Origin of the sequence: Pseudomonas capsici, from assembly GCF_017165765.1 — a bacterium.
In the GTDB taxonomy this organism is placed as follows: Bacteria; Pseudomonadota; Gammaproteobacteria; order Pseudomonadales; family Pseudomonadaceae; genus Aquipseudomonas; species Aquipseudomonas capsici.
On sequence record NZ_JAFGZD010000008.1, the window covers coordinates 1 to 57,671 of the forward strand.

Annotated in this window: 49 protein-coding genes (1 of these 49 running past the window's edge); 24 read left to right on the plus strand and 25 right to left on the minus strand. The window is 58.0% G+C overall.

All coding sequences use genetic code 11. The features are described from left to right. Positions 1-98: 98 nt before the first annotated feature. On the minus strand, positions 99-2,519 hold the full coding sequence (locus tag JSY17_RS12945) for a Lon protease family protein (RefSeq protein WP_206401876.1): 2,421 nt from the start codon (positions 2,517-2,519) through the stop codon (positions 99-101). A 321-nt stretch (positions 2,520-2,840) separates the two neighbouring features. On the opposite strand from JSY17_RS12945, the gene JSY17_RS12950 reads away from it, so the two are divergent. The 4 genes from JSY17_RS12950 (at position 2,841) to JSY17_RS12965 (ending at position 6,332) form a co-directional block, all read left to right on the plus strand. Then, a complete protein-coding gene (locus JSY17_RS12950) occupies positions 2,841-3,329 on the plus strand; it encodes a DUF3015 domain-containing protein (protein WP_025261887.1) in 489 nt (162 codons plus the stop codon). A gap of 61 nt (positions 3,330-3,390) precedes the next feature. Next, a complete protein-coding gene (locus JSY17_RS12955; protein WP_201013108.1) occupies positions 3,391-5,244 on the plus strand; it encodes an Lnb N-terminal periplasmic domain-containing protein in 1,854 nt (617 codons plus the stop codon). Positions 5,245-5,393: 149 nt separating this feature from the next. Next, complete coding sequence (locus JSY17_RS12960; RefSeq protein ID WP_200980061.1) at positions 5,394-5,747, plus strand: hypothetical protein; 354 nt, start codon at positions 5,394-5,396, stop codon at positions 5,745-5,747. 72 nt (positions 5,748-5,819) lie between these two features. Further along, complete coding sequence (locus tag JSY17_RS12965) at positions 5,820-6,332, plus strand: GreA/GreB family elongation factor (RefSeq protein WP_122371739.1); 513 nt, start codon at positions 5,820-5,822, stop codon at positions 6,330-6,332. Positions 6,333-6,373: 41 nt separating this feature from the next. Here JSY17_RS12965 and ettA read toward each other — a convergent pair whose 3' ends face one another. After that, positions 6,374-8,038 carry an energy-dependent translational throttle protein EttA gene (gene ettA, locus JSY17_RS12970; protein WP_206401877.1) on the minus strand — a complete coding sequence of 555 codons (1,665 nt, stop codon included), beginning with the start codon at positions 8,036-8,038 and terminating at the stop codon, positions 6,374-6,376. Positions 8,039-8,498: 460 nt separating this feature from the next. Between ettA and JSY17_RS12975 the strand changes: the two genes are divergently transcribed. After that, positions 8,499-12,227, plus strand: a complete 3,729-nt coding sequence (locus tag JSY17_RS12975) for a sensor domain-containing protein (protein ID WP_206401878.1) — start codon at positions 8,499-8,501, stop codon at positions 12,225-12,227. Positions 12,228-12,449: 222 nt separating this feature from the next. Then, positions 12,450-13,703, plus strand: a complete 1,254-nt coding sequence (gene glyA, locus JSY17_RS12980; RefSeq protein WP_117182060.1) for a serine hydroxymethyltransferase — start codon at positions 12,450-12,452, stop codon at positions 13,701-13,703. A gap of 78 nt (positions 13,704-13,781) precedes the next feature. Here glyA and yjiA read toward each other — a convergent pair whose 3' ends face one another. The 3 genes from yjiA to JSY17_RS12995 all read right to left on the minus strand — a co-directional run bounded on the left by yjiA (position 13,782) and on the right by JSY17_RS12995 (position 17,200). After that, complete coding sequence (gene yjiA, locus JSY17_RS12985; protein WP_201013106.1) at positions 13,782-14,762, minus strand: GTPase; 981 nt, start codon at positions 14,760-14,762, stop codon at positions 13,782-13,784. A 137-nt stretch (positions 14,763-14,899) separates the two neighbouring features. Next, complete coding sequence (locus tag JSY17_RS12990) at positions 14,900-15,097, minus strand: YbdD/YjiX family protein (protein ID WP_025261897.1); 198 nt, start codon at positions 15,095-15,097, stop codon at positions 14,900-14,902. 27 nt (positions 15,098-15,124) lie between these two features. After that, entirely contained in the window at positions 15,125-17,200 is a 2,076-nt protein-coding gene (locus tag JSY17_RS12995) for a carbon starvation CstA family protein (protein ID WP_122371741.1), read from the minus strand. A gap of 277 nt (positions 17,201-17,477) precedes the next feature. Here JSY17_RS12995 and JSY17_RS13000 point away from each other — a divergent pair, with 277 nt between their 5' ends. Then, on the plus strand, positions 17,478-17,846 hold the full coding sequence (locus JSY17_RS13000) for a PilZ domain-containing protein (protein WP_122371742.1): 369 nt from the start codon (positions 17,478-17,480) through the stop codon (positions 17,844-17,846). A 133-nt stretch (positions 17,847-17,979) separates the two neighbouring features. On the opposite strand, the gene radA is transcribed toward JSY17_RS13000, so the two are convergent. Further along, positions 17,980-19,347 (minus strand): DNA repair protein RadA, encoded by a 1,368-nt coding sequence (gene radA, locus JSY17_RS13005; protein ID WP_117185275.1) that lies wholly within the window; start codon positions 19,345-19,347, stop codon positions 17,980-17,982. A gap of 185 nt (positions 19,348-19,532) precedes the next feature. Here radA and mscL point away from each other — a divergent pair, with 185 nt between their 5' ends. Then, complete coding sequence (mscL, locus tag JSY17_RS13010) at positions 19,533-19,979, plus strand: large-conductance mechanosensitive channel protein MscL (RefSeq protein WP_117163444.1); 447 nt, start codon at positions 19,533-19,535, stop codon at positions 19,977-19,979. Between the two features lie 70 nt (positions 19,980-20,049). Here mscL and JSY17_RS13015 read toward each other — a convergent pair whose 3' ends face one another. Continuing rightward, positions 20,050-20,826 (minus strand): ferredoxin--NADP reductase, encoded by a 777-nt coding sequence (locus tag JSY17_RS13015; RefSeq protein WP_206401880.1) that lies wholly within the window; start codon positions 20,824-20,826, stop codon positions 20,050-20,052. Positions 20,827-21,167: 341 nt separating this feature from the next. Between JSY17_RS13015 and JSY17_RS13020 the strand changes: the two genes are divergently transcribed. Both JSY17_RS13020 and JSY17_RS13025 read left to right on the plus strand, forming a co-directional pair. Continuing rightward, positions 21,168-21,401, plus strand: a complete 234-nt coding sequence (locus JSY17_RS13020; protein WP_117163446.1) for a helix-turn-helix domain-containing protein — start codon at positions 21,168-21,170, stop codon at positions 21,399-21,401. Positions 21,402-21,531: 130 nt separating this feature from the next. After that, the gene (locus tag JSY17_RS13025; RefSeq protein WP_206401882.1) at positions 21,532-22,656 is read left to right on the plus strand and encodes a methyltransferase; all 1,125 of its coding nucleotides are present in this window, start codon (positions 21,532-21,534) and stop codon (positions 22,654-22,656) included. Between the two features lie 79 nt (positions 22,657-22,735). Here JSY17_RS13025 and JSY17_RS13030 read toward each other — a convergent pair whose 3' ends face one another. The 3 genes from JSY17_RS13030 to JSY17_RS13040 are packed head-to-tail and all read right to left on the minus strand — an operon-like array spanning position 22,736 to position 25,375. After that, complete coding sequence (locus JSY17_RS13030; protein WP_117163448.1) at positions 22,736-22,903, minus strand: DUF2474 domain-containing protein; 168 nt, start codon at positions 22,901-22,903, stop codon at positions 22,736-22,738. A 21-nt stretch (positions 22,904-22,924) separates the two neighbouring features. Then, a complete protein-coding gene (gene cydB, locus JSY17_RS13035; protein WP_117182054.1) occupies positions 22,925-23,932 on the minus strand; it encodes a cytochrome d ubiquinol oxidase subunit II in 1,008 nt (335 codons plus the stop codon). Positions 23,933-23,935: 3 nt separating this feature from the next. After that, the gene (locus JSY17_RS13040; protein ID WP_122371744.1) at positions 23,936-25,375 is read right to left on the minus strand and encodes a cytochrome ubiquinol oxidase subunit I; all 1,440 of its coding nucleotides are present in this window, start codon (positions 25,373-25,375) and stop codon (positions 23,936-23,938) included. Between the two features lie 433 nt (positions 25,376-25,808). On the opposite strand from JSY17_RS13040, the gene JSY17_RS13045 reads away from it, so the two are divergent. From JSY17_RS13045 to JSY17_RS13065, 5 genes are all read left to right on the plus strand, one after another. Continuing rightward, positions 25,809-27,104 (plus strand): NCS2 family permease, encoded by a 1,296-nt coding sequence (locus JSY17_RS13045; protein ID WP_117182052.1) that lies wholly within the window; start codon positions 25,809-25,811, stop codon positions 27,102-27,104. Next, a complete protein-coding gene (gene trmA / locus JSY17_RS13050) occupies positions 27,101-28,186 on the plus strand; it encodes a tRNA (uridine(54)-C5)-methyltransferase TrmA (protein ID WP_206401884.1) in 1,086 nt (361 codons plus the stop codon). Before JSY17_RS13045 ends, trmA begins: the two co-directional genes overlap by 4 nt. A gap of 138 nt (positions 28,187-28,324) precedes the next feature. Continuing rightward, the gene (locus JSY17_RS13055) at positions 28,325-29,602 is read left to right on the plus strand and encodes an MFS transporter (protein ID WP_117182050.1); all 1,278 of its coding nucleotides are present in this window, start codon (positions 28,325-28,327) and stop codon (positions 29,600-29,602) included. Positions 29,603-29,693: 91 nt separating this feature from the next. Beyond that, a complete protein-coding gene (gene ypfJ, locus JSY17_RS13060) occupies positions 29,694-30,578 on the plus strand; it encodes a KPN_02809 family neutral zinc metallopeptidase (RefSeq protein WP_206401886.1) in 885 nt (294 codons plus the stop codon). A gap of 4 nt (positions 30,579-30,582) precedes the next feature. Beyond that, positions 30,583-31,572: an alpha/beta hydrolase gene (locus JSY17_RS13065; RefSeq protein WP_117182048.1), complete on the plus strand. Its 990-nt coding sequence runs from the start codon at positions 30,583-30,585 to the stop codon at positions 31,570-31,572. A 42-nt stretch (positions 31,573-31,614) separates the two neighbouring features. Here JSY17_RS13065 and JSY17_RS13070 read toward each other — a convergent pair whose 3' ends face one another. From JSY17_RS13070 to JSY17_RS13080, 3 genes are all read right to left on the minus strand, one after another. After that, entirely contained in the window at positions 31,615-32,208 is a 594-nt protein-coding gene (locus JSY17_RS13070) for an HAD family hydrolase (protein ID WP_200998848.1), read from the minus strand. Then, entirely contained in the window at positions 32,205-33,074 is an 870-nt protein-coding gene (tesB, locus tag JSY17_RS13075; protein WP_200998846.1) for an acyl-CoA thioesterase II, read from the minus strand. The genes JSY17_RS13070 and tesB overlap by 4 nt, the downstream gene beginning before the upstream one ends. 88 nt (positions 33,075-33,162) lie before the next feature. Beyond that, entirely contained in the window at positions 33,163-33,732 is a 570-nt protein-coding gene (locus JSY17_RS13080; RefSeq protein ID WP_117184869.1) for a GNAT family N-acetyltransferase, read from the minus strand. 120 nt (positions 33,733-33,852) lie between these two features. On the opposite strand from JSY17_RS13080, the gene JSY17_RS13085 reads away from it, so the two are divergent. Further along, the gene (locus JSY17_RS13085; RefSeq protein ID WP_206401888.1) at positions 33,853-34,767 is read left to right on the plus strand and encodes a histone deacetylase family protein; all 915 of its coding nucleotides are present in this window, start codon (positions 33,853-33,855) and stop codon (positions 34,765-34,767) included. Between the two features lie 78 nt (positions 34,768-34,845). After that, the gene (locus JSY17_RS13090; protein ID WP_206401890.1) at positions 34,846-36,117 is read left to right on the plus strand and encodes a TIGR03862 family flavoprotein; all 1,272 of its coding nucleotides are present in this window, start codon (positions 34,846-34,848) and stop codon (positions 36,115-36,117) included. 47 nt (positions 36,118-36,164) lie between these two features. Here the strand turns inward: JSY17_RS13090 and JSY17_RS13095 are convergent, their stop codons facing one another. Together JSY17_RS13095 and yedA are read right to left on the minus strand one after the other, a co-directional pair. Beyond that, positions 36,165-37,493, minus strand: a complete 1,329-nt coding sequence (locus JSY17_RS13095) for a DEAD/DEAH box helicase (protein WP_117184865.1) — start codon at positions 37,491-37,493, stop codon at positions 36,165-36,167. Positions 37,494-37,554: 61 nt separating this feature from the next. Then, a complete protein-coding gene (yedA, locus tag JSY17_RS13100) occupies positions 37,555-38,469 on the minus strand; it encodes a drug/metabolite exporter YedA (protein ID WP_117182041.1) in 915 nt (304 codons plus the stop codon). Positions 38,470-38,636: 167 nt separating this feature from the next. Here yedA and JSY17_RS13105 point away from each other — a divergent pair, with 167 nt between their 5' ends. After that, positions 38,637-39,125 carry an Lrp/AsnC family transcriptional regulator gene (locus JSY17_RS13105; RefSeq protein WP_206401892.1) on the plus strand — a complete coding sequence of 163 codons (489 nt, stop codon included), beginning with the start codon at positions 38,637-38,639 and terminating at the stop codon, positions 39,123-39,125. On the opposite strand, the gene JSY17_RS13110 is transcribed toward JSY17_RS13105, so the two are convergent. From JSY17_RS13110 to JSY17_RS13120, 3 genes are all read right to left on the minus strand, one after another. Beyond that, positions 39,103-39,714, minus strand: a complete 612-nt coding sequence (locus JSY17_RS13110) for a 3'-5' exonuclease (RefSeq protein WP_162880481.1) — start codon at positions 39,712-39,714, stop codon at positions 39,103-39,105. The genes JSY17_RS13105 and JSY17_RS13110 overlap by 23 nt on opposite strands. 30 nt (positions 39,715-39,744) lie before the next feature. After that, on the minus strand, positions 39,745-40,221 hold the full coding sequence (locus JSY17_RS13115) for an NYN domain-containing protein (RefSeq protein ID WP_117163465.1): 477 nt from the start codon (positions 40,219-40,221) through the stop codon (positions 39,745-39,747). Positions 40,222-40,361: 140 nt separating this feature from the next. After that, positions 40,362-41,048: a DUF2076 domain-containing protein gene (locus tag JSY17_RS13120; RefSeq protein WP_117184862.1), complete on the minus strand. Its 687-nt coding sequence runs from the start codon at positions 41,046-41,048 to the stop codon at positions 40,362-40,364. Positions 41,049-41,247: 199 nt separating this feature from the next. On the opposite strand from JSY17_RS13120, the gene JSY17_RS13125 reads away from it, so the two are divergent. Together JSY17_RS13125 and JSY17_RS13130 are read left to right on the plus strand one after the other, a co-directional pair. Continuing rightward, entirely contained in the window at positions 41,248-41,898 is a 651-nt protein-coding gene (locus JSY17_RS13125; protein WP_206401894.1) for a YciC family protein, read from the plus strand. Between the two features lie 36 nt (positions 41,899-41,934). Continuing rightward, complete coding sequence (locus JSY17_RS13130) at positions 41,935-43,107, plus strand: endonuclease/exonuclease/phosphatase family protein (RefSeq protein WP_206401896.1); 1,173 nt, start codon at positions 41,935-41,937, stop codon at positions 43,105-43,107. A 22-nt stretch (positions 43,108-43,129) separates the two neighbouring features. Here JSY17_RS13130 and JSY17_RS13135 read toward each other — a convergent pair whose 3' ends face one another. Continuing rightward, positions 43,130-44,170, minus strand: coding sequence for a zinc-dependent alcohol dehydrogenase family protein (locus tag JSY17_RS13135; RefSeq protein WP_117182035.1), 1,041 nt, complete (start codon positions 44,168-44,170; stop codon positions 43,130-43,132). A 151-nt stretch (positions 44,171-44,321) separates the two neighbouring features. Between JSY17_RS13135 and JSY17_RS13140 the strand changes: the two genes are divergently transcribed. Next, on the plus strand, positions 44,322-44,804 hold the full coding sequence (locus JSY17_RS13140) for an Lrp/AsnC family transcriptional regulator (RefSeq protein ID WP_117163470.1): 483 nt from the start codon (positions 44,322-44,324) through the stop codon (positions 44,802-44,804). 425 nt (positions 44,805-45,229) lie between these two features. On the opposite strand, the gene JSY17_RS13145 is transcribed toward JSY17_RS13140, so the two are convergent. The 5 genes from JSY17_RS13145 to hrpB form a co-directional block, all read right to left on the minus strand. Continuing rightward, on the minus strand, positions 45,230-45,526 hold the full coding sequence (locus JSY17_RS13145; protein ID WP_206401898.1) for an NTF2 fold immunity protein: 297 nt from the start codon (positions 45,524-45,526) through the stop codon (positions 45,230-45,232). After that, positions 45,523-48,315, minus strand: coding sequence for a DUF4329 domain-containing protein (locus JSY17_RS13150; protein ID WP_206401899.1), 2,793 nt, complete (start codon positions 48,313-48,315; stop codon positions 45,523-45,525). Before JSY17_RS13150 ends, JSY17_RS13145 begins: the two co-directional genes overlap by 4 nt. Next, the gene (locus JSY17_RS13155) at positions 48,312-49,790 is read right to left on the minus strand and encodes a DUF6531 domain-containing protein (protein ID WP_221580768.1); all 1,479 of its coding nucleotides are present in this window, start codon (positions 49,788-49,790) and stop codon (positions 48,312-48,314) included. The genes JSY17_RS13150 and JSY17_RS13155 overlap by 4 nt, the downstream gene beginning before the upstream one ends. Positions 49,791-49,946: 156 nt before the next feature. Continuing rightward, complete coding sequence (locus JSY17_RS13160) at positions 49,947-51,425, minus strand: DUF6531 domain-containing protein (RefSeq protein WP_232849444.1); 1,479 nt, start codon at positions 51,423-51,425, stop codon at positions 49,947-49,949. 375 nt (positions 51,426-51,800) lie between these two features. Continuing rightward, positions 51,801-54,335 (minus strand): ATP-dependent helicase HrpB, encoded by a 2,535-nt coding sequence (hrpB, locus tag JSY17_RS13165; RefSeq protein WP_206401901.1) that lies wholly within the window; start codon positions 54,333-54,335, stop codon positions 51,801-51,803. 224 nt (positions 54,336-54,559) lie between these two features. Between hrpB and JSY17_RS13170 the strand changes: the two genes are divergently transcribed. Together JSY17_RS13170 and JSY17_RS13175 are read left to right on the plus strand one after the other, a co-directional pair. Further along, positions 54,560-54,979, plus strand: coding sequence for a polyribonucleotide nucleotidyltransferase (locus JSY17_RS13170; protein ID WP_117163477.1), 420 nt, complete (start codon positions 54,560-54,562; stop codon positions 54,977-54,979). 22 nt (positions 54,980-55,001) lie between these two features. Continuing rightward, positions 55,002-55,898, plus strand: coding sequence for a cation diffusion facilitator family transporter (locus JSY17_RS13175; RefSeq protein WP_206401903.1), 897 nt, complete (start codon positions 55,002-55,004; stop codon positions 55,896-55,898). On the opposite strand, the gene JSY17_RS25690 is transcribed toward JSY17_RS13175, so the two are convergent. After that, on the minus strand, positions 55,891-57,009 hold the full coding sequence (locus JSY17_RS25690; protein ID WP_117163479.1) for a DUF6515 family protein: 1,119 nt from the start codon (positions 57,007-57,009) through the stop codon (positions 55,891-55,893). The genes JSY17_RS13175 and JSY17_RS25690 overlap by 8 nt on opposite strands. A 392-nt stretch (positions 57,010-57,401) precedes the next feature. Here JSY17_RS25690 and JSY17_RS13185 point away from each other — a divergent pair, with 392 nt between their 5' ends. Next, a protein-coding gene (locus tag JSY17_RS13185) for an Lrp/AsnC family transcriptional regulator (protein WP_025261939.1) crosses the window boundary here: on the plus strand, positions 57,402-57,671 show its 5' portion. Its footprint extends 210 nt past the window's final position; the window shows 270 of its 480 coding nt (coding positions 1-270); it begins with the start codon at positions 57,402-57,404; the stop codon falls past the right edge of the window.

The following is a 57,671-nucleotide window of genomic DNA, read 5'->3' on the forward strand; positions in this document are numbered from 1 at the left end:
GCTTGAATGATTCTGTGTACTTACTCATAACGTCCCCCAAGGGTTGGATGGGTGTCCAACTTCTTGGGGGCAGTTCAGACGTGATCCGGCCACCTGTTTCAGGCTTTCAGCTCGGGCTCCTTCTCCAGTTCTTCCTTGAGCTCTTCATCGCTGAGCATTTCTGCGATATCGCGCAGGCGCTCCACCACTCGGGCATTGACGCTGCCTTCGGGGAATTCGCCATTCTCGTCCGGGGTACCGGCAGGCTCGCCAACCAGCAGACTCAAGGCCTCGTCCGCCTGACGCACCGCATACACATGGAACTGTCCGGCGCGCACGGCTTGCAGGACACGCTCATCGAGCATCAGGGTTGCCACGTTGGCCTGCGGGATGATCGCGCCCTGCTCGCCCGTCAGACCACGAGCCTCACAGAGACGGAAGAAACCTTCGATCTTCTCGTTGACCCCACCCACCGCCTGCACTTCACCGAACTGATTGATGGAACCGGTAATCGCGAAGCATTGCTTGAGCGGCGTGCGGGACAGCGCCGAAATCAGCGTGCAGACCTCACCCAGCGAAGCGCTGTCACCATCCACATAACCGTAGGACTGTTCCAGAGCAATACTGGCCGAAATCGCCAGAGGGAATTCCTGGGCATAGCGGCTGCCCAGATACCCGGTGAGAATCATCACGCCCTTGGAGTGAATCGGCTGGCCAAGGTTGACCTCGCGCTCGATATCGACAATGCCGCTGCCACCGGGATAGACCGTTGCCGAGATGCGCGCCGGCACACCGAATGCCGAATCGCCGACCTCCAGTACCGTCAGCCCGTTGCACTTGCCGACCGCGGCGCCATCAGTGTCGATCAGGATGATGCCGGCCAGCATGTCATCGAGAATCCGCGCCGAGACACGCCCGGTGCGCGTGGCCTTGGCCTTGAGCGCCCGCTCGATATGCCCGGCGTCGGTCTGTTCTTCGTTGGCCAGTTGACGAATGAAGTCCGCCTCGCTGACCAGTTGGAACAAATCTCCGATTCGCGCCGACAGACGCCCCTGATGCTCGGCCAGACGGGCACTGTAGGTCGCCAGACGAGCCACGGCATCGGCAGTCAATGGCGCCATGCCTTCTTCCGAGGTACGGGTTTTCAGCAATTGGGCGAACTGTTCAAGGGTTTCGTCGACCAGCGGGATCTCTTCGTCGAAATCCACCAGCACCCGGAACATCTCCTGGAAGTCGGGGTCCAGGTCCTGAAGGGTGTAATACAGCGAACGCGCACCAATGATGATGATCTTGACGTTCCACTGAATCACTTGCGGCGTCAGGGTGACGGTCGCCAGACGCCCCATTTCGCCCAGCGGCGACTCCATTTTCAATTTGCGCGATTGCAGGGTGCGCTTGAGTGCATCCCAGACAAACGGCTCACTGAGCATCTTTTCCGCTTCAAGGATCAGGAAGCCGCCATTGGCACGATGCAGCGCACCGGGCCGCAACTGCCGATAGGTGGTGTAGAGCGCGCCCTGATCGGTGCTGTATTCGATACGGCCAAACAGGTTGTCATAGGTCGGATGCGGCTCGAAGACCACCGGCGCACCGCCGCTGTGGGTGTGGCCGACAACCAGGCTCGGGCTGTATTGCTCTTCCAGCAGCTTGCGCGCCTGGGCGTCGGTCTTGCTGTCATCGACCAGTTGCTCGACAACGGTCTTGAGCAGATAGACCTGCATCGCCTGCAGATAGGCGCAGACAGCCGCATTCTCGGCGTACTTTTCCGACAGCGGAGCCAGCAGGGGCTGCAAGGTCAGGGTGATGGTTTCTTCGTTCAACTGGCGCAACTGATTGCTGGATTCGCGCTTCCATTGCGGCAGGCTGGCCAGTTCTTCGTTCAGGCGCTCTTCCAGACCCGAAATATCTTCATGGAAGCGTTCCCGCTCGGCATCCGGCAACTGGGAGAACTCGGCCTCATCCAGCGCCTTGCCATCGGCCATGGGCGTAAAGGCGATATTGGAGCTGTCGCGGTACAGCGCAATGTCCTTTTCCAGCGCCAGACGCTCGATCACATCCAGGGCGCGGTCATAACGCTGATTGAAAGCGCGGTCGATGGCACTCTTCTTCTGCTGATACGACGGATGCTCGAAGACCGCAGGAAAGGTCGCCAGCAGGTTATCGATCAAGACACCGATGTCGGCCATGAACTCCTGGGCACTGCCCGGTGCCAACTCCAGGGCCTTGGGCTCGCGGGGTTCATCGAAGTTGTTGACGTAGACCCAGTCCGATGGCGTCTGCATGCGCTTGCCTTCGGCCTTGAGGTAACGTTTTACAAACGAAAACCGCCCCGTGCCGGGCTCACCCATGACAAACACGTTATAACCGGGACGCGGCATCGCGACCCCGAACTGCAAGGCTTCTACGGCTCGTTCCTGGCCGAGTACTCCCCGAAAGGGCTCCAGATCATTGGTCGTCGAAAAGCTGAACTGTTCAGCGGAAAACGGGCGTGTCAGCGCTTGTGGCGCTAGACGAAGGCTGGCTGCGACAGAATCGGGCATCAGTGTTCCTTACATCAGGCGGGGCAGATGTCGGCATTCTGGCGCTCGCCGGACAAGACTTGCAAGACGCGAAAGCCCGGAATATCCGTTCCTCCAATGAACAGGGCTGCTGGAGCACAAAATTAACCCTGTAACGCGAATAAATCTGCAATTGACCACGGAACCCTTGGAACCGACCTAAACTCCAAATTGCGCACATGGTTACAAATAGCCATTTGCCTTGATGTATCGGTGGGTGCGAGAGGTCAGCCAATGCTGGACTTGTCGCGCCGAACCGGTTCAAGAACCCCGACACTGGTTGAACATAAAGAGAAAAAAGCTATGAAACGGATTCTTCTTGGAACGCTCTTCACCGCAGTCTCTATCAATGCAATGGCACAAGCTCCCGGCGGCCCTGATTGTGGCTGGGGCAACATGTTGTTCGAAGGCCAGCGTGGCACCCCTGCACACTTCCTGGCATCAACCACCAACGGCACTTCCGGTAACGCCACCTTCGGTATGACTTCCGGCACCAACGGCTGCTCCACCAACGGCGCACTGACCTATGGCGGTAAATCCTGGCTGGCCATGAACGGCATGATGGATGAACTCTCCAAGGACATGGCCATGGGCCAAGGTGAAGCACTGACCACCTACGCGGTCGTCCTGGGCGTTGCACCAGAAGATCGTGCGCATTTCGCCGCAGTCACCCACGAACACTTCTCGCAAATCTTCAGCAAGGCCGACACCACTGCCGAAGACGTACACAGCAACACAATCAATGTCCTGAAAAACGATCCAACCCTGGCCAAATACGCGACCCAGGCCTAAAGTCGTTTTCCCGCCCCTCGGTTCCGGAGGGCGGGCCCCATCTCCTGACAAGTTGCTTTCTATGCTCAAACGTCTTGCGTACCTGGCGCTGTGTGTCTGTGCCCCGTTATCTGCCGCCCCACACCTGAGCGCAGACCGTTTGCAGCAATTGGCCAATGAGCGCTTCTGGCTTTCTCTGGGCCATTACGAAGCCGGTAAGCTGGGCGGCTGGCGCAGTTACGTCGACGACCCGAAATTCTTTCTCGCTGCCGACGGTGCCCATGACCCGAAAGCAGAGCTGAGCGCAACACTTGCAGCCCTTTACGCCCCCGTCGGCAACGAACAGGCACATGCCCAGTGCGTTTACCCGGCCCGCACCCGCTGGCTGCGCGACCAGTTGCAACTGAACGACCTGCCTGTCGTGGACTGCAAGGACTTCAAGGCATGGTTCAAGGACGTGGCACCGGACAGCACCGTGCTGATTTTTCCGGCGGCCTACCTCAACAGCCCGTCCTCGATGTTCGGCCACACACTGCTGCGTATCGACCCGGCCAGTGCCAGGACCAGCGGCACAACGCTGCTCAGCTACGCCATCAACTTCGGTGCCTATATCGAAGGCATGGACAACAGCATTCTCTATGCCTGGAAAGGCCTGATGGGGGGTTATCCCGGTCTGTTTGCACTGGTGCCCTATCAGGAAAAACTCTCGGAATACCGCAGCCTGGAAAACCGCGACCTGTGGGAATACCGGCTGAACCTGACCACTGCTGAAACCGAACGCATGGTCGAGCATGTCTGGGAACTGAAGCAGATCCGTTTCAGCTACTTCTTCTTCGATGAAAACTGCTCCTACCGCCTTCTGGAACTGTTGGAGGTGGCACGACCTGGGCTGAAACTGACCGATCAATTCGAGCTTACGGCCATCCCCACCGATACCGTGAAGGCGATAAAAGCCGCCGGACTGGTGGAGAAAATCGAATATCGCCCTTCCCGCGAACGTGAACTGCTGAGTCGGGCCGAGCCCCTGAGCCAGGACGAACAGGAGTGGGTACTGAAAGTCAGTGCCGACCAGGCACAACTCAAGGACAGCCAGTACCAGGCATTGCCCAAGGAGCGTCGCGCCCTGATTCAGGACGCGGCCTATCGCCTCGAGCGCTACCGCGCCAATGGCCTGGAGCGCGATGCCGCCCGTTCACAGCGCAGTTTTGAACTCCTGCAGGCCATCAATCAGAACCCGCCTCCCCAACTGGACATCCAGCGCCCCGGCCTGCCGGAAGAAGGACACGAGTCGCGGACCTGGCAACTGGGCGTGGGCAGCCGCAACGACCGGGCTTTCGCCGAATACGGCCTGCGCATGGCCTATCACGACCTCAACGACAACGCCTACGGCTTCCCGCTGGGTGCGCAGATCGAGATCCTGCAACTCAAACTGCGCCAGTACGAAGGCAATGACTGGCAGGTGCAGCAACTGGATCTGGCGACTATCCGCTCCCTGACACCCCGCAATGCCCTGCTCAAGCCATGGTCGTGGCAAGTCACGGGCGGGCTGGAGCGCGTGCCGGGCAAGCACGGTGATGAAAACCTCGTCAGCCATGTGAATGGCGGTGCCGGCGGCACCTGGAAACTGGGCGAAGAAGTGCTGGGCTTTGCCTTGGGCACCGTGCGGATCGAACACAACAATGACTTCTCGGAGTTCGTCTCGCCGGCAGCCGGTTTCAATACCGGCCTGCTCTGGCGCAACCCGCTGGGCAACCTGAGCCTGGAGGCCAAGGGCGACTACTTCACCAATGGCGAAGTACGGCGCAGCATCAGCCTCAACCAGCAATGGGAACTGTCCCGCAACCTGGGCCTGCGCCTGAGCGCCCAGCGCGAGTTCAGTCAGTTGGCTACACCACAGAATGAAGTGATGCTTGAAGTGAAGTGGTATCACTATTGAGCATGAACCGGCAGGAGATCGCCCGCCCTGGGTGCAGCGCTGTCGTGCAGCAAACAGATGCGGGATCGCCACCACAAATCCGACACATCTTTGACAAATAACTCACAAGCGGACCACTACACTGAAGTCACTTGTAGAGGAAAACCAAAATGAACCTGCGCTGGGTGTTGTTGTGGCTGGTTGTCGTGCTGACAGGCTGTCAGTCCGCCCATGACTATTTGCTGGCCGAAGGTTATCCACCGGCATTCGCCGACGGTTTCCAGGATGGCTGCGGCAGCGGCAAGGAAGCGGCCGGAGCGTTTACCGGACAGTTCAAGAAGAACGTTCCCCGCTACCTCAAAGACCCAGTCTATGCCGAAGGCTGGAACGACGGGTTCCGTCAGTGCCAGGCCGTGGCAGACAAGCGCGACCGGCTCGACCCCGGCCAGGTCTGGAATGACCGCGACCGAGACTGGGAACGGGAGAAAACCCGAAGCGCTGCCAAGGCCTATCGTCCAGATTGAGGTCGCTTCGAGACATTCGACGAAACCAATCGGATGCAACCATGGACCAACTCTCAAAGAGGAGGACAAACCATGAGTCGCGCTTTCGTCAATGAAGACAACGCCGCCGCAGAGGCCAGTCAGCCGGTCGAGCGTCTGATCAGTACACACCCCAATTACGTCACCGCCCACGGACTCCTGCTGTTGCAACAGCAAGTCAATGAACTGCAGACACAGCACAGTACCCAGACGGCTTTGGGAGACAGCGCCGACAAACAGCGTCTGGCCGATCTTGAGCGCGATCTGCGCTACTTCACCCAGCGCCTGCAGAGTGCACAGGTGGTTACGCCAGCCATCTCGACCGAACAGGTACAGATCGGCAGTTGGGTGACGTTCGCGGATGAAGGGGACAATCGTCAGCGCGTGCAACTGGTCGGTGAGGATCAGGCCGATGCCGCCAGGGGGTTGATCAACTGGAGTTCGCCACTGGGGCGTGCATTGCTGGGGTCACAACTGGGAGACGAGGTGCTGTGGAAGCGCCCGGCCGGGGATCAGGTCATCGAGATCGTCTTGATCGAACCCGATGACGGAGCGACCGGGGCTTAGTCTTCGCGGGCAAGTGGCGAACCGCCTGCCCGCGAACACGATCAGGCCAGCTTCTTGTGACGTACCCGATGCGGCTGGGCAGCAGCATCACCCAGACGCTTTTTACGATCGGCTTCGTATTCGGTGTAGTTGCCTTCAAAGAAGACCGCTTGCGAATCGTCTTCGTACGCCAGGATGTGGGTCGCTACACGGTCCAGGAACCACCGATCGTGAGAGATCACAATGGCGGCGCCCGGGAAGTCCAGCAGGGCCTCTTCCAGGGAACGCAGGGTTTCAACGTCCAGGTCGTTGGACGGTTCGTCGAGCAGCAGCACGTTGCCACCCTCTTTCAAGGTCAGTGCCAGGTGCAGGCGACCGCGCTCACCACCGGAAAGGTCCTTGACGAACTTCTGCTGGTCGCCGCCCTTGAAGTTGAAACGTCCCACGTAGGTACGCGACGGGATTTCGTAGTTGCCGATGCGGATCTGATCCGAACCGTCGGAAATCTGCTGGAACACGGTCTTGCTGCCATCCAGGTCGTCACGGCTCTGATCGACACAGGCCAGTTGCACGGTTTCACCGATTTCGATGCTGCCCGAATCCGGTGTTTCCTTGCCCATCAGCATGCGGAACAGCGTCGATTTACCGGCACCGTTACCACCGATCACGCCGACAATCGCACCTTTGGGCATGGAGAACGACAGGTTGTCGATCAACACGCGGTCGCCATAGCCTTTGGTGACGTTCTTGAATTCGATGACCTTGTCGCCCAGACGCGGACCGGCCGGAATGTAGATTTCGTTGGTTTCGCTGCGCTTCTGGAATTCCTGCGACTGCATTTCTTCGAAGCGTTGCAGACGGGCCTTGGACTTGGACTGACGCGCCTTGGCACCTTTGCGAACCCACTCCAGCTCGTCTTTCATGGCCTTTTCATGGGCCGACTGCTGCTTGGACTCCTGGGCCAGACGCTCGGACTTGGCTTCCAGCCAGCCAGAATAGTTGCCTTCGTATGGAATGCCCGCACCGCGGTCGAGTTCCAGAATCCAGCCAGCGACGTTATCCAGGAAGTAACGGTCGTGCGTGATCGCAACCACAGTACCCGGGAAATCGTGCAGGAAGTGCTCGAGCCACGCGACGGAGTCGGCATCCAGGTGGTTGGTCGGCTCGTCGAGCAGCAGCATGTCCGGCGCGGACAGCAGCAGGCGGCACAGGGCAACGCGACGCTTTTCACCACCGGACAACACGGAAACCTTGGCATCCCAGGCCGGCAGACGCAGCGCATCGGCGGCGACTTCCAACTGGCGCTCCAGGTTATGGCCATCGCCAGCCTGCAGGATCGCTTCCAGCTTGGCCTGTTCGGCAGCCAGCTTGTCGAAGTCGGCATCCGGCTCGGCGTATTCGGCATAGACCTGATCCAGGCGGGCCTGAGCGTCCTTGATGACGCTGACCGCCTCCTCGACCACTTCACGAACTGTCTTGTTCGGGTCAAGTTGTGGCTCTTGCGGCAGATAACCCACATTCAGCTCGGGCATCGGACGTGCTTCGCCGTCGAACTCGGTATCGACGCCAGCCATGATTTTCAACAGCGTGGATTTACCCGAGCCGTTGAGGCCCAGCACGCCGATCTTGGCGCCCGGGAAGAAGGAAAGGGAGATGTTCTTCAGGATTTCCCGCTTCGGCGGCACAACTTTGCTCAGCCGATGCATGGTAAAGACGTATTGAGCCATGGAATGAAAACCTAGCGTCTGTGAGGTGACTGATAAAGCGCGAGCTTTTATTTGTCTATGCTACTTGCCGCAGTGCCATTCCAAGCCTTGAATAAAACAGACATGGAACGGACTTCTGCATCAGGGCAAATATAAAGCTGGATCGATGTTTGCAAGCTGTGGATTCACTCTTGCAGGAGTCGGGTTACAACGCGCATCGGGCAAAGCTACCCGAATGCGGCCTGTAGGGCAAACGATCCGGCCCCACAGGGCTGGCACTTAGCTACAACTCAGGGCATGCTAGCCGCCCTTTGGGCGTCGGGCTTAAATTGCATAACGCACTCGCTGCTTCAGTCCAGTAGTCAGGAACAACGATTTGCCAACACCAACGCCCTCCACGCCATCAGCAACAGCCAATAACACAACGGCTGTGCCTTTGCGTAGTTCATTGAAAGGGCTACTGGCAGCGCTGGTTCTACTGATGCTTGCACTGTTGTTGTGGCAACTGCTCGAGCAGTTTCACCAGACTCAGGAGCGCCAGCGTCAACGCAGCCTCGACTACAGCACGCAACTTGCCGACCGCCTGAGCCTCAACATGGCCCTGAGCGCGCAGATCACCATGAACCTGCTGGATGAGGGAACGCCATTCAGGAGCGAAATACCGCATCAGAAACAGACGCTGCAAAGGTTGCGTGAAACCCTGCCCTCCATGCGCAGCGTGGCATCGCTCAATCCTCAAGGCGATGTGATCAGGGACAGCGCCGACACCACACCGGATGGTGCGTTTCTCAAGAGTGCGCTCCAGCAGGCGGTAGGCCGACCTTATTACTACACCTGTTCCGAAGATGGTTTGCAGATCTACATGTTCGTGCATCAGGCAGACGGCCTCGGCGGCGCCTACTGGGTCGTGCGCATGGCGCCGGATGCCCTCAAGGCACTGATCCAGCAGCCCAGCCAGGACTTCCAGCATCTGTGGCGTCTCGAAAACCGCCTGACCCAGCGGGTCATTCTGCGCGATACATCGATGCAGACCGATTCCGGGCACGCCGAAAGCGTACTGCTGCAACCCTTGAGCAACAGCGACTGGCAACTGCACGGGCTGTTCGATGCCTACAAGGCGCGCCAGGAACTGATTGCCCCGCTGATCGTGAAGTGCGTGGTCGGCCTGCTGTTTTCACTCCTGCCTCTGGCCGCGATTCTCAGCCTGCGTCGCCGTCAGCGCCAACTGCTGGAAAGCCGCCGCCGTTATCAGGACATTTTTGAAGGCGCGGGCGTTGCCATCTGCGTACTGGACATGTCCGACCTGCCCGAGCAGCTCGAAACCTTCCAGATCCACACCACAGAAGACTTCGACCGCTTTATCGAGACACAACCGGGGCTCCTGAAGCGCCTGCTGCAGCAGATACGCATTACCGAGGTCAATCAGGTTGCCCTGAGCCTGTTGAATATCAAGTGCGGCGATGAAGCCTGGCAGCAACTGATAGAAGGCGAATCGCGCAAGCGGCCCGGCATCGGCACTCAGGTGATTGAGGCGGTTCTGAGCCGTCAGCAACGACTTGAGCTGGAAATCCGCCTCACCCGCGAGTCCGGCCAGGACCAGCATCTATGGCTGGTATTGCGCCTGCCTGAAACCCGCTCCGACTATGACGCCGTCATCCTCAGCATCGGCGACATCACCAGCCGCAAGCAGATCGAACTGTCACTGCAGGAACGCGAGCGCTTCTGGTCGGACGTGGTCCGTACCGTGCCCGATCACCTGTATGTCCAGGATGTGCTCAGCCAGCGCATGATCTACAGCAACCACCATCTGGGACAGACGCTGGGCTATAGCAAAAGCGAACTGCACGCCATGGGTGAGTTCTTCTGGGAAATCCTGCTGCACCCGGAAGACGCCCAGAGCTATCAGGACATGCGCCTGCGCCAACGCCATCACGGGCATAACGAACTGCTGCAATGCACCCTGCGCTTTCGTCACAAGGACACCACCTGGCGCAGCTTCGATATCCGCGAACAGGCCCTGACCCGGGACAAGGAAGATCTGGTCACCCGGATCATCGGCGTCGCCAAGGACGTCACCCGGCAGGTCGAAGCCAGTCAGTCCCTGCGCGACAGCGAGCAGCGTTACCGGATGCTCGCCGAAAGCATCAGCGATGTGATCTTCTCTACCGACAGGCTGCTGGCAGTCAACTATGTCAGCCCCTCGGTGCAAAGCGTCCTGGGTTACGAAGCCGACTGGATTATCCACAACGGCTGGGGCTCAACCGTTGCCAACCCGCAGCAACTCTCGGGCTTCTACAACCTGATAGCACGCATCAAGAGAGTGCTCGACAATCCTCAGGAGCTGGCAAAACTGCGCAGCACCGTTCCGACCCAGTTGTACCTGTTCGATTGCCTGCGCGCCGATGGCCGCAAGATTCCGGTGGAACTGCGACTGGTTCTGGTCTGGGACGAACACGGGACATTCGAGGGCATACTGGGCGTGGGGCGCGATATCAGCACCCAGCGCCGCGCCGAAAAAGACCTGCGCATGGCCGCAACGGTATTCGAACACTCGACTTCAGCCATCCTGATTACCGACCCGGCGGGCTATATCGTCCAGGCCAACGACGCCTTCACGCGGGTCAGCGGCTATGACGTATCGGAAGTGCTCGATCAATTGCCGAACATGCTTACTGTCGTCCGCGAGCAGGAAGCCCACCTGCGCTATATCCTCAAGCAGTTGAATCAGAGCGGCAGCTGGGAGGGCGAAGTCTGGCTCAAGCGCCGCAATGGCGAACATTACCCGGCCTGGGTCGGTATCACCGCCGTGGTCGATGATGAAGGCGACCTGGCGAGCTATGTGTGCTTCTTCAGCGATATCAGCGAACGCAAGGCCAGCGAACAACGCATTCATCGCCTGGCCTATTACGACGCCCTGACCCACCTGCCCAACCGCACACTGTTCCAGGATCGCCTGCACTCCGCCCTGCAGCATGCAGAAAGACAGCAGGCCTGGGTCGTCCTGATGTTCCTGGACCTGGATCGCTTCAAACCGATCAACGACTCCCTGGGCCATGCCGCCGGCGACCGCATGCTCAAGGAGATGGCTACCCGCCTGCTGGCCTGTGTCGCCGACGATGACACGGTCGCACGCATGGGCGGCGATGAGTTCACCCTGCTGCTGCAACCGGGAGCCACCCGCGAGATCGCGCTCAATCGTGCCATCCATGTTGCCGAACAGATTCTCAACAGCCTGATCACGCCTTTCGTGCTCGAAGGCCGTGAGTTCTTCGTGACCGCCAGTATCGGCATCGCCCTGAGCCCGCAGGACGGCAACGAGCTGAGCCAGTTGATGAAGAACGCCGACACCGCGATGTACCACGCCAAGGAGCGCGGCAAGAACAACTTCCAGTTCTACCAGACCGACATGAACGCCACGGCCCTGGAGCGCCTGGAACTGGAAAGCGACCTGCGCCATGCCCTGGAGCAACAAGAGTTCACGATCTACTACCAGCCTCAGTTCAGCGGCGACGGCAAACGCCTGACCGGTGCCGAAGCCCTGCTGCGCTGGCGGCATCCACGCCGCGGTCTGGTACCGCCCAGCGAATTCATCCCGGTGCTGGAAGAACTCGGCCTGGTGGTGGAAGTCGGGGACTGGGTACTGGCCGAAGCCTGTCGCCAGCTCAAGAGCTGGCATCAGGCAAAAGTGCGGGTCCCCAAGGTGTCGGTGAACATCTCTGCCAGACAGTTCTCGGACGGCCAGCTCGGCAAGCGCATCGCCCGGATGCTGGGCGAAACCGGGCTGCCACCGGCGTGCCTGGAACTGGAACTGACCGAAAGTATCCTGATGCGCGAAGTCAGCGAAGCCATGCAGATGCTCGACGGCCTGAAGAATCTTGGCCTGAGCATCGCGGTCGATGACTTCGGTACCGGCTATTCATCGCTGAACTACCTCAAGCAGTTCCCGATCGACGTCCTGAAAATCGACCGTACCTTCGTCGATGGCCTGCCATCGGGCGAACAGGACGCACAGATCGCCCGCGCCATTATCGCCATGGCCCACAGCCTGAATCTGGCGGTCATCGCCGAAGGCGTCGAAACCCACGAACAGCTCGAATTCCTTCGTGAACACGGCTGCGACGAAGTCCAGGGCTACCTCTTCGGCCGCCCGATGTCGGCTTCGCAGTTCGAGGCGCAGTTCAGTAATGATGCGCTGTTCATGTTCGACTAGGTCGAACATGAACAGTAGCTGCAAGCTATAAGCGGCAAGCTTCAAGTAAAAGCAGATTGTCTTTTCCGGGCACTGCGGCCTGCTCTTGCTTGCCGCTTGTAACTTGCAGCTTCCCCCTACTTGCCGTCCGCTAATCCGCCAAATGAACCCCTTTCATATGCCAGATAAAACGCGATGGGGTAGAATGCCCCCCTTTTCCGCTCCAACCCCTCGAGGACTGCCATGTTCAGCCGTGATTTGACTCTCGCGAAGTACGACTCCGATCTTTTTGCCGCAATGGAACAGGAAGCCCTGCGCCAGGAAGAGCACATCGAACTGATTGCCTCGGAAAACTACACCAGCCCGGCTGTCATGGAGGCTCAGGGCTCGGTCCTGACCAACAAGTACGCCGAAGGCTATCCGGGCAAGCGCTACTACGGTGGCTGCGAGTACGTCGACGTCGTTGAGCAACTGGCCATCGACCGCGCCAAGGAGCTGTTCGGCGCCGATTACGCCAACGTCCAGCCACACGCGGGTTCCCAGGCGAACGCCGCTGTTTACCTGGCTCTGCTGCAAGGCGGCGACACCATCCTGGGCATGAGCCTGGCTCACGGCGGTCACCTGACCCACGGCGCCAGCGTCAGCTCCTCGGGCAAACTGTACAACGCCGTTCAGTACGGCATCGACGCCAATGGCATGATCGACTACGACGAAGTCGAGCGTCTGGCTCTCGAGCACAAGCCAAAAATGATCGTGGCCGGTTTCTCTGCCTACTCGCAGGTTCTGGACTTCGCCCGCTTCCGCGAAATCGCTGACAAGGTCGGTGCCTACCTGTTCGTCGACATGGCCCACGTAGCCGGTCTGGTTGCCGCCGGTGTCTACCCGAACCCGGTTCCATTCGCCGACGTGGTCACCACCACGACCCACAAGACCCTGCGCGGCCCACGCGGCGGCCTGATCCTGGCTCGTGCCAATGCCGACATCGAGAAGAAACTGAACTCGGCGGTATTCCCGGGCGCACAAGGCGGCCCACTGGAGCACGTCATCGCAGCCAAGGCTGTCTGCTTCAAGGAAGCACTGCAGCCTGAGTTCAAGGCCTACCAGCAACAAGTGGTCAAGAACGCCAAGGCCATGGCTGGCGTGTTCATCGAGCGTGGTTTCGACGTGGTTTCCGGCGGTACTGAAAACCACCTGTTCCTGCTGTCGCTGATCAAGCAGGACATCTCCGGTAAAGACGCAGACGCAGCCCTGGGCCGCGCCTTCATCACCGTGAACAAGAACTCCGTCCCGAACGACCCACGCTCCCCGTTCGTCACCTCCGGCCTGCGCTTCGGCACCCCGGCAGTGACCACTCGCGGCTTCAAGGAAGCAGAGTGCAAGGAACTGGCTGGCTGGATCTGCGACATCCTGGCTGACCTGAACAACGAAGCGGTGATCGACGCCGTTCGTGAGAAAGTAAAAGCCATCTGCGCAAGACTGCCGGTTTACGGCGCCTGATAGCGCAGTCACTGGTTGCATGAAAAAGCCCGGCTCTTGAGCCGGGCTTTTTCGTTTATCACATACGGTAATGAGGACTCAGTCGCTCTCGATCAGAGCAAAGCCCGCGCGAATCTTCTCCTCCGGCAACTCATCGGCAATGAACACGATCACGCTTTCGCGCTTTTCGTCTTCTGCCCACTCGGTGTCCCAGTCGAAACCATAGAGTTTCAGCACGCCCTGAAACACCATTCTCCGAGGTTCGCCTGCGATATTGAGTACGCCTTTGTAGCGCAGCAGTTGTTTGCCGTGGTCTTCGAGCAGTTCGTTCATGAACTCGCTGAGTTTATCGATATCCAGGGGTTTGTCGCTGCGCAGCACCAGGCTTGAGATGCGGTCGGCGGATTTGCCTGCCGGGGCGAGCGGGCGCAGGGTCACCCCGCCGCCGAGGTCGGCGTTGAGGTTGAAACCTCTGACGTCCAGTAATTCGGACAGGTCGATCTTGCCGTGTTCGACGATACGAATCGGTGCGCGGCGATTGATGCGGGTCAGGCGGGTCGACAGTGCCTGGAATGCTTCTTCATCCACCAGATCGCGCTTGCTCACCAGCAGACGGTCGGCAAAGCCTATTTGTGCCTGGGCGATGGTCTGGGTCAGGTGAGTGTCGGCATGGGCAGCGTCCACCAGAGTGATGATGCCGTCGAGGATATAGCGTTCGCGCAGTTCTTCGTCGATGAAGAAGGTCTGCGCAACGGGAGCCGGATCGGCCAGCCCGGTGCATTCGATGACAAGACGGTCGAAGGCGATCTCACCGCTGTCCAGGCGCTCCAGCAGCAGATACAGAGCCTTGGTCAGGTCGGTATGGATGGTGCAGCAGACGCAACCATTGGAAAGCGTCATGACTTGCACCGGCTCGGCGCCGAGCAACTGGCTGTCGATGCCGGCGTCACTGAATTCGTTTTCGATCACCGCGATTTTCAGGCCATGTTCGGCCTTGAGCAGATGACGCAGCAGCGTGGTCTTGCCGGCTCCCAGAAAGCCGGTCAATACGGTGACGGGGATGGGTTGCGCAACAGTCATGTGTACTCCAGCAGTTCAATATGTCCGGTACATCGCCTTCCCGGATGAATCCGGTCCCACAGAGACCTGTAAAAACGACAACGCCACAGGTGTTGGCCTGTGGCGCGTCGATTCAAACGATAACGCAGATCAGAGGATCAGCAACACTTGGGACCACCCTTGCCGCCGTAACGAGCTTCCTGACGCTCCCGAAAGAACTCCTCATAGCTCATCAACGGCTTGTCCGGGTGTTTGGTCTGCATGTGCTCGACATAGGTGTCGTAGTCCGGCATGCCCACCATCAGGCGCGCGGCCTGACCGAGGTATTTCCCGAGACGACTCAGGTCATTGAACATGGGCAAATCCTCTTCTCATGACCGTCATCACACCTGCGATCCCGGAGGCATGGCCTGATATGGCATTTCCTTGTCGCTGCGATCCTTCTTGATCCACGCCGCACGACCGACTTTCAGCGCGTAGAACAGGATGCTGGATACGACGAACAGGAACAGGACGGTCAGACCGGCGTTGGTGTAAGCGTTGAAGATCACATGCTGCATCTGGTCCATGTTCTTGGCCGGAGCCAGGATCTGACCGGCGTCCGCTGCAGTGCTGTACTTCTTGGCCAGGGCCAGGAAGCCAACGGCCGGGTTGGAGTCGAACAGCTTGATCAGGCTCGCCGTCACGGTGCAGACCAGCAGCCAGGACGCAGGCAGCAAGGTCACCCAGACGTAGCGCTGACGCTTCATCTTGATCAGCACCACACTGGCGAGCATCAGGGCGATACCGGCGAGCATCTGGTTGGAGATACCGAACAGCGGCCACAAGGTATTGATGCCACCCAGCGGGTCGATCACGCCTTGATACAGCAGGTAACCCCAGAGCGCGACGCAACCGCCGGTACCGATGGCGTTGGCCACCCAGGACTCGGTGCGCTTGAGAGCAGGTACGAAGCTACCCAGCAGGTCCTGAAGCATGAAGCGACCGGCACGGGTACCGGCGTCGACTGCGGTCAGGATGAACAGGGCTTCAAACAGAATCGCGAAGTGGTACCAGAACGCCATGGTGTTTTCACCCGGCAGGACCTGGTGCAGGATCTGCGCGATACCGACTGCCAGAGTCGGAGCACCACCGGCACGGGCCAGGATGGTGTGCTCGCCGATGTCATTGGCCACGGCAGTCAGTTGCTCGGGGGTAATGGTAAAGCCCCAGTTACTGACAGTTTGCGCCACAGACACCACATCACTGCCCACAATCGCAGGCGGGCTGTTCATGGCGAAGTACACACCTGGCTCGATCACCGAAGCGGCAACCATGGCCATGATGGCCACGAAGGACTCCATCAGCATGCCGCCGTAACCGATGTAGCGGGCGTTCTTTTCGTTATCCAGCAGCTTGGGCGTGGTACCGGAGGAAATCAGGGCGTGGAAGCCCGACACCGCACCACACGCAATGGTGATGAACAGGAACGGGAACAGCGCGCCTTTCCAGACCGGCCCCGTACCGTCGGTGAACTGGGTCAGGGCCGGCATTTTCAGCTCGGGAGCCAGAATCAGAATGCCGATTGCCAGCGCAACGATGGTGCCGATTTTCAGGAAGGTAGAGAGGTAGTCACGTGGTGCGAGCAGCAGCCATACCGGCAGCATTGCCGCAACGAAGCCGTAGCCCACCAGCATCCAGGTGATCTGCACACCGGTGAAGGTGAACATCGGGCCCCAGACCGGATCCGCAGCCACCGAGCCACCCACCCAGATGGAAAGCAGCAGCAGAACCACGCCGATGATGGAGATTTCACCGATACGACCCGGACGGATGTAGCGCATGTAAACGCCCATGAACATCGCGATCGGGATGGTTGCCATGACCGTGAACATGCCCCACGGGCTTTCAGCCAGGGCCTTGACCACGATCAGCGCCAGCACCGCGAGGATGATGATCATGATCAGGAAGCAGCCGAACAGGGCAATGGTGCCCGGGATACGGCCCATTTCCTCACGGACGATATCGCCCAGGGAACGACCGTTGCGGCGCGTGGAGAGGAACAGAATCATGAAATCCTGTACCGCACCTGCCAGTACCACACCGGCGATCAGCCAGAGCGTGCCGGGCAGGTAACCCATCTGCGCAGCCAGTACCGGGCCGACCAGTGGGCCTGCACCTGCGATGGCTGCGAAATGGTGACCGAACAGAATGTGCTTGTTGGTCGGGACATAATCCAGACCGTCGTTGTTGACCACCGCCGGAGTTGCCCGCAGCGGATCGAGCTGCATGACATGGTTGGCGATGAAAAGACTGTAGTAACGATAAGCGACCAGATAAATAGCTACAGCAGCGACCACGATCCACAAGGCATTGATTGCCTCGCCACGACGCAGTGCCACCACCCCCAGAGCAAAAGCCCCAATAATTGCGAGAAGCACCCAGGGCACATGGCGCATTAGGCTATTGTTATTTTTCATTTTCTTATTCCAGCAGAGTTGACTAGAAGGCAAGCCCCCCGAGTTTAGCCCTGTCGGAGCGAAAGACCACCCCCAACCATGGTCTAGAGCGCTTTAATAGCCTGGCAAAACGTAAATAACGCCTCCCCTTCCTGCAAACCAATCTACAGAAGCAATAAAAGTTATCCACAGAACTGTTCGGCAACTCCGTTCAGGTCTATCGTGCCTAGACAAGGGTGCCATTATCCATGGCCAGTCCGCTGACCCAGCGTCAGTCGATATCACGAGAGTTCACTTGATGACCGACTCCCCCTCAGATCGCCGTCGTTTCAAGCGCATTGCCTTCGATGCCAGGACCGACCTCAGCCAGGGCAACCACAACTGGAAAGTGCAGCTGCTCGATCTCTCTCTGAAAGGACTGCTCATCGAACGGCCGGAACCCTGGACAGGCGACCCGGATGAGCACTTTCTGGTGGACATCCACCTCAGCGACGATGCCTACGTGAAGATGGATGTGAAACTGACCCATGACGACAACCATCATCTGGGGTTTGTCTGCCTGCACATCGGGCTGGAATCGATCGGCCATTTGAAGCGGCTGGTGGAACTGAACCTGGGAGATCCGGCAGAGCTGGACAGGGAACTGGCGGCATTGATCGAGATTTGAATTCGCGGCGGTTGACCTCCTGCAAAAAAATGCCGATCAACATCATTTTGCGGGAGGCAGCTTGCTGGCGACCAAGGCCTTTCCGCCAGCAAGCTGCCTCCCACAAGTTAGTTTTTGCCTTAACTGATCAGCCCTACTCGAACAACGCATCCAGCGCCTGTTCCAGCCGGGTAACGGCAATGATCTGCAGATTGGCCGGCGCTTCCTTGGGGGCGTTACCCTTCGGCACAATGGCGCGCTTGAAGCCATGCTTGGCGGCCTCTTTCAGGCGTTCCTGGCCACTGGGCACCGGCCTGACCTCGCCGGAAAGCCCTACCTCCCCGAATACCAGCAGGTCATGAGGCAATGGCCGATTGCGCAGGCTCGACATGACTGCCGCCATCAACGCCAGGTCAGACGCGGTTTCCAGCACCTTCACCCCTCCCACCACGTTGAGGAATACATCCTGATCGTGGGTCGGTATCCCGCCATGACGATGCAGCACCGCCAGCAACATGGCCAGACGGTTCTGATCCAGCCCCAGCGTCACCCGCCGCGGGTTGGACATGTGACTGTCGTCCACCAGCGCCTGAACTTCCACCAGCATGGGCCGCGTGCCTTCCCAGGTCGCCATGACCACACTGCCGGGCACTTCCTCCTGAGCACGGGTCAGGAAAATCGCCGAAGGGTTGGAGACTTCCTTGAGCCCCTTGTCCGTCATGCCGAACACACCCAGTTCGTTCACGGCACCGAAACGGTTCTTCACCGCCCGGAGCAGACGCAAGCGCCCATCCGACTCGCCCTCGAAATAGAGAACGGTATCGACCATATGCTCCAGCACCCGAGGCCCGGCCAGCGCGCCTTCCTTGGTGACATGGCCGACCAGGAAAATCGCCGTGCCGCTCTGCTTGGCGTAACGCACCAGCAAGGCTGCACTTTCCCGCACTTGCGCCACGCCGCCGGGAGCGGATTGCAGTTGCTCGGTGAAGATCGTCTGGATGGAATCGATCACCATGACCTTGGGCTGCTCGACACGCGCCGTGGCGATGATCGACTCGATGCAGGTTTCGGTCATCACCCGCAATTTGTCCTGAGGCAGGCCAAGGCGTCGGGCGCGCATGGCCACCTGTTGCTGGGATTCCTCCCCCGTCACATACAGTGCCGGCATGCGCTCGGCGATATTGCACAGGGTTTGCAGCAGGATAGTGGACTTCCCGATCCCCGGATCGCCGCCGATCAATACGACCGAGCCATCCACAAGGCCGCCGCCCAGGACGCGGTCCAGCTCGTTGGACTTGGTGGAAAAGCGTGGAATCTCTTCGACACTGACTTCGGCCAGAGTCTTGATCTGGGCCTGCGAACCCGCCCAACCGGTACGTCCGCTGGGTGCAGCGGCTGCGCCGCTTTCCAGCATGGTTTCAACCAGCGTGTTCCAGGCACCGCAATCACTGCACTGGCCCGCCCATTTGGGAAAAGTCGCGCCGCACTCAGTGCAGCCGTACAAGCGTTTGGCCTTGGCCATGACAACCCCAGTCGTAAAAAGCAGCATGATAACGCAGCGCATGCCGCGCTGCCGGAACCCGGTTTTTACCGCAAAAGATAAAACTTACCGGGCCAGCCCCGGTCGATTGAACGTGTACACGGCAGGATACAAATTGCTCCGTTACACTGAGTCCGATCACATCCATCTGTAACAAGGAATGACCCATGAGCGTATTAAGCGAATTCAAGGCCTTCGCCGTCAAAGGTAACGTGGTCGACATGGCCGTGGGTATCATCATTGGTGCGGCATTCGGCAAGATCGTTTCGTCATTCGTCGGCGACGTGATCATGCCTCCGCTGGGCCTGTTGATCGGCGGTGTGGACTTCAGCGATCTGGCCATCACCCTGCGCGCAGCCGAAGGCACAACCCCTGCCGTGCTGCTGGCTTACGGCAAGTTCATCCAGACCGTGCTCGACTTCGTCATCGTGGCGTTCGCCATCTTCATGGGCGTCAAGGCCATCAACCGCCTCAAGCGCGAAGAAGCCAAAGCCCCGACCCTGCCACCGACCCCATCCAAGGAAGAAGTGCTGCTGGGCGAGATCCGTGACTTGCTCAAGGAGCAGAACAAGCCGGCAGCGCCGGTGACCGTGGACCCCACCCGTCCGCTTTGAGACCTGACGATGGTTTTTCGCGAATGAATTGGCTGCCACAGGGTGGGAGCTGATTCATCCGCGAAGCCCCTTACCAGTAATTCTCCACAACGACCTGCCCCGGTCGACGGGTCAGGTTCAGTTGCATGTCCCGCTGTTTGAGCACGGCCCGGGTGTCGTCGATCATCTGCGGGTTGCCGCAGATCATCACTCGCGAATGCTCGGGCGTCAGTTCGACACCGGCGGCACGCTCCAGCTCGCCACTTTCGATCAAGTGCGTGATCCGGCCATGCAGGGCGCCAGGATGCTGCTCACGGGTCACAGTGGGCAGGAACAGGAACTTGTCGACGTACTCGGCCAGGTAATCGCGCTGCATCAACTCGTCAATCAACTGTTGATAAGCCAGCTCTCTGGACTCCCGGACGCTGTAGACCAGAATGATGCGTTCGAATTTATCCCAGATCTCGAAGTCCTGAAGGATCGAGAGAAAAGGCGCGACGCCGGTGCCTGTGGATAACAGCCACAAATCTCGCCCGTCGACAAAGCGATCCGGCGTCAGGTAACCGGTCGCCAGCTTTTCCACCAGCAAGGTGTCGCCTTCGCGCAGGCGGCTGAGTTCACTGGTGAACTCCCCGCCCGGTACCACGATGGAAAAGAACTCCAGAAACTCGTCATGGGGCGCCGAAACCATCGAGTAGGCACGCCATACCGTGCTGCCGTCGGCCTTGGTCACCCCAAGGCGAGCGAATTGCCCGGCACGAAAACGGAAACCGGGATCGCGAGTGGTACGCAGAGTGAACAGATTGTCGGTCAACGGCGTCACGCGCTGCAGTGTCTGCCGGGTGAACTTGTCTTCGCTGGCGGTCATGGGACGCTTCTGGCTCCGGAGCTGGAAAAGGCTTCCAGTGTCCTCCAAAGCGCGCCCGATAAACACCGGCTGTTTGTAGTGATTTGGGCGACATCGAATACCGGCAATTTAGAGTATTTGGTTCTTGGGCCAGACTCTGGTTAGTTGAAAGCCTGTACATCCCGCAGAGCTGCAAACCCGCACACGCCTGTCTTTCAGCTCAAAAACCACTCTTTTGAATACAAAAAAGCCATCACGCCACTCGTCTAGATAGCATCGCCCTCAATCTGGATACGGTGGTTTTTTTCTAGACTGCTTAGACAAGACAGCAACATCTCGCCATCAAAGGCATGGAGGCGATCATGGGATCCATGGAATTCAACTCACCATCCCCATTTCCAGCAAAAAACCTGACACAACGAGAAATCGAAATCCTCAAGTGGTCCGCGGAAGGCAAGACTGCGGGCGACATCGCAATCATCCTGAGCCTGAAAGAACGCACCATTCATTTTCATATCGCCAGTGCGATACAGAAAATGGGGGTTTGCAACAAGACCGCTGCGGCCGTCCAGGCGGCCTTGAGAGGGATGTTCTGAGGAGGTCGGCAATCGACCCGCAACATGGAGGGTGCCAAACAGCAAAAAGCACGTAAACTTGCCGATCTCAGCGAGCCCATTCGATGCCGGGCTCGCATGACATACGTCGATTCCCAGAGTTTTCCTGCCCATGCCCGTGCTGACCAGTCCTTTCGCTCAACTTGATCTTATTCGCCAACCCGAACAACAAGATGAGCCGTTGCAGGCATTTGATGCAGCAGATGAATACCTGCTGAACCATGTGGCAGAAACCGGCCTGACCCTGCAGAGCAAGGTGCTGGTGCTCAACGACAGTTTTGGCGCATTGGCCGCAAGCCTCGCGCAGCATGCAACGGTGGTCAGCAGCACCGATTCGTATCTGGCGGCACAAGGCCTGGAAAAGAACCTGACCCGCAATGGCATGGCCTATGACGCCGTGCCCGTGATCCCTGCCAGCGAGCCTTTGAACGGCCCTTTCGACTGGGTGCTGATCCGGGTTCCCAAGACCATGGCGCTGCTGGAAGAACAACTCATTCGCCTGCAAGGCCAGTTGGCTCCGGGTGCCCGGGTGATCGCTGCGGCGATGGTCAAGCACCTGCCACGCTCGGCCGGTGACCTGCTGGAAGAGTATGTGGGTCCGGTACAGGCATCGCTGGCCGTTAAAAAGGCACGCCTGCTGTTCTGCACTCCAGAATCCAGGCCGGTCCTGACTTCGCCCTATCCGACCCGCTACAAGCTCGATCAACCCGCCATCGAACTGCTCAACCACGCCAACGTTTTCTGCCGCGACAGCCTGGATATCGGCACTCGGGCCTTCCTGCCCTATCTCCCCAAAAACCTGGGCTCGGCCAGAGTCGCCGATCTGGGCTGCGGCAATGGTGTGCTGGCCATCGCCAGCGCACTGGACAACCCGGATGCCCATTACACCCTTGTGGATGAGTCCTTCATGGCCGTGCAGTCGGCTGCCGAGAACTGGCAGGCGACGCTGGGAGAACGCGAAGTGGTCATTCGTGCCGCCGACGGTCTGGCCAGCCAGGCACCGGACTCTCTGGATGTCGTGCTCTGCAACCCGCCCTTCCATCAACAGCAGGTGGTCGGCGACTTTCTGGCCTGGCGCATGTTCCTTCAGGCAAGGGCTTCACTGGTGGTCGGTGGTGCGCTGTATATCGTCGGCAATCGCCATCTGGGCTATCACAGCAAACTGGCGCGACTGTTCCGCGGCGTGGAACAGGTCGCCGCAACGCCCAAGTTTGTGATTCTCAAAGCCCGTAAATGAAACTCAAAAAAAACCCTCCGCGAGGAGGGTCATGAAGCCGTGTCCATAAAACACGGGATGGGAATTCAGTGCGGTTCGATCAGTGGGTGGTCAATCCCGCTGCGTTCATGAACATGCGCATCAGGCTGGCCACGATGAACAGCGCAAATACACTGCCTGCCCAGATACCGACCAGCCAGGCCAGCCGTTGCCAGAGCGGCTTGCTCAAGGCAGGATCCTTGTCGTGCATGGAATCTTTGCCAGACATCGCCAATCTCCTCTATTCGGACTAGTGGTAACCGTCTTCAGCAGTCACCTTGCCGCGGAAAACGTAATAGCTCCAGAAGGTGTACCCCAGAATGAACGGGATGATGAACAGCGTGCCCACCAGCATGAAGCCCTGGCTCTGAGGCGGAGCCGCAGCATCCCAGATGGAGACCGACGGCGGAATGATATTGGGCCACAGGCTGATCCCCAGGCCGCTGTAACCCAGAAAGATCAGCAGCAGGGTCAGCAGGAACGGCGTGTAATGGGCATTGCGGGCTACCGCCTTGAACAGCCCGTACATGGTGACCAGCACCAGAATCGGCACCGGCATGAACCAGAACAGGTTCGGCAGGCTGAACCAGCGGGTGGCAATGTCCGGGTGAGCCAGCGGCGTCCAGAGACTTACAATCCCGATGACCGCCAGCGTCGCCAGCGCCAGGGGACGTGCAAGATCGTGCATCGCCGCCTGCAACGGACCTTCGGTCTTCATGATCAGCCAGGTGCAGCCCAGCAACGCATAGGCGACGATCAGGGCCAGACCGCAGAACATCGGGAACGGTGCCATCCAGTCCAGCGAACCACCGGCGAACTCGCGATTGACCACCGGAATGCCTTCGATGAAAGCCCCCAGCGCCACGCCCTGGAAGAAGGTCGCAACCAGCGAGCCGCCAATGAACGCCTTATCCCAAAGATGACGCTTCTCTTCGGTAGCCTTGAAGCGGAACTCGAAAGCGACGCCGCGAAAGATCAGCCCCATCAGCATGAAGATCAGTGGCAGATAAAGCGCCGACAGCACCACTGCATAGGCCATGGGAAAGGCCCCGAACAATGCGGCCCCGCCCAGTACCAGCCAGGTTTCGTTGCCATCCCAGACCGGAGCGACGGTGTTCATCATCACATCGCGGTCGGAGCTGTCTTTCATGAACGGGAAGAGAATCCCGATACCCAGGTCAAAGCCGTCCATCACCACGTACATCATGATGCCGAAGATGATGATGACCGCCCAGATCAGTGGAAGATCGATGCCCATGACTCAGTTCCCCTTGCTCAGGCTGTCGAGGTTGTCGCCGTCTTCGGAGCCTTCGACGGCAGCGGAGAGCGGACGGGCTGGCGTACGTTTCTGGCCTGGACCGCCAGTCGGCGTGTGCTCGACGTGCTTCTTCGGTCCTTTGCGCACCAGACGCAGCATGTAACTGAGGCCGGCACCAAACAGCAGGAAGTAGACGACCACGAACAGCACCAGGGTGATGCTCATTTGCGTGACGCTGTGGCCGGACGAAGCATCCGCCGTGCGCATCAGGCCGTAGACGACCCAGGGCTGACGACCGATTTCAGTGGTGAACCAACCCGCCAGGATCGCGATCAGTCCCGATGGCCCCATCCACAACGCCAGATAGAGGAAGGGGCGCGAGGTGTACAGCGCATCACGCTTACGCAGCCAGAGGCTCCACAACCCGGTAAAGATCATCAGGAAACCCAGGCCGACCATGATCCGGAACGTCCAGAACACGGTGGTCGAATTGGGTCGATCCTCGGGCTTGAACTCCTTGAGCGCCGGAACTTGCTTGTCCAGGCTGTGGGTCAGGATCAGGCTACCCAGGTACGGGATTTCCACGGCATATTTGGTCCGCTCTTCCTTCATGTCGGGCCAGCCGAACAGGATCAGAGGCGTCGGTTCGTCACCGACGTTTTCCCAGTGGCCCTCGATGGCGGCGATTTTTGCCGGCTGGTGCTTGAGAGTGTTCAAGCCGTGGAAGTCACCGACGACTGCCTGCAGCGGCGCAACCAGCAACGCCATCCACATGGCCATCGACAGCATCTTGCGTATCGCCGGGGTGTCGCGTCCGCGCAGTAAATGCCAGGCTGCCGAGGAGCCGACAAAGAATGCGGTCGCCACAAAGGCAGCAATCGACATGTGCGCCAGGCGATACGGGAAGGACGGGTTGAAGACCACCGCGAACCAGTCGGTGGGGATCACTCGACCGTCGATGATTTCAAAACCTTGCGGCGTCTGCATCCAGCTGTTGGACGACAGGATCCAGAAGGTGGAGATCAGGGTGCCGATGGCGACCATGACCGTCGAGAAGAAGTGCAGCTTGCGGCCGACCCGGTTCCAGCCGAACAGCATCACACCGAGGAAACCCGCTTCGAGGAAGAAGGCCGTCAGCACCTCATAGGTCAGCAACGGCCCGGTAACCGCACCGGCAAAGTCGGAAAAGCGGCTCCAGTTGGTGCCGAACTGATAGGCCATGACCAGACCGGAAACCACGCCCATGCCGAAGTTGACGGCAAATATCTTCGACCAGAAATGGTAGAGATCGCGGTAAACGTCGTTGCCGGTCTTCAGCCACAGGCCTTCGAGCACAGCCAGGTAACTCGCCAGACCAATGGTGATGGCAGGAAACAGGATGTGGAACGAAATCGTGAATGCGAACTGGATGCGGGCAAGATCTAATGCCTCCAAACCGAACATGATTCTTCCTCTATTCAGGTGATACCGGCCTTTGGCAGAAAGCCATCAGCGATTGCCCCACGGTCATGGAGTCGATGCATCGGAAGTCTTCTGATGAGTATCTCGATGCTGGTTTCATGCTTTCGGTTCACATGAAATGTGTGAACGCAATGACGCAGGTCAACCGACGATGAAAGAGTAGTCCCATTCAGGCCTTGAGGCTGCGTGGTCTATTGACGCGTGGCGAGTTGTCTCACCCCTGCGCAGAGACTCCGACAAGGGCTGCAGCCCCCTAGGCGATAAGGCGCACTTCACAAAGCAGCCACAGCCTCAACCTGCTGGTATGATGCGCGGCTTTTTCCGACTCGCAGAAACGGCGGGCTGCTGCGTCAGCCTGTGCTTTGCTTCTGGAGTCAAACATTCACGACGCAGGCCGCGTTACGGAGAGCCAGACATGCTGGAAAGGCTGTTTCAACTCAAGGCACACAACACCAACGTGAGGACCGAGATTCTTGCGGGCGTCACGACCTTCCTGGCCATGGCATACATCCTGTTCGTCAACCCGAGCATCCTGGGCGAAACCGGCATGGACAAGGGCGCGCTGTTCGTCGCCACCTGTCTGGCCGCCGCCATCGGCTCGGCCGTGATGGGCCTGATCGCCAACTACCCGATTGCCCTGGCACCGGGCATGGGCCTCAATGCCTTCTTTACCTACACCGTGGTCCTGCACATGGGCCATACCTGGCAAGTGGCGCTGGGTGCGGTCTTCATTTCGGCGGTGATGTTCTTCCTGCTGTCGCTGTTCAAGATCCGCGAGTGGATCATCAACAGCATTCCCCTGCCCCTGCGCTCGGCAATTGCAGCCGGCATCGGCCTGTTCCTGGCCCTGATCGCCCTGCATAACGCCGGCATCGTGGTCAGCAACCCGGCCACCATGATCGGCATGGGCGACCTGAAACAACCGGCTCCGATCCTGGCGACCCTGGGCTTCTTCCTGATCGTGGCGCTGGACCAGCTCAAGGTCCGCGGCGCAGTCCTGATCGGCATTCTGGTCACCACCCTCGCTTCCATCCTGCTGGGCTTCACGCCGTTTGGCGGCGTGGTGTCGATGCCACCGTCCCTGGCTCCGACCTTCCTGCAACTGGACATCATGGGCGCGCTGGACGTTGGACTGGTCAGCATCATCTTCGCCTTCCTGTTCGTGGATATCTTCGACAACTCCGGCACCCTGATCGGCGTCGCCAAGCGTGCGGGCCTGATGGGCAAGGACGGGCACATGCCGAAAATGGGCCGTGCGCTGATCGCCGACAGCACCGCCGCCATGGCCGGCTCGCTGCTGGGTACCTCGACCACCACCAGCTACATCGAATCCGCAGCCGGCGTCAGTGCCGGTGGTCGCACCGGCCTGACCGCCATCGTGGTCAGCGTGCTGTTTCTGCTGGCGCTGTTCTTCGCACCACTGGCCAGCAGCGTGCCTGCTTTCGCCACGGCACCGGCCTTGCTGTTCGTCGCGGTGCTGATGGCTTCCGGCATGGCTGAAATCGACTGGGAAGATCTCACTGTCGCGGCTCCGGTAGTGATTACTGCCCTGGCCATGCCTTTCACCTACTCCATCGCCAACGGCATCGCCTTTGGCTTCATTTCCTGGACAGCGATCAAGCTGCTTTCGGGACGCGGGCGCGAGCTGAACTCGGCGCTGGTGATCCTGTCGATTCTGTTCGTGATCAAGCTGGGCTGGTTCAACGCATGAGTGTTCCTTTCGATCCCGCGAGCTACGATCGTCAGCTCGAAGAAAAAGCCGTCCGGTTGCGTGAGCTGCTGGCTCCTTTCGACGCACCCGAGCCGCAGGTATTCGACTCGCCACGCGAGCATTACCGCCTGCGTGCAGAGTTTCGTCTGTGGCGCGAAGACCAGAAGCGTTACTACGCCATGTTCGCCCCGGGCGACAACAAGACGCCGATCCTGCTCGAAGGTCTGCCCATCGCCAGCGAGCGTATCAACGCGTTGATGCCTGTGCTGCGCGAGCGCTGGGAAGCCAGCCCGACGCTGAACCACAAGCTGTTCCAGGTGGATTTCCTGACCACCCTGGCGGGCGATGCCATGATTACCATGTGCTATCACCGTCCGCTGGACGAGGAATGGCAAGCCGAAGCGCAGACATTGGCGAGCGACCTGAATGTCAGCCTGATCGGCCGCTCCAAGGGCCAGCGTCTGGTGATCGGCCAGGATTACGTGACCGAAAAACTGGAAGTTGCCGGTCGCACGTTCAGCTATCGCCAGCCTGAAGGCGCGTTCACCCAGCCCAACGGCACCGTGAACCAGAAGATGCTCAACTGGGCCTATGAGGCGTTGGGCGAACGTAGTGACGATCTGCTGGAGCTGTATTGCGGCAACGGCAACTTCACCCTGCCGCTGGCCACCCGCGTGCGCAAGGTGCTGGCGACCGAAATCAGCAAGACGTCGGTGAATGCCGCACTGAGCAACCTGGATGACAACGCGGTGGATAACGTCACGCTGGTGCGTCTTTCTGCCGAAGAACTGACCCAGGCGCTGAACGATGTACGACCTTTCCGCCGCCTGCAGGGCGTGGATTTGAAAAGCTATGAGTTCGCCAGTGTGTTCGTCGACCCGCCACGGGCCGGCATGGACCCGGACACCTGCGAGCTGACCCGCCGCTTCGAGCGCATCCTGTACATCTCGTGCAACCCGGAAACCCTGGCCGCCAACATCGCCCAACTGCACGATACCCACCGGATCGAGCGTTGCGCGCTGTTTGACCAGTTCCCCTATACACACCATATGGAATCAGGGGTTCTGCTGGTCAGGCGTTGATTGCCTTTCGCGAATGAGCGGAGCGCCGCTCATTCGCGAACAACGCCACACAAAACAATTTAGTTACTTCATGTGTAGCGCTCCATGGGCTAAGGTATAGCCGCACCCGCATACCCGCCGCTTCGATGGATAACTGTCTTGAGTTCTGAATCCCCCGCCACCTCAGTCAAACTGTCCCGCGCACCAGGCTTCATCAATTTCATCCTTGCACGACTGCTGGCGGTCTTCGCCATGCAGATCCAGGCCATTGTCGTGGCCTGGCAGGTGTATGACATGACCCGCGAGCCGATGGCACTGGCCTATGTGGGGCTTGCCCAGTTCATTCCCATGTTGCTGCTGCTCATGCCAGCCGGGGATCTGATCGATCGCTACAACCGCAAGCTGATCCTGAGCATCAGTTGGGCGGTGCAGGCGCTGTGCGGGCTGATTCTGCTGCTGTTTTCGGCGCTCAAGCTGCAAGACCTGCGTCTGATCTACGGTGCTCTCGTGCTCTATGGCTGCGCCCGTGCATTCACAGGGCCGGCACTGCAAAGCCTGCTGCCTCAGATCGTACCCAGAGAACAGCTCGCCTCGGCCATCGCCACCAACAGCGTCATCATGCGTTGCTCCACCGTGGCCGGGCCGTTGATCGGTGGCGGCCTTTATGCGCTGGGTGGCGCAGAACTGACGTATTCGACCTGTGTGCTTTCATTCCTGGTGGGCATCCTTTGCCTGAGCCGGGTCGCGACACCTTTTGCAGGCAAGCCTGTAGACCTGGGTGACGGCGCCTGGCAGCGCTTTACCGCCGGCATCGCCTTCATCCGTTCGCGCCCCATCATTCTGGGCACCATTTCTCTGGACCTGTTCGCCGTATTGCTCGGTGGCGTGGTGGCCCTGCTGCCCATCTATGCCCATGAGGTCCTGCATCTCGGCCCACAAGGCCTGGGCGCACTGCGCGCCGCCATGAGCCTGGGCGAACTGGCGACCGGGGTTTACCTGAGCATGCGACCTTTGGACCGCAACGTCGGCATGACCATGTTCCTGGCGGTGGGTGTGTTCGGTGTGGCGAATCTGGTGTTTGCCCTGTCCACCCTCTTCTGGCTGTCCTGCCTTGCCCTGTTGATCGCGGGCGCGGCGGACATGGTCAGCGTCTACATTCGCTCGGCTCTGGTGCAGTTCTCGACGCCGGATGCCATGCGTGGCCGGGTCAATGCGGTCAACATGCTGTTTATCGGCTCATCCAACGAGTTGGGTGAGTTTCGCGCCGGCACCAGCGCTTCCCTGATCGGCCCGGTTCCTGCGGCGATCATGGGCGGCCTGTGCACGCTGGGTGTCGTGGGTGCCTGGATGGTCGGGTTCAAGAGCCTGCGACGAGTGAACCACTTTGCCGATGCAGCGCCACCTGTAGAGAACGAGCAGCGGACAAAATCGGCGTAATACAGACCGAATCCATATAGATAGACAGCCGGACTGGCGAAGCGACGTATCACCGGCAACACTCCCTAGAGTTCAGCGGAGGGCTTTCAGAATGCTGTGGAAAAAAGGCCGACGCAGCGATAACGTAGTCGATGCTCGCGATGGCAGTAGCGGCGGTGGCGGCATGCGCATCGGCGGCAAGGGCCTGAGCCTGGGCGGCATAGTGATTATCGTCGCCTTCGGCTTGCTGACCGGCCAGGACCCGATGCAGATTCTCGGGCAACTCGCCGGCGAAATGACGCAACCATCCTCTCAAGTCAGCCCTCAGCCCCGCCAGGCCCCACCCGCCAACGATCAGCAGGCCGAGTTCGTGCGCAGCGTGCTGGGCGATACCGAAGATACCTGGCGGGCCGTGTTTGCCCAGAATGGTCGCCAGTACAAGGACCCGGTTCTGGTGCTGTTTCGCGGTCAGGTGAACTCTGCGTGCGGTTTTGCGACGTCTGCCACAGGCCCCTTCTATTGCCCTGCCGACCAGCAGATTTATCTGGATCTGGATTTCTTTCGCGAAATGTCCCAGCGCTTTTCGGCTGCCGGGGATTTCGCCCAGGCTTATGTCATCGCCCATGAAGTGGGCCATCACGTGCAGACCCTGCTCGGCATTTCAGCCAAGGTCCAGACGGCTCGCCAACAAGGCCAGCGCATGGAAGGCAACAACGGCCTGCTGGTCCGCCAGGAGTTGCAGGCCGACTGTCTTGCCGGGGTTTGGGCCTACAACGCACAAAAGCGTTTGAACTGGCTTGAGCCGGGTGATATTGAAGAGGCACTGAATGCGGCAAACGCCATTGGCGATGATCGCTTGCAGCAGCAAAGCCGTGGCCGGGTCGTACCGGACTCCTTCACCCATGGAACGTCAGCCCAGCGAGTGCGCTGGTTCAAGGCCGGTTTTGCACAAGGTCAAATCAACCAATGCGATACATTCGCCGCCAAGAGTCTCTGAGCATATGATCAAACCGCTTGTGGTCCTGTTGTTAAGCACTGCCTTCGCGAGCTTCGGCGCTCATGCCGAGGATCAAGCGGTAAAATCGATCAGCCCGGATCGTCTGACCATCAATGGCAGTCAGGCCACACTGGGCCTGAGCCAGGAATGGGTCCATCCCAAACCGCGGATCGAGCGCGTCGTGATCGTGCTGCACGGTCGCCTGCGCAATGCGCAAACCTACCTGCGCAGTATCGAGCGAGCGGCCAACCAGTCCAAGGAGCGCAGCAAGACCCTGCTGATCGCCCCGCAATTCCTGGACGAGAAAGATATCGTGGCGCACCACTTGTCCGACTCCATCCTGCGCTGGCGTCAGAACACCTGGATGGAAGGTGCCACGGCTGTGGATCCCAAGCCGATCAGTTCCTTCATCGTTCTCGATCATATTCTCAAGCGCCTGAGCGACAGCAAGCTGTTCCCCAACCTCAAGGAAATTGTCATCGCCGGCCATTCCGGTGGTGCTCAGGTGGTGCAGCGCTACGCGATGATTGGCGGCAAGGAAGATGCGCTGCTCAACCGTGAAGGCGTGAAGCTGCGTTATGTGATCGCCAACCCGTCGTCCTACGCCTACTTCGACAGCGAGCGCCCCGAAACCGTATCGGCGCAGAGTTGCCCCAACTTCGACGACTGGAAGTACGGCCTGAAGAAAATGCCGTTCTACTCGGGCAAGGAAAAGCCTGCGGATATCGAAAAGGCCTACGTGAAGCGCGATATCACCTATCTGCTGGGCGAACTGGACACCGACCTCAACCATCCGGCGCTGGACAAGACCTGTGCAGCCGAAGCACAGGGTCCGAACAGGCTGACTCGCGGGCAGAACTACTTCAAGTACCTGCAGAAACGTCACCCGGAAGGGCTTAACCAACGTCTGGTCATCGTGCCGAAAGTCGGACACAGCGGTGACGGGATCTTTACCTCGCCTGAAGGGCAGGCGGTTTTGTTCAAGCCGTTTTGACAGCGTTCGCGAATGAGCGGAGCTCCGCTCATTCGCGAATGATCACTGATCCAGCATGCCCCGCAATGCCACACAATCGGCGACATGCCAGTCGGCCAGCTCTGGCCAGGGATTTTCAGGCAGGTTGACCAGAACTGTTCTGGCACCCGCGGCACGACCACAATCCAGGTCATGGCGGTAGTCACCGATCATGACCATCTGCTTTGGCGATACATCCCACGCCCCCGCCAGCTTCAAGAGACCGGCCGGGTCGGGTTTTGGTGTCGCTTCGTCACGCCCCAGGACATCCTCGATTGCAAAACAGTCCGCAATACCAATCGCCTCAAGGGTGATGTAAGCCAGTTCACGGGCATTACGGGTCAGAATACCCAGGCGATAGCCACGTCCGGACAGCTCGCGCACCAGTTCGACAGCGCCTTCGGCCGGTCGGGAGGCCAGCGCCAGTTCACGCTCATGCTCCAGCAACCAGGCATGTTTGGCCGCAGAGACATCCGCAGGCAAGGCTGCCAGATGCCGAAGAATGTCGTCCTCCAGCGGAATATCCAGCGCCCGCTTGATGGCCGGGAAGTCATGCACGGCGATGGTCAGGGTGCCGTCCATGTCGAACACCCAGTTCTGAATATCCTTGAGGCTCATGACCAGTCCTTGCGATGGCGGATCAGACCTTCCTGGCTGACCGAGGCGACCAGTTGCCCGGCGCGGTTGAAAATACTGCCGCGAGAAAAACCGCGGGAGTTGCCGGCCCATGGGCTGTCCATGGCGTACAGCAGCCAGTCATCGGCGCGCAGGTCGCTGTGGAACCAGAGCGAATGGTCGAGGCTGGCGACCTGCATGTCACGTTGCCAGACCGTTTTGCCATGGGGCAGCAGGGAAGTGGTCAGCAGATTGAAGTCCGAGGCGTAGGCCAGCAGGTATTTGTGCAACGCCGGAATGTCCTTCAGGGTGCCATCGGCTCGGAACCAGACATATTTCACCGGCTCACCCGGCTTCGGGTTGTACGGGTCTTCAGCGGTGACAGGGCGAAATTCGATAGGCTTGGGACATAGAAACTTGTCGCGCATGGCTTCGGGAATCAGGTGTGCCCGCCGGGTCAGCAGCTCCAGTTCCGAAGGCAGGTTTTCCGGGCCTGCGATCTGCGGCATGGAGGTCTGATGCTCGAAACCTTCTTCGTCATACTGGAACGATGCGCTGCAGGTGAAGATCGGCTTGCCCTTCTGGATCGCTGTCACCCGGCGCGTGCTGAAGCTGCCACCGTCACGCACACGGTCGACCTGATAGACCACAGGCAAGGCGGCATCGCCGGGGCGCAGAAAGTAGCCGTGCAGGGAATGAACATGTCGATCTTCTTCTACGGTCTGGCTGGCGGCCGACAGCGACTGCCCCAACACCTGCCCGCCAAACAGCTGGCGAAAGCCGAGGTCTTGGCTGCGACCGCGAAAAAGATTTTCCTCGATCGGTTCCAGCGTCAGCAGCTCGACCAGATCATCCAACACTTGGCTCATTCATGGCTCCTCGCACAAAACATACCCACGCGCGCAAGGCCTGCGCGGCAGGGTTGAAATGATACAGAATTTAATGCGGCTGGCTGAATCAGGGTTTGAGCGTGTTGAGCCACTGCTCACGGTTTATTCGATACAAGACATGAGGCTTGAGCGGATGCCCGTCCTCAATGCCGGGATGATCGAAGTCATCACCCGCATCGTGCTGCATGCCAATAGCCTGCATCACTTTCTGCGATGGCTCGTTGCTGCCTGCCGTGAACGACACGATTTCCTCAAGCCCAAGACGCTCGAAGCCACAGCCCAGCACCGTCCAGGCTGCTTCGCTGGCAAAGCCCAGCCCCCAGTGCTCACGCGCCAGACGCCAGCCGATTTCCACCGCTGGCGTGAAATGCGCATCGAAACCCACGACCCCGAGACCGGTAAAACCGATGAAAGCCCCATTGTCCTTGCGCTCAAGAGCCCAGAGACCAAAGCCCAGCTCGGCGAAATGTCCCCGCATGCGCCCGATCATGGCTGCGCTTTCCAGACGGCTCATGGGCTCCGGGAAGTAGCGCATGACCTGCGGATCGGCACACATGGCAGCGAACGCGGGCAGGTCATCGTCCCGCCATTGCCGCATCAGCAGCCGAGCGCTGTCGAGTTTGAGTATCGGCTCCATCGATTCCTCCCTGGTACCACGCAAATGATTGCGCCAGTGTAGCCTGTCAACGCCCAAGGTTGCTGTGCGGCGACCTGCATTACTGGCACTATCCGGCTTCGACCCCAGACCGGACGAAAAATGTCCCTGCCGCTTATCTATCATGATGACTACAGCCCGAACTTCCCGGCTGACCATCGTTTTCCCATGGACAAGTTCCGCCTGCTGCGCGACCACCTGGTCGACAGCGGCCTGGTCCTGGACACCCAGCTTCTGCGCCCGGAACTGTGCCCTGCCGACATTCTGGCACTGGCCCATGACCCTTCCTATATTCAGCGCTACCTGAGCGGAGAATTGTCACGCGAGGATCAGCGCCGACTGGGCCTGCCCTGGAGCGAAGACCTGGCGCGACGCACCATTCGCGCCGTGGGCGGTTCATTGCTGACGGCAGAAAAGGCACTCCAGCATGGCCTGGCCTGTCATCTGGCAGGCGGCACCCATCACGCACACTACGATTACCCCGCCGGATTCTGCATCTTCAACGACCTGGCGATCATCAGCCATTACCTGCTGGCCAGCGGGCGCGTGGGCAAGGTGCTGATCTTCGACTGCGACGTGCATCAGGGCGACGGCACGGCGCGCATTCTCGCCGACACCGAAGACGCCATTACCGTGTCGCTGCACTGCGAAAAGAACTTCCCGGCCCGCAAGGCCCAAAGCGACTGGGACATCCCGTTGCCCATGGGCATGGGCGATGCGGACTATCTGAAAGTCGTCGACGACCTGCTCAACTACCTGCTGCCGATCTACCAGCCGGATCTGGTGCTTTATGACGCAGGCGTGGATGTCCACAAGGACGATGCCCTCGGCTACCTGCAACTGACCGACCAAGGCCTGGCCTGCCGGGACGAAGCTGTCATGCGCCACTGCCTGGGCCGCGATATCCCGGTGATGGGCGTTATCGGCGGCTACAGCAAGGACCGCAAAGCACTGGCTCGCCGACACGGCATACTGCATCACAGTGCGCAGCGGGTCTGGGTGGAAATGGGGTTGTAAGAAACGCTATCACCGGCAAGCCTGACACCTACTTCGGGTAGAATGCGCTACTACTCCGCGATGGACTGCAAACCCACCATGATTGACTCGAATACCCTTCCCTCATCATCCGTCGCCATCATCGGAGGCGGGCCTGCGGGATTGATGGCTGCCGAAGTGTTGAGCCAAGCCGGGATCAAGGTGGATCTGTACGACGCCATGCCGTCGGTGGGACGCAAATTTCTGCTGGCGGGCGTGGGCGGAATGAATATCACGCACTCGGAGCCTTACCCGGCATTTCTGTCGCGCTATGCCGAACGCGCGCCCTTCATTGCTCCGTTGCTGCGCGGCTTCGACGCCGATGCGCTGTGCACGTGGATTCATGAGCTGGGCATCCAGACCTTCGTGGGCAGTTCAGGCCGCGTATTCCCCACCGACATGAAAGCCGCCCCGCTGCTGCGCGCCTGGCTCAAGCGTTTGCGCGAAGCGGGCGTGGCGATTCATAACCGCCATCGCTGGCTGGGCTGGAATGCCGACGGCAGCCTGCGTATTGCCTCTGCGGACGGCGAGCTGGCCATCAAGCCCGATGCAACATTGCTCGCTCTGGGCGGTGCCAGCTGGGCGCGCCTGGGTTCCGATGGCGCCTGGCTGCCGTGGTTGCAAGAACGCGACATTGAAGTTGCGCCGCTGCAGGCCGCCAACTGCGGCTTTGAGGTTGCAGCCTGGAGCGAGTTGCTGCGCAGCAAGTTCGCGGGTGCGCCGCTGAAGAATATCGCCATCGGTCTGCCAGACGACACGCCTCGGCTTGGCGAATGCGTGCTGACTGAAACCGGTGTGGAAGGCAGTCTGGTTTATGCACTGTCGGCGCGGATTCGCGAGCAGATCAACCGTGCAGGCTCGGCGACTGTGCAGATCGATCTGTTGCCCGGCAAGACTCTCACTGATGTGCAAAAAGCCCTGAGCAAACCTCGCGGTTCGCGCTCGATGTCCAAGCATCTGCAAAGCCAGTTGGGAATTGATGGCGTCAAGGCGGCATTACTGCGCGAACTGGCAAGTCGCGAAGCATTTGCCGATCCAGCCTCATTGAGCCAGTCCATCAAGGCCCTGCCCTTGACCCTGATCAAGCCGCGGCCCATCGATGAAGCGATCAGCACCGCAGGCGGCGTGACCTTCGAGGGGCTGGACGAAAACTTGATGCTCAAGCGACTGCCGGGCGTATTCTGCGCCGGCGAGATGCTTGACTGGGAAGCGCCGACCGGCGGCTACCTGCTGACCGCCTGCTTTGCCAGCGGCCGGGCTGCGGGGCTCGGAATCGTTGATTGGTGCGCCCGTGGGAGGGAGCTTGCTCGCGACAGGGCCAGTCAAGACTAAAGAGAGACTGTGCCTTCAAGGTCACTCCCACAGTGAGCGCTGAAAGATCAGGGCTTTTTCTTGCGCGGTCCGGTGTTGAATACCGGCACCTTGCGCACGGCCTTGACCGCTGGCGCAGGCTCGCTATCGCCGCTGTCCACCCACTTGCCCAGATTGCGCTTGCCGCCTGAAACCTTGGGCTTTTTCGGTTTCTTGGGTTTCTTGAGGATTTGTCCACTGGCATCGGTGACCGGCACACGATGCTCGGGCTCGAAATCCTGCTCTTCCTTGCGCACCAGCGTCTGGCGGGTCAGCACTTCAATCGCCGACAGCAGCTCGACTTCATCGGCGCAGACCAGCGAAATCGCTTCCCCGGTAAGACCGGCACGCCCGGTACGCCCGATGCGGTGAACGTAATCCTCGGCAACGATAGGCAGGTCCAGGTTGACCACGGTCGGCAGATCATCGATATCCAGACCACGGGCTGCCACGTCGGTAGCCACCAGAATCTGTACTTCGCTGGCCTTGAAGCGATCCAGAGCACGCTGACGGGTCGCCTGAGGCTTGTCGCCATGGATGCCATCGGCATTGATGCCCAGCCCTTGCAGGCGTTCGACCAATTGATCGACACCGACGCGGGTCTTGGCAAAGACCAGCACCTGGCCCCAGCGCTGCTTTTTCAGCAGATGGATGAACAGCTCGCTCTTGCGCTTCTTGTCCACCGGCACCACCCACTGCTTGACCGAAGACGCCGCCACATTGCGTGGGCTGACTTCGATGCTCAGCGGATCGTTGAGCATCTGCGAAGCCAGCAGACGGATGTCGTCCGAGAAGGTCGCAGAGAACAGCAAGGTCTGGCGACGCTTGGGCAATGCGGCATAAATCCCGCGCAGCTCTTCGGCAAAGCCCAGGTCCAGCATGCGATCGGCTTCATCGAGGATCAGGGTCTGCAGCTGCGAAAACTTGACCGCGTTCTGACGATGCAGATCCAGCAGGCGGCCTGGCGTGGCGACCAGAACATCCACGCCTCTGCGCAGCTTCATCATTTGCGGGTTGATGCTGACGCCGCCATACACCGCATAGGTGCTCAACGGCAGATGCTCGGCATATTGGCGGATGCTTTCATGCACTTGCTCGGCCAGTTCGCGGGTCGGCGCCAGTACCAGCGCACGCACCGAGTTGGGCGCGACTTTCGGGCCTTCCATGGTCAGGCGCTGCAACAGCGGCAAGGCAAAACCGGCAGTCTTGCCAGTGCCGGTCTGGGCGGCGGCCATCAGGTCGCGGCCAGCCAGCACCGGAGGAATCGCCTGTGCCTGAACAGGCGTCGGGGTCTGGTAGCCAAGTGCATCGAGGGCACGCAGCAAGGGTTCGATCAGGCCGAGAGAGGCGAATGTCATGGGAGTACCGTAGGGAAATTCACTGCAAGGCGCGCAGTTTACCCTGTCCGGCCCTCGCAGGTTAGCTCGCGGGTGCCGATCCGGCCTCTTGCTGCTTCGGCTTGCGCCACTGCGGCAGGCCAATCAGCACTACTGCACCGATGATGACCAGCATCGCCAGGCACTCTTCGGAACCGATCGTCTCGCCCGCAAACACCACGCCCAACATCACCGCAACCGCCGGGTTGACGTAGGCATAACTGGTCGCTGCTGCCGGACGCACATTCTTGAGCAGGTAGATATAAGCACTGAAGGCGATGATCGAACCGAACACCACCAGATAAACCAGCGCGCCCCAGCCAGCAGCGCTCGGCATATGCTCCATACGCTCGCCACTCAGGGCACTGCCCAGCAGCAAGATGACACCTGCGACGATCATCTGCGTGCCACTGGCCATTGGCCCTTCCGGCAAAGATAAATGCTTGCTCCAGACCGAACCGAAAGCCCATGCCGCTGCCGCGAAGACAATAAGTGCCGCGCCGTAAGGGCTGGCTTGCAGGTTGGAGCCAAGATTGAGCAAGGCGATACCGGTGAGGCCGAGAAATATCCCGGCCCACTCAAGACTCGTGGTGCGATTGCCCCATAGCAGCCCGAACAGCAAGGTAAACAGTGGCACCGTTGCCACCGCCAGCGCGGCGATACCTGAAGCCACACCCGCATGCTCGGCCAGTGTCACACCGCCGTTGCCGCACGCCAGCAGCAGAAAGCCGATGGCTGCGGACGCCTTCCATTGCGCCCAGGTCGGCGCAGGCACTGCGCGATAGCGCAGATAGCCGTACATCAGGCTGCCTGCCACCATGAAACGTACACCCGCCAGCATCAACGGAGGCCAGGACTGCACACCGATTCGGATCACCAGATACGTAGAACCCCAGATCAGGTAAAGCGCCATGAAGGCGCCAATCAGCAACAAGGGAAAGCGGCGGGAAGCAGGCATGTCAGGCTCGATGAAGATTTGTTATGGTCGCTTATTGTATGAAAGCAAATTCAGCCCCATAAGCAGAAAAACCTGTTTAAAGCGGCATAAAACTTTTTATTCGATGCTTGTTTACGGCTTTTTCCTTTCATTTGAAAAACCCGACAAGACAAGCCTGGAGGTACGCCATGACCCTGGATAAATATGACCGGATTCTGCTCGCGGCACTGATGGAAAATGGCCGTGCTTCCTTTGCGCAACTGGCAAGGCAAGTCAATCTCTCTGCGCCCGCTGTCGCCGAACGAGTGGCCAAGCTGGAGGCCAGCGGCGTCATTACCGGTTACGAGGCCAAGGTCGACCTGGCCAAGGTGGGCCTGCCGATTCAGTGCATCATCGAATTGCGCATGGCCAGCCACGGCAACCAGCAGGCTTATGACGCATTATGGAAGCTTCCCGAACTGATCCAGTGTCACCGGGTAACCGGCGATCCGTGTGTCATCATTCGCGCAGCCGTCGATTCGATGCCTCATCTTGAAGACCTGATCAACCGCATAGCGCAGTTCGGCTTCAGCAAAACCTCGATCATTCTCTCCACAGCCGTGGAGCGGCGTTTACCCTTCAAACACCTGGAGAACAGCAGCAAGCCAGAGAAGGCTAAAAACCACGCTGACGCTTGAGCGCCTCACTGATTTTTGCTGCGGGGACTTTCTGCAGCGAACACAGCAACTGATGGGAAACCCCGGCGATGCCGTGGGTCTGGCGCAGTTCGTTGGTCAGGTAAGCCGTCAGGTTGGCGGCCATTTCGGCATCGGCCATGGCCCGGTGAGCCTTGCCGGTGTTGGGCAAGCGTGCATAACGGGTGAGGGTGCCGAGCTTGTGGTTGGGTGCCCCCGGCATCAGGCGGCGCGCCAGCAGCATCGAACAGGCGAAACTCTGCTCGCGGGAACGCTGGATGCGCGAGAGTTCGTAATCCCAGAACTTCTGGTCGAATGAGGCGTTGTGCGCCACCAGCGGCGTTGCACCGACAAAATCACAGACATCGTTCATCACCCGCTCGGCAGAGGGCGCGGTGCGGATCATGCTGTTGCTGATACCGGTGAGGCCTTCGATAAAGGCCGGAATCCGCACCCCGGCGTTCATCAGGCTCTGATAACGGTCGACGATACGCCCCTGCTCCATGATCACCACGGCAATCTCGGTGGCCCGACAGTTATGGCCCGGAGAGATACCGGTGGTTTCAAAGTCAATGACAGCGATACGTTCCAACACTGGGTGCAATTCCTTGAAAAATGATCATCACTTGAGCAGCAATGCGCCTTCGATGGGAATGTAGCGGCTGGCAGCACGAATCAGCGAGTTGGCCGTCAATCCCGGAACGCCGTAGGCCACAGCCTCGACGCCGTGCTTGTCGATGATGCGCTCGAGCAACAGATCGAAATCACCGTCACCGGACGCCAGCACCACCTCATCCACCTGCGGCGCGATGTCCATGATATCGATGGTGATCCCCACATCCCAGTCGCCTTTGGCCGAACCATCGCTGCGCTGGATATACGGCTTGAGCTTGACGGTGAATCCCAGATTGCGAAGGATCTGCTGGAATTGCTGCTGCTTGCTGTCACCGCGGTCTATGGCATAGGCAAACGCCTGGACTATCTGCCCACGCGAGCTGATGTCCGCCCACAACGCGGCGTAATTGAAGTGACAACCATGCGCCTGGCGCACGGTGTAATAGAGGTTCTGTACATCAGCAAACACCGCGATCTTTTTCACCGCAATTCCTCATGACGCGGACAAATTCGTCAGCCGGTGCAGCAGTATGCCATGAGATGAAAAAGACCGCGGCTCAAGCAGCCACGGACAAACCGCCTCCACAGATTGTGGAGTCAGGCTGCCCGCGACACGATACCGACTCAGACGAAAGAGTCATCGTCCGAAAACATATCGCCGCCATCCCCGTAATTGTCATCGGCCATATATTGCGAGTCCTGCTGCCCCCAGCCACCGCTGTCATTGTTCTGCAGCGGCTGATCGTGAATGACCTCGACAATTTCCTCGGGCTGGCTGTGGTGGCCGAACAGGCTGCTGATACCTTGTGCCAGCATCACACCGCCCGCCACACCGGCTGCGGTTTGCAGAGCACCGCCCAGAAACCCCGTGCCTCGGGGGGCCGCAGGTGGTGGTGCATAGCCGCCTTGCTGCGCGGGTGGTGGGTTGAAACCGGCACCATCACGCCAGCCACCGCCGCCGGAGGCCGGTGCAGGCTGAGGCTGCGCAGCACGTGAGGTGCTGCCACCGAAAATGCTCGACAGAAAACCACCACTGGCCGGGGCGGATGAAGCCTGACCCCTGGCCTGCTGGAGTTCGGCCTGAAGCTGCTGGATCTGCTCGTCACGCTGCCTGAGCTGCTGATTCAACTGGTTGACTGCCGCTTCCTGAACCAGAATCGCCTGCGCCATGTAGTAAGGGGCACCGGGCTGGCGGGCAAGATGCTCCTTGATCCGCGCTTCGGCCCCGGCGTCACGGGGAGCCGAGGCTGTTTCGGCACTTTTCAGTTTGGAGAAAAGTTCGTCGATCAGGGTTTGCTCTTCGCTGTTCATGGCGACCTCGCTGGATTGCCGTTGGAAATCTTCGTCCAGTCGAATGAGTGGACTTCACTCTGGTAATGGGGCTGGACAAGCGCGCTTCAACCGGATGAACAAAAAGTTAAGAAAGCCCCATCCCGGTCATTGCCACCCTTGGTTCGACAAAAGGCATGGGCTAAAGTGTCGCCTGCTTTTTTGCCTGCGACTTATCCACATGAACCCGCTGAACGTTATCCAGGACTCGCTGTACTTCTTCCGGCGTAACCTGGCAAGCATCCTGATGCTGTGTCTGCCGCTGGTGGTACTCGAAGCCCTGGCCAAGCAGGCCCTGGGCAATGAGGCCCCTTTCGCTTACGAGCTGTTGATCGGCCTGCTGTTCTATCCGCTCTATACCGGCGCACTGATCCTGTTTCTCGATGCCCGCACTCGGGGTGAGGCTCCTGCCATACAAAACCTGCTGGCGGCGGCCCTGCGCCTTTGGCCGACCTTCGCTGTGTTGTCGGCCATCAGCACCCTGCTGATTCTGTTCGGGCTGTCGCTGTTCGTTATTCCCGGCCTGTGGGTGATGGTCAAGCTGGCCTTCTGCGAGTACCTGCTGGTGATGCGCAAACTGACGCCCTTCATGGCGATGCGCGAAAGCATGCTGATGACCACCGGCCATTTCATGCGCATTCTGGCCTGTGTGCTGGGTGTCTACATTCCCCTGTCACTGCTCGAAGGCCTGGGGCTTTACCTGTTCCCCGAACCCCAGAGCCCTGCGGTATCTCTGGCACTCGACAGCATCGGCAGTTTCCTGCAATTGTTCATCACCATCGTGATATTCCGTCTGTTCATGCTGATCAGCGAACCTGCGAACAAGGCCTGAGCCACGAAACGGCTGCCAGGGACTGGCAGCTCGGCTATGCTCGTTCGCGAAACCGCCACCGAGCGCCATGCGCTCCAAGCCGAGCCGATGCCCCGTTTACTCTTGCGTCTGACACTCATTGCCCTGACCCTGACCGGCCTTGTGCTGGCAATGATCCATAGCCTGACCTGGCGTCCGGAAGACCGGGAGCCGGTCACGGCCATCTGCACCTCCCAGGCACCACCGCTGATGCCGGGCCAGGCACTCAAAGTCATGACCTGGAACATCCAGTATCTGGCGGGCAAGCGTTACGTCTTCTGGTACGACATGGCCGATGGCAGCGGCAAGGACGAGCGTCCGACCCACGAAGATATCGCCTACGACCTCGATGAAGTGGCACGTGTCATCCGCGACGAACAGCCGGATATCGTATTGCTGCAGGAAGTCAGCGACGGTGCCAAGAATGCCGATTATCAGAACCAGCTGGCCCTGCTTCAGGAGCGAGTCACGGATCTGTATCCCTGCAGCACCGAGGCGTTCTACTGGAAGGCGCACTTCATCCCGGACCTGCACATCCGCGGCAGCGTCGGCATGAAACTGGCGACCCTGAGCCGCTATCGCATCGATCACGCCGAGCGGCTGCAACTGCCGCTGCCTGAAACCAATATCATCAGCCGACAGTTCAAACCGCGCCCCGCTCTGCTGGTGAGCTACCTGCCCCTGCGCGATGGCGAACAGCTTGCAGTCATCAACACCCACCTGAGCAAGTCAGCCCGTGACGACGACACGCTGCAACGCCAGATCCAGGTCACCGGCAAATTGCTGGACACCCTTGAAAGCAGCGGCACGCCCTGGCTGATCGGCGGTGATTTCAACCTGCTGCCGCTGGGCCAGTACCGGCGCCTGCCCGCCGAACAGCAGGCCCCCTATAACCCCGACAGCGAATTGCATGTGCTCTGGGACAAATACCCGATGATCCCCAGTAACAGCGAAGCCAGCGGTATCGACCGTAGCCAGTGGCTGACCTTTTTCCCCAACGACACGCGAGTCGACGGGCCGGACAGAACCGTCGACTACCTGTTCCACAGCCCGAAACTGAAGCGTATCGGGGCCAGGGTCCGCCGGGACGACACGCTGCTGATTTCGGATCATTTGCCGGTTATCGGGCGGTTCCTGTTGCCGGTAACGGAAGAAAAACCCAAAGCCTCAAATGCTTTGCCCGAGCGCTAGCCGAAGCGCTCAAGAGTCATGATCAGAACTCCGTTACAACGGTGACACCTGCCGTCTCGAACCGATCCATGTTCACCAGTGCATCGATGGACTGCTCCAGGCTGATGGTTTTGCCGACGAGCTTCTCCGGGGCCAGTTTGCCGGAGCCGATCATTTCCAGCATCGCGTCATAACGATGCGCCTGCATGCCGTGGCTACCGTAGATTTCCAGTTCATAGGCAATGACCTTGCTCATCGGAATGGCCGGTCTGGCGTGATCGGCAAGCATCAGCCCGACCTGAACGTGCCTGCCACGACGACGCAGGTTGTTGATGGAATTGAAGCAGGTGGTCGGATGGCCGAGAGCATCGAGCGAGACATGAGCCCCACCCCTGGTAATTTCCAGAACGGCCTCGGTAACGTCCGCAACACGACTGGCATTGACCGTAGCGACAGCACCGAGCGAGCGGGCCAGTTCGAGTTTTTCCTCCGAAATATCGATGGCAATGACATTGGCACCGAGAGCTTGAGCAATCATGATGGCCGACAGCCCCACACCTCCACAGCCATGAACGGCGACCCAATGGCCCGCCGTGACTCGGCCCTGATCAACGACCGCCCTGAACGATGTGACGAAGCGGCAACCCAGGCTGGCCGCAGTCGCGAAATCCATGCTTTCGGGAAGCGCGACCAGATTCAGGTCTGCCTTGTGGATACCGACATATTCGGCAAATGAACCCCAATGAGTGAAACCCGGCTGAAACTGAGTGTGGCAGACCTGTTGGTTACCGCTGTTGCACTCAGGGCAAGTCCCGCAGCCACCTACGAACGGCACGGTTACGCGGTCACCGATCTTCCACTTGGTGACGTCCTTGCCCACCTCGGCCACGATGCCGGCCAGTTCATGCCCTGGAACATGCGGCAGTTGAATGTCCGGATCATGTCCCTTCCAGCCGTGCCAGTCGCTGCGGCAGACACCCGTACCCTGTACCTGAATCACAACACCGTGACGCTCTGGAGTCGGGTCTTCGATGTTCATGAGACGCGGCGGACTGGAGAAGGCTTCGTAGACAACAGCTTTCATGAAAAACACCTCTGTTGGGACAGACACGACAACGAAAATTTGTGCATTCATTATGAATGAACACCCTGAAATTACCTTTCAGCTTGCAATTGACCGGACGCGAGTTCTGAAATTAACCTTCATTTAAAACCCATATATGAAGGATTCCATCATGATCGAGGCAATGGACAAGGTAGATATTGCAATCTCAGATCGATTGCAGCGGGACGGGAGACTGTCGAATGTCAAACTTGCAGAACAGCTTTCACTCAGCGAAGCCTCGTGCTGGCGAAAACAGAAGCGTCTTGAAGAATGCGGTGTGATCGAGGGCTATCAAGCCATTCTGAACCGCAAGAAACTGGGGCTCGGCGTCATGGCCTTCGTGCAGATTTCCTGCACCGACCACAGTGAAGAAGCCACCGCCAGGTTTGAAAAAATCATCGAATCGGCACCGCAGGTACTCAGCTGTCACAACACCACCGGTGAAGCAGACTTTCTGTTGCAGGTGGTTGCCAAAGATCTGGATAGCTATAGCCGGTTCGTTGAAAAAGTCCTGAGGAAGCTACCGGGCGTATCGAGCATTCGCTCGAATCTTTCATTGCGCGAGTTGAAGACGACCAATCGGTTGCCGGTGACGGAGTTGTTGAGTATTTAGGCTATACCATCAGACTAAACGACTCTATTGATGTGAACGGAACAACGGTCATGAAATACGACGAAAATTCATTGAAGACGCCGTACTTGCCCAGTTGGCAACCTTCAGTTCCGAGCACGAAAATGCTTGAAAAGTGTTCGACTTAATGGTCATGAACAGATTCGTGGACATCGCTTTATCAGTAATCCAGCCAATAGGAAAATCCATATGATTGACGGCTGAAGGGCTTGAGTAGACAACTGTTTCGTGCTGATATTAGGGTGGGAGTTGGATCCGCTTCGGATAATTGGTTTCATATTGCCAACGCAATACAAATATAAAATATATATTGCTCACACGACCCTAAATATAAGGCTGCATGCTAAAACTTCGAAAAAAACGCCCAAACAAATAGCCTGAGCGCAATTTCATACCATAGAAAAAACTCACTTACCGTGAGCAAAATTTATCACAGCACCGTCGAATTTATTTATTTTTATTTCAAAGACGCCACCCTTGTTATAATGCAACGTCCCTTTCACAATCCATAGATCCCCATCCAACCTAGCAGTATAGGGCTTTTGCTTCTCAGATCTTTCTTTACCATAGAGAATCTCTGCAATAACACCCCCAATTTTTTCAGCATCTTCTGGCGTCTTTATCAAAGCTATCTTTTCTTCAGCTAGAGACCACAAAGGCGATAGAAAAAAAATCACAAATAAAAATAGCAGACACTTTCTCATCTCTGAATTCTCCCTCCAATTATGCTAACTTCACCACCTAATGAAACACCATTGGGCTCATATACCTTAACGGCACCGGATGGAGTTCCAAGATAGCCTGGGACGCCTTCTCTATCATTTCCAGATTTATCCTCATCAGAAAACTCCTCATTAATATATCCAGAATCGTCACTGCCATGAGTATGGTAGTCGCCAGCATTAATGGTGCCTAGGTAGCAACCGCCGACATTGGTAGCATCCTGAGTTCCTGGAATCGGAGACGTATATGTATATTCGCCAGAGCTACACAGACAAACTCTCCCACCATACTCTCGCCCCTCAGATATGGATTTTGGATTTATGTCCCATATAGCTTGTGTGCCTGCATCATGTCTCGTGGGATACTTATCACCCGGTGCAAGTCCATAAAAATCCGTCCAACGGACAGGATTACCTTGTACGTACACATAAGTATTCAACCCACCCTCAAGCCCTATCGGATCACTTTGCACATACCGCCCTGTCTCCGGATTGTAATCGCGATAGTAGTTATAGTTCAGTTGCGCCTGAGCATCGTAAATCTGCCCCGGAAACCGAAGCGCTACAGTCGTCGCCTTGCCATCACCGTCCACATCCTCTTCAGGCGATCCCACGCCATAAGCATCGCTATTCCAGCGCCACAGCAAGGTTTGCGTACTGTCAGTGGCCAGCCGCGGTGTATTCAGATGATCAGTGTGCAGATAGATTAGTTTGCTGCTGCTCACCTCTCCCAGCGTCGAGAAATTGGCCGTCAATTGGGCAAGAGGCATGTCATCCAGCCAGAACCAGTATTGGCCGCTGGTTTTCAGACCGTTAGCATCGAAAAACGTCTGGCCAATAAGTTTGCCGCTCAGGTCGTACAAATAGGCTGTCGTGCCTATAAGCGCCTGGCTCCCCATCTCATAAGTACGCTTGGTGATGCGCTGACCCAGAGCGTTGTACTTGTACTCAGCGACTTGGTAAATGCTGGCTTGATGGACTTGGCTAAGACGCCCTAGAGCATCATAGGTATAGCGTCGACCATTGAGTTGAGTGTGATTGCCGGTCAGGTCGGTAGCCAGTGTAGAACCATTGAGGCTGACCAATCGATTGCTATCATCGGCGTACGTAAGGGTTTGGGTTTCTCTGGCCTCGTCGCTGCTCAGGTTGCTGGTCGTACGCTGAGTTCGGTTGCCCGTGGCGTCGAAGCTGTAGATTTTCCTGACGCTATTGGTCTGTTCGTGAGTCAAACGCCCCAAAGCATCATATTCGTATTGCACCGCCCCCCAAAGGCTATGAGTGGCCTCGGCAATATTACTGTCTGCATCATATCGATAGCGTGTTTGCCAATTCCCGACTTGCTGTTGCGTCAGTTGGTAGTCCTGATCATAAGTTCTCGACAGCAGGATGCCATTACCCCAAGTCAGGGATTTCACCGGGCCAAACGGCTTATAGCTGATATTGCTGGCCAATGTAACCGTTCTGCTGCCCACGGTCAGTTTGATACCTGTGACCTGGGCTGCGCCATTGCGGGTGTAAGTTAAACCTATATTTGATGGGTAACCGATCTCAATGAGATTACTGGCTGCATCATAACCATAACTTAAATTTTCGTAGTAATCCCCAGCGTTAACCCCTACCGAACGGTGCTGGTTGACGAGATTACCTTTGGCATCGTATGTGTACGTCAATACACCTGCACTGTCCTGAATACCGGTACGGCGGCCAATACCGTAATTTCCATTAGCGGTCTGGTCATAGAGAAATTTGATATCAAGCGCAGGAGTAGCAGAATAGCTTTTGCTGACTAAGCGATTCAGCGCATCATACTTATAGTCGGTTACCACCCCACGAGCATCGGTACTGCGAATGAGGTTGTTGGCTTCATCATAAGCGAAAGTACTGGTGCCGGAATCTGTACTTATGCTGCTGGTCTGATTGCCTTGACTGTCATAGGTATATCGTGTCGTTACGCCACGCGGATCGACAACTTGTGTAACCTTATCATCAGTGTTGTAACTCAAGGCAGTAACGCCCTGCAGGGGATCAACAATTTTGCTGAGACGATTCAGGGCATCGAACGCTTGCTGCGTTTTATGATCGCGCGCAGTGGTAGAGCCAGCCTGATTGTCATTCAGGTCGTAATCATAACGTCGGGTTTGGTTATCAGCACCCACCGCCTTGATCAAGCGTCCCAACTCGTCAAAGACTCGTTGATGAAGGTGGACAATAGCGCCACTACTATCAGCTATAGTTTCCGAAGTACGATTTCCCATCGGATCAAGCGTATAGCTAATACTTTCACCGAGCTGATTCTTCACCCCAACAAGACGTCGCGCGTCGTCATAATTGTACTTGATCCAATTACCATCAGGCATGGTAACTTGCAGAATATCACCGACTTCATTATAGGCGTACTGTGTGGTCGATGAGTCAACCGTTCGACTGGCAAGCCATCCTTGCGGCGTATAGGCGAGTGTTGTTGCCACTCCATTAGGGTCAGTTACAACCTGTGGATTGCCATGATTGTCGAAATTACCAAGGGTATAAACATGGCCAAGTGCATTGGTAACAGTAGTAAGGTTACCTTGAGCATCGTATGCATACGAGGTAATGTCACTGACATCATTGCGGGGACCATCAACACTGGCGACCTGCCCAGAAGATGTATAAGTGTGGCTGACAGTACTTGCACTGGCATAAGATAAAAACAATGCGCATGCAAGGCACGCTATCAGTTGACGCAAAGAGGAAGCAAACATGCTGGGGTCCTTCAGATAATAATTACTCATCGGGGAGTGACCTGCCGAGTGAGTTCCCGCCCTTGGTTGTCGTAGCTGTATACCGTGACGCGATTCGGCTCAACGATCTTGGTCGGCAAGAATCGCTCAGGATCCCACTCGGTCATAACGGTACGGGACTCGGTCGTTCCGGTTGCTTCGGTACGGCTGGTTTGCAGCCCTCGGGAGTTGTAGGAATAAGTCGTTACAAGCCCTTTTGCATCGGTCTTGGTCAGAACTTGAGCGCGCTCATTGTAGGTGTAACTGGAGTTGCTGGCCGGGCAGTTCGGCGATGGCTCACCTTCAATTGAAGCAACTCGTTTGATGCCCCCGATCTGCTGGTAACGATAGATCGTTGTTTTACCCAACTCATTGGTCACCGTACGAGAACCATCCGTGTTGTAAGCTACCTGAGTCAAACCTGCGCCACCGCTGTGCTGGCTACTTACTGCTCGACCTTGATCATCATAGGACCAGGTAGCAAAACGAACGCCACGCTCATCTGTAATGCCTGTTAACAGGCCTGTATTGCGCGAATCCTCATAGTGAAACTGTCTCTGCTCTGTCTGAGAACCACGCGTACGGTTTAGCTGAACAAGGTGCTTGTTATTGTCATAGCTGTAATTGATCTGTAAACCGGGAGCAACAAGGCTCAAGGGTTGATGTTGAGTGTCCTCGGTAAATGTCAGTGACTGCCCGCTATCGCTGGTCACCGTCACCTGATCATTGGCATAAGTTAGTTGCTGCCTGAGTCCAGCTGCATCAACCCACTCTATCAAACGCCCGCTTGCATCAAAGGTGAAACGTGCATTGTTGTCTGCGGTATAGAGCCAATTACTCCCCGTCTTGACTAGCAAACCGGTTTCCGTCGGGTATGCAGTGGCAATGTCACCCTCAACACTAAAGAACGACTCGCGACCATCAGCATGAACCAGCGATAACTTGCCAATGGCAAAGCGGATAAATGTGGAATAGTTATGCCGCCAAATGCCATCGAGGCTATTGTAGGCACGAGTGAATACAGGCGCTCCGACACCATGCGCCTTATAATCCAATTCCACCTGAAATTTATTACCAACAGCTAAACTAATGGGGTTACCAACACAGCTTTCGGGTGGGGGAGCTCCTTTTTGCTCATCATTACCACACCTTGCCGTGGCGACATTGTACATCTTCCCCTCACTGCACTGTCGCACATAAAATTCAATGAAATGAAAATCATGCCCAACATTAAGATAACCAGCATACCAATTGTAAGGAGGAGCCCACACAGAGCGAGAGCAACGATCATACCCGGGATTAATATATCCCAGCTTAGAAATCACAGCATTGCACGCTTTCTCAGCATCTGTATCATTATCAAAATTATCATAATGATGAATCCAACGCCAAGGCCCCATCTCTGAAATAACGTCTTGAATCTCTGCAATAGAACAACCACTAAAAAAACAACAAAGACAAACAAAAAAACGTCGACCCCACAGCATTTACCACCCCCCTAATAAAACTTATTAAATCATGGCTGGAAAAATCAGCTTCTACCAACCTGCCGACTGAATTCACGTCCTCCAACACCTAAGCCCAAAGTCACAGTTGACGCGAAGAAAAAGCAAACATGCCAGGGCTCCTCAGATAATAATTACTCATCGGGAAGTGACCTGCCGAGTGAGTTCCCGCCCTTGGTTGTCGTAGCTATATGCAGTGATACGACTTGGCTCAATAACTTTAATCGGTAACGATCGATCAGGGTCCCACTCTGTTGACGTGGTTCGAGCCACAGCTGTTCCTGCTGCTTCAGTGCGGCTGATCTCAAGGCCACGAGTATTATAGGAATAGGTTGTGATAAGTCCTTTGGCGTCAGTTTTGGTCAATATCTGGCCTTGGGAATTATAGGTGTAGGTCGAGTTGCTGGCTGGGCAATTTGGAGTTGGCTCGCCTTCGATTGCAATGATTCTCTTAACGCCATCAATCTCTTTATAACGATACACCGTAACTTTGCCTAACTCATTGGTTACCGAACTGGAACCATCTGAATTGTAAGCAATCTGAGTAAGTCCTGCTCCACCGCTGTGCTGACTACTAATGGCTCTGCCTCTATCATCATAAGACCATGTAGCAAAGCGAACACCACGCTCATCGGTTATCCCCGTCAGTAACCCGGCGTTGCGGGCATCCTCATAGTGATAACCCCGAGTTGAAGTGAGCCCACCAACATTTTTTGAAAGACCGATCAAGCGCTGAGCCTGATATGCGTACTGTATTTTAGTGTCGCCGGACTCAAGCGTTTTTAGCTGACCAAGAATATCGTCAGCAAACTTTACTGATTGGCCAAACTCATTGGTGACCGTGACATTATATTTATCACGCGAGACGTTGTGCACCAAGCCTTGCGGACTGACGATCTTGGTCAATTGTCCACTTACGGAAAAGCTCATGACCGAGCCATCCAAAGATTTGAAAGTCCATCCTGCCTCAGTAGCAACCAGCGCCCCCAGATCAGTAGCAGAGGAATACTTACCATCAGCCAATTTAAACAAAGATTCTCGGCCATCCGAACGGACTAAAACCACAAAATCCGCACTAATATTTATAACACTTGAATAGCTATGCCTCCAGACCCCATCCATACTATTGTAATAACGCCCAACAACTATAGGGCTAACACCCCCACCCCTAAAGTCTTCCTCATATTGGAACTTATTACCTGTCGCGGCATTAATGGGGTTACCGACTTGCATAGAGGGGCTTTTGCAGGACAATTCATCGTCCCCTGCACCTTTTTGCCCATTAAAGCTGCACTGCGCGGTTGTATAGTTTAAAGTAGCACCTCCCCCACAAGAAATAGTTCTTTTAACAATTGTCCCAATGTGATGCCCCCACCCTCCAGTAACTAATATATAACATTCATACCCCCATGGAGTGTCCCTATTCAAATGCGGGGAATATGATTGTCCCCACCAAGGTGCATATTCATAAACAAGATACTCACACCCCTGCCACGGCTTTGAAAAGACAGAAACACTTCCATTTGGCCCCGAATCCCAGTAAGTAAACTCTTCCGCCTTCAAGCCCGAGCAGCCAATAGCCAAAAACAAAAACAAAGCCATCCTAAAACGCTTCATATCCCTGTTCCATCAAGTGAACACACTATAAAATCTCTCAAACCTTCAAAAATCACTTTAACTCACGAAGACATCCCCATCCTAAAGCCCATACGTTCCGTTACACATCGAGCAAGAAAACTTCCAATAGCTTACTAGAAACCACAACACCACTGACCTTACAAAATTTTGCAAAAATAGTATTTATGATCCGCACACAGCAGTCAATAAAGTTAGAGACAACACAAACTCCGAGTGTAAGATAATCATTCCTTTAAAATAATGCAGCCACTTTTCAGCTGAAAAAATGCACCGTACATTTAAAGAAATGTATCGCCTTCAATCACGTCTCGCGGATAAATCCGCTCCTACTCAGCCCGGTAGTTAATCTCTCCTCTAACTCTTCCTCGGCTTAACCCGCGCAGTCGCCTCCGCAACCATCGGATCATCCGGCCAGTAATGCTTCGGATACCTTCCCTTCAAATCCTTCTTAACCTCGGCATAGGTACTGCGCCAGAAGTTGGCCAGATCCTGTGTCACCTGCACCGGACGGCGCGCCGGGGACAGCAGGTGCAGTTTGACGATCTGTCGGCCAGTGGCGATGCGTGGGGTGTCGGACAGGCCGAACAGCTCCTGCAGGCGAACGGCTAGGATCGGGGGATATTCGCTGTAGTCCAGACGCACCAATGAGCCGGACGGTACGCTCAGATGATGCGGTGCCTGTTCGTCCAGGCGCTGCGGCAGCGGCCAGGGCAGCAGGTTGTGCAGGATCGAAGACAGATCCAGGTTCCCGAAATGGCTCAGCCGGGTGACCTTACCCAGATACGGCAGCAGCCAGGACTCCAGACTGTCGAGCAAGGCGGCATCGCGAACGTCCGGCCATTCGCTGCTGTCCTGCGCCTCCAGGTCAAGCTGACGCAGCAGGGTCACGCGGGCCTGCCACTGGCGAAGCTCGGGCGTCCAGGGCAGCAGTTCCAGTCCTTTGCGTCGGACCAGTCCCAGCAAGGCATGGCCTCGGGCGGACTCATCGAGACCGGTCAGCGGTTCGCGACTGAGGATCAGTTCACCAACCTTGCGCTGACGCTCGGCACGCAGCACGCCTTCGCGTTCGTCCCAGTCCAGTTGATCGACCTGCGTCACTTGCTCGGACAATACCGAGTCGAACAGCTCAGGATCGAACTCGGCTGCCAGATAGATCCGCTCTTCGCGCTGGCCCTGACGACTGCCCAGATCGGCAATCACCAACCAGGGCTGTTTCATCAGCGCATCGACTTCAGCGAACAGGGCAGCACGACCGTTGGCCAGTCGGTATTCGGCACCGCCCGCCCGGCGTTGCTGCGCGACACGATCCGGGTAGGCCAGCGCCAGCAGACAACCCAGCCAGCGCGAATGGTCGGGATCGCTGACCGGTGTTGTGGCGGAGCCTTTCAGGTAACCGCGATATTGGCGTGCCAGTTGTCTGGCCCGTTGCACAGCGCCTTGAGTACCGCGGGCGGCACGTTCGCTGCCGGCCAGCAATGTCAGGCGACTGTGCAAGTCGGCTCCCCCGCCCCGCAGAATATCCCGCTCGCCCAGCAAGGCCGCGACATCACAGGCCAGATTCCCCAGCCCCAGTTCATGACCGCGCAATAACAGGTGAGCGATGCGCGGATGCGCAGGGACTTGCGCAATCGCCTGACCGTGGGTGGTCAGTTTGCGTTCCTGGCCTTGTGGGCTGCTCAAGGCCCCCAGCCGCACCAGCAGGTCCTGTGCCTGTGCATAAGCCGCTGCCGGAGGAACATCGAGCCACACCAGTTGGCCCGGCAACACGCCCCAGCGCGCCAGTTGCAGTGCCAGCCCGGCCAGGTCCGCCTGGAGGATTTCCGCCGAGCCATAGGCTGCGAGCTGGTCATGCTGGGCTTCGGACCAGAGTCGATAACAGACGCCTGACTCAAGACGCCCTGCCCGTCCGGCCCGCTGGGTCGCGCTGGCGCGGGAGATGCGCTGGGTATCCAGACGTGTCATGCCGCTGCCCGGATCGAAACGCGGCACCCGCGCCAGACCGGCATCAATCACCACACGCACGCCATCGATGGTCAGGCTGGTTTCCGCGATGTTGGTCGCCAGCACCACCTTGCGCACGCCCTTGGGTGTTGGCTCGATGGCGGCACGCTGGGCACTCAGGTCAAGCTCGCCATGCAACGGACAAAGCAGGATATCGGCCCGCTCGCCCAAGGCCTCGGCCAGTTGCTGATTGACGCGACGGATCTCGGCCTGCCCCGGCAGAAACACCAGCAGACTGCCGGACTCATTGCCCAGCGCATCGAGAACGGTCTGCACCACTCGTGGCTCGATGAACTCGCCGGGCTGAAAAGGTCGTCCCCACTGCATGCTCACCGGAAACATGCGCCCTTCGCTGCGTACTACAGGTGCATCATCCAGCAGCGCGGACAGGCGTTCGCCTTCCAGCGTGGCCGACATCAACAGAATCTTCAGCGGCTGCTCGTCGCGAAACAGATCGCGACCGTTGAGGCTCAGGGCCAGCGCCAGATCGGCATCAAGACTACGCTCGTGAAACTCATCGAAAATCAGCAGCCCAACCCCTTCCAGCGCCGGATCATCCTGCAGACGACGGGTCAGAATCCCTTCGGTGACCACTTCGATACGGGTATTGGGACCGACCTTGCTGTCCAGGCGAATGCGGTAACCAACCGTTTCCCCGACCTTCTCCCCCAGTTCACTGGCCAACCGCTCGGCTGCGGCTCTGGCGGCCAGGCGGCGTGGTTCGAGCATGAGGATGGTCTGCCCGGCCAGCCATGGCTCATCGAGCATCGCCAAGGGCACGCGCGTCGTCTTGCCCGCGCCGGGAGGGGCTTCGAGGATGGCTTCGTGGCGGGAGGTCAGTACCTGGCGCAAGGCCGGCAGGACAACATCGATGGGCAAGGAAATCATGGGGGCTCCAGAACAGGCGGCCGATTATAAGCCTTCCGGGCATTTGCAGAAGCTTGATGGGTATTGCCTCGTCGCAGGCAAGCCCCGCCCACAATGGAGTCCACCCTTCAGAAGCCAAGGCCAGCGTGAATAAATGTTTACCCGAAGAACCACCGGAACACGCAATAGTCTTAGCGACGTAGCCTTTGCCTTGTATAGTTGCCACATCACTTCAGGAGTTCTCCATGCGCATTCCATCCCGTTTTATCGGCGGCGTTCTGGTCGCCACGCTTTTGACTCAGATTTCTGCGTGCGGCAGCATTTTCTATCCTGATCGTCGCGGACAGATCGAAGGCAAGATCGACCCGGCCATCCTCGCCCTGGATGCCGTCGGCCTGTTGTTCTATGTGATTCCGGGCGTGATTGCCCTGGCTGTGGACTTCGCCACTGGCGCGATCTACTACACGCCGACCGGCCATGCGCAGATCGATCCGCAGAAGCTGCAACCGGCGATCAATGCTGACGGCAGTGTCGACAACAGCAAGCTGCAGGCCATTCTGGAAAGCGAACTGGGCCAGTCCCTGCCGCTCAACGACCCGCGCCTGATCCAGTACAAGGGCAGTGTCGAACAACTGGCTACACTGGGCCTGAAACCTGCGGCTTGAGGCCATTCGACAAGGACGCGTCATGAACACCAGCACCGAACACGCCCGCCTGCTGCGCCTTGCAACGCGGGCATCGCTGCTGGTGGCCAGCACACTCATCATTGCCAAGGGCGTGGCCTGGTGGTTCAGCGGTTCGGTCAGTCTGCTGGCCGGGCTGACCGACTCGCTGCTTGATGGAGCGGCCTCCTTCCTCAATCTGCTGGCGGTGCATTACGCGCTGCGTCCAGCAGACGAAGACCATCGCTACGGCCACGGCAAGGCCGAGGCCCTGTCGGGCATGGCTCAGGCGCTGTTCATTGCCGTCAGTGCCGGGCTGATCGCATTGCAGGCCATACAGCGTATCCAGCACCCCGAACCGCTGGGTGCGGCCGGTCTTGGCATCGCGGTGATGGTGTTGTCGCTGATCCTGACCCTGGCGCTGCTCTGGCTGCAACACAAGGTCATCAAGGAAACCGGATCGGCGGCCATTCGCGCCGATTCGCTGCACTATCGCTCCGACCTGCTGCTCAATTTCAGCATTCTGCTGGCGCTGACACTCACTCTGTTCGGCTGGCAGCAACTGGATGCGTATTTCGGACTGGGAATTGCCGTCTACATTCTGTGGAGTGCGTTTCAGATTGCCCGCGAGACGGTATCGGTGCTGATGGATGAAGAATTGCCGACCGATGTCAGCCAGCACATGCTGGAACTGGCGTGCGGCGTGCCGGGTGTCCTGGGCGCACATGATCTGCGCACGCGGATTTCCGGCAATCGCTGGTTCGTGCAGTTGCATCTGGAATTGCCGGGCAGCCTGACCCTGAGCGTCGCCCATGCGTTGTGCGATCAGGTTGAAAACGCCATACACCAGCAGTATCCGAAAGCGGAAGTGCTGGTGCATGCCGATCCACAGGAAGTGGTAAAGCGCTCGACATCTAGTTGACGCTGTAGCCTCGCCCCGCAAGGCAGGCGCCCATCGAACGACGGTAAAGATCCACCACCTCGGCCTGCGGCTGGGAAGTGATGTTTGCCGGATCGAAGCCGCTCTGTTCCACGGCCCAGCGGTAGCATTGGTAACGATCCAGCTCGACCTGCTCAGGGCTTTGGCCATTGAGCGGGTAGGAAACAGGGTCATAGCCGTTCTGCGCGGGTGCCTGGCTGTAAACCGGCTGATTCTGCGGCGGGTTGACCACTACATAATCCTGAGTATCGGACTGATAGGCGTAGTAAGTGCCCGCAGCCAGGAACAGCAGTGAGCTGCCAATCCAGATTTCCTGCGAATAGGACGGCAGACTGCGCACGCGCAGGCCATAAGGCGGCGTCACCACCACATAGCGCGGGCCTTGCGGGCGATACCAGTAGCCTTGCGAATAGAAATAATCCTGCCCGCGATAAGGGATACGCGAGTAGCCGCCCGGAACCCGGTCTATCGTATAACCGGGACGATACTGCGGGCCTGGACCCCAGCCATTGCCACGCCCGTCGGGACGTCCTTCCCAGTGATCATTGGGACGGCCGCCACCGGCCTGCCAGTTGCGCGTGCCACGCGGGATATCCTGGTAATAACCCTGACGGGGCTGCTGGGTTTGCCAGGATTCGCGAGGTGCGGTCTGGATCGGCAGATTGTTCTGGTGCTGCTGAAGCTGCTGGCGCTCGATCTGCCGTTGCTGGTTTTGCTGGTCCTGGATCTGGCGCTGCTGATTCTGTTGTTGCTGGTAGATCTGCTGTTGCTGCTGGCGCTCGACGTTACGCTGCTGTTGCAACTGATCCTGGATCTGGCGTTGCTGATTCTGTTGCTGCTGGTAGATCTGCTGCTGTTGCTGGCGCTCGACCTGACGCTGCTGATTCTGTTGTTGCTGAATCTGCTGTTGCTGCTGGCGTTCGATCTGAAACTGCTGGTTCTGCTGCTGTTGCTGGATTCGGCGTTGCTGTCCATTGTCGCCGGAACTGCCGCGATACTGGTCCTTGAAGGAGTCATCATCGGCCACGACATGGGCGCTGATGCTCAGACACAGCAGACTCAACCCCGTCAGCTTCCAGATGCCAGATTTCATGCTTTCCTCACTAGGACGCGGGTAGACGTAAATAAGACTGTAATAGTGGCGCGCCGTTCTGCGTACTTTATCAGGACGCAAAGAAAAGGGGGCCTGATTGGCCCCCTTGGGATACTTCGTCCTGGCGCGACACTTGTGAAGTCGGCTCACCTCATACGTCTTGTGGACTGTATGTAGCCCGGGGGCCTGGCCGACCCTGTCGGGTGGGAGGCCGCGACTGCCTGATTGGGCGAGTCGCGCTGGACGCTGTGTCCGGGCAGTGATTCTGTTGAAAAGAATAGGCCTGCCGGACCGACAAAAGATTGCGAAGATTGCTCACAAAAACATTACTTGCGCAATTTTTTACTTCATACCAATAATTCAGCGCAATCCAACTCACAAAGGGGAACATCGTGAGCAAGCTCGATAGATATGACCTGAGCATTTTGGCCGAACTGCAACGCGACGCACGCATTTCCAACCAGGAACTGGCAGAGCGTATCGGGCTGTCGCCATCGCCCTGCTCGCGCCGCGTCAAACAACTCGAAGACGACGGTTATATCGTGCGTCAGGTCGCTTTGCTGGATCGCAAGAAGCTCAGCCTGAACCTGACGGCCTATGTACTGATCGGCATGGATCGCCATACGCCGGAACGATTCGAGCATTTCGAGCAGCAGATCCGC

Excerpts from the sequence above, each read along its gene's own strand:
- JSY17_RS12945 (WP_206401876.1), bottom strand. The coding sequence starts at position 2,519 with ATGCCCGATTCTGTCGCAGCCAGCCTTCGTCTAGCGCCACAAGCGCTG.
- JSY17_RS12950 (WP_025261887.1), top strand. The coding sequence starts at position 2,841 with ATGAAACGGATTCTTCTTGGAACGCTCTTCACCGCAGTCTCTATCAAT.
- JSY17_RS12955 (WP_201013108.1), top strand. The coding sequence starts at position 3,391 with ATGCTCAAACGTCTTGCGTACCTGGCGCTGTGTGTCTGTGCCCCGTTA.
- JSY17_RS12960 (WP_200980061.1), top strand. The coding sequence starts at position 5,394 with ATGAACCTGCGCTGGGTGTTGTTGTGGCTGGTTGTCGTGCTGACAGGC.
- JSY17_RS12965 (WP_122371739.1), top strand. The coding sequence starts at position 5,820 with ATGAGTCGCGCTTTCGTCAATGAAGACAACGCCGCCGCAGAGGCCAGT.
- ettA (WP_206401877.1), bottom strand. The coding sequence starts at position 8,038 with ATGGCTCAATACGTCTTTACCATGCATCGGCTGAGCAAAGTTGTGCCG.
- JSY17_RS12975 (WP_206401878.1), top strand. The coding sequence starts at position 8,499 with ATGCTTGCACTGTTGTTGTGGCAACTGCTCGAGCAGTTTCACCAGACT.
- glyA (WP_117182060.1), top strand. The coding sequence starts at position 12,450 with ATGTTCAGCCGTGATTTGACTCTCGCGAAGTACGACTCCGATCTTTTT.
- yjiA (WP_201013106.1), bottom strand. The coding sequence starts at position 14,762 with ATGACTGTTGCGCAACCCATCCCCGTCACCGTATTGACCGGCTTTCTG.
- JSY17_RS12990 (WP_025261897.1), bottom strand. The coding sequence starts at position 15,097 with ATGTTCAATGACCTGAGTCGTCTCGGGAAATACCTCGGTCAGGCCGCG.
- JSY17_RS12995 (WP_122371741.1), bottom strand. The coding sequence starts at position 17,200 with ATGAAAAATAACAATAGCCTAATGCGCCATGTGCCCTGGGTGCTTCTC.
- JSY17_RS13000 (WP_122371742.1), top strand. The coding sequence starts at position 17,478 with ATGACCGACTCCCCCTCAGATCGCCGTCGTTTCAAGCGCATTGCCTTC.
- radA (WP_117185275.1), bottom strand. The coding sequence starts at position 19,347 with ATGGCCAAGGCCAAACGCTTGTACGGCTGCACTGAGTGCGGCGCGACT.
- mscL (WP_117163444.1), top strand. The coding sequence starts at position 19,533 with ATGAGCGTATTAAGCGAATTCAAGGCCTTCGCCGTCAAAGGTAACGTG.
- JSY17_RS13015 (WP_206401880.1), bottom strand. The coding sequence starts at position 20,826 with ATGACCGCCAGCGAAGACAAGTTCACCCGGCAGACACTGCAGCGCGTG.
- JSY17_RS13020 (WP_117163446.1), top strand. The coding sequence starts at position 21,168 with ATGGGATCCATGGAATTCAACTCACCATCCCCATTTCCAGCAAAAAAC.
- JSY17_RS13025 (WP_206401882.1), top strand. The coding sequence starts at position 21,532 with ATGCCCGTGCTGACCAGTCCTTTCGCTCAACTTGATCTTATTCGCCAA.
- JSY17_RS13030 (WP_117163448.1), bottom strand. The coding sequence starts at position 22,903 with ATGTCTGGCAAAGATTCCATGCACGACAAGGATCCTGCCTTGAGCAAG.
- cydB (WP_117182054.1), bottom strand. The coding sequence starts at position 23,932 with ATGGGCATCGATCTTCCACTGATCTGGGCGGTCATCATCATCTTCGGC.
- JSY17_RS13040 (WP_122371744.1), bottom strand. The coding sequence starts at position 25,375 with ATGTTCGGTTTGGAGGCATTAGATCTTGCCCGCATCCAGTTCGCATTC.
- JSY17_RS13045 (WP_117182052.1), top strand. The coding sequence starts at position 25,809 with ATGCTGGAAAGGCTGTTTCAACTCAAGGCACACAACACCAACGTGAGG.
- trmA (WP_206401884.1), top strand. The coding sequence starts at position 27,101 with ATGAGTGTTCCTTTCGATCCCGCGAGCTACGATCGTCAGCTCGAAGAA.
- ypfJ (WP_206401886.1), top strand. The coding sequence starts at position 29,694 with ATGCTGTGGAAAAAAGGCCGACGCAGCGATAACGTAGTCGATGCTCGC.
- JSY17_RS13065 (WP_117182048.1), top strand. The coding sequence starts at position 30,583 with ATGATCAAACCGCTTGTGGTCCTGTTGTTAAGCACTGCCTTCGCGAGC.
- JSY17_RS13070 (WP_200998848.1), bottom strand. The coding sequence starts at position 32,208 with ATGAGCCTCAAGGATATTCAGAACTGGGTGTTCGACATGGACGGCACC.
- tesB (WP_200998846.1), bottom strand. The coding sequence starts at position 33,074 with ATGAGCCAAGTGTTGGATGATCTGGTCGAGCTGCTGACGCTGGAACCG.
- JSY17_RS13080 (WP_117184869.1), bottom strand. The coding sequence starts at position 33,732 with ATGGAGCCGATACTCAAACTCGACAGCGCTCGGCTGCTGATGCGGCAA.
- JSY17_RS13085 (WP_206401888.1), top strand. The coding sequence starts at position 33,853 with ATGTCCCTGCCGCTTATCTATCATGATGACTACAGCCCGAACTTCCCG.
- JSY17_RS13090 (WP_206401890.1), top strand. The coding sequence starts at position 34,846 with ATGATTGACTCGAATACCCTTCCCTCATCATCCGTCGCCATCATCGGA.
- JSY17_RS13095 (WP_117184865.1), bottom strand. The coding sequence starts at position 37,493 with ATGACATTCGCCTCTCTCGGCCTGATCGAACCCTTGCTGCGTGCCCTC.
- yedA (WP_117182041.1), bottom strand. The coding sequence starts at position 38,469 with ATGCCTGCTTCCCGCCGCTTTCCCTTGTTGCTGATTGGCGCCTTCATG.
- JSY17_RS13105 (WP_206401892.1), top strand. The coding sequence starts at position 38,637 with ATGACCCTGGATAAATATGACCGGATTCTGCTCGCGGCACTGATGGAA.
- JSY17_RS13120 (WP_117184862.1), bottom strand. The coding sequence starts at position 41,048 with ATGAACAGCGAAGAGCAAACCCTGATCGACGAACTTTTCTCCAAACTG.
- JSY17_RS13125 (WP_206401894.1), top strand. The coding sequence starts at position 41,248 with ATGAACCCGCTGAACGTTATCCAGGACTCGCTGTACTTCTTCCGGCGT.
- JSY17_RS13130 (WP_206401896.1), top strand. The coding sequence starts at position 41,935 with ATGCTCGTTCGCGAAACCGCCACCGAGCGCCATGCGCTCCAAGCCGAG.
- JSY17_RS13135 (WP_117182035.1), bottom strand. The coding sequence starts at position 44,170 with ATGAAAGCTGTTGTCTACGAAGCCTTCTCCAGTCCGCCGCGTCTCATG.
- JSY17_RS13140 (WP_117163470.1), top strand. The coding sequence starts at position 44,322 with ATGATCGAGGCAATGGACAAGGTAGATATTGCAATCTCAGATCGATTG.
- JSY17_RS13145 (WP_206401898.1), bottom strand. The coding sequence starts at position 45,526 with ATGAGAAAGTGTCTGCTATTTTTATTTGTGATTTTTTTTCTATCGCCT.
- JSY17_RS13150 (WP_206401899.1), bottom strand. The coding sequence starts at position 48,315 with ATGAGTAATTATTATCTGAAGGACCCCAGCATGTTTGCTTCCTCTTTG.
- JSY17_RS13155 (WP_221580768.1), bottom strand. The coding sequence starts at position 49,790 with ATGCTGTGGGGTCGACGTTTTTTTGTTTGTCTTTGTTGTTTTTTTAGT.
- JSY17_RS13160 (WP_232849444.1), bottom strand. The coding sequence starts at position 51,425 with ATGAAGCGTTTTAGGATGGCTTTGTTTTTGTTTTTGGCTATTGGCTGC.
- hrpB (WP_206401901.1), bottom strand. The coding sequence starts at position 54,335 with ATGATTTCCTTGCCCATCGATGTTGTCCTGCCGGCCTTGCGCCAGGTA.
- JSY17_RS13170 (WP_117163477.1), top strand. The coding sequence starts at position 54,560 with ATGCGCATTCCATCCCGTTTTATCGGCGGCGTTCTGGTCGCCACGCTT.
- JSY17_RS13175 (WP_206401903.1), top strand. The coding sequence starts at position 55,002 with ATGAACACCAGCACCGAACACGCCCGCCTGCTGCGCCTTGCAACGCGG.
- JSY17_RS25690 (WP_117163479.1), bottom strand. The coding sequence starts at position 57,009 with ATGAAATCTGGCATCTGGAAGCTGACGGGGTTGAGTCTGCTGTGTCTG.